The sequence below is a fragment of the Paenibacillus cookii genome (assembly GCF_018333375.1).
Classification (GTDB): domain Bacteria; phylum Bacillota; class Bacilli; order Paenibacillales; family Paenibacillaceae; genus Paenibacillus_AQ; species Paenibacillus_AQ cookii.
On the sequence record NZ_BORW01000034.1, the window covers coordinates 1 to 57,671 of the forward strand.

50 protein-coding genes, 6 tRNA genes, 3 pseudogenes and 2 riboswitches (1 of these 61 running past the window's edge) are annotated in these 57,671 nt (G+C 54.3%); of the genes and pseudogenes, 41 read left to right on the plus strand and 18 right to left on the minus strand.

Going from position 1 to position 57,671, the window contains the following annotated elements:
• The first annotated feature begins 248 nt into the window (after nucleotides 1–248).
• From KI367_RS22015 to KI367_RS22025, 3 genes are all read left to right on the plus strand, one after another.
• Nucleotides 249–527, plus strand: coding sequence for a hypothetical protein (locus KI367_RS22015; protein ID WP_212952175.1), 279 nt, complete (start codon nucleotides 249–251; stop codon nucleotides 525–527).
• A 27-nt stretch (nucleotides 528–554) separates the two neighbouring features.
• Entirely contained in the window at nucleotides 555–1,457 is a 903-nt protein-coding gene (locus KI367_RS22020; protein WP_212952176.1) for a phosphatidylinositol-specific phospholipase C/glycerophosphodiester phosphodiesterase family protein, read from the plus strand.
• A 75-nt stretch (nucleotides 1,458–1,532) separates the two neighbouring features.
• Nucleotides 1,533–1,730: a DUF6199 family natural product biosynthesis protein gene (locus KI367_RS22025; protein WP_212952177.1), complete on the plus strand. Its 198-nt coding sequence runs from the start codon at nucleotides 1,533–1,535 to the stop codon at nucleotides 1,728–1,730.
• A gap of 113 nt (nucleotides 1,731–1,843) precedes the next feature.
• Here the strand turns inward: KI367_RS22025 and KI367_RS22030 are convergent, their stop codons facing one another.
• The gene (locus KI367_RS22030) at nucleotides 1,844–3,220 is read right to left on the minus strand and encodes an MFS transporter (protein ID WP_212952178.1); all 1,377 of its coding nucleotides are present in this window, start codon (nucleotides 3,218–3,220) and stop codon (nucleotides 1,844–1,846) included.
• Between the two features lie 182 nt (nucleotides 3,221–3,402).
• On the opposite strand from KI367_RS22030, the gene KI367_RS22035 reads away from it, so the two are divergent.
• The 8 genes and pseudogenes from KI367_RS22035 (at nucleotide 3,403) to KI367_RS22070 (ending at nucleotide 12,894) form a co-directional block, all read left to right on the plus strand.
• Nucleotides 3,403–3,729, plus strand: coding sequence for an ArsR/SmtB family transcription factor (locus KI367_RS22035; protein WP_197070098.1), 327 nt, complete (start codon nucleotides 3,403–3,405; stop codon nucleotides 3,727–3,729).
• 545 nt (nucleotides 3,730–4,274) lie between these two features.
• Nucleotides 4,275–4,694, plus strand: a complete 420-nt coding sequence (locus tag KI367_RS22040) for an Rrf2 family transcriptional regulator (RefSeq protein ID WP_212952179.1) — start codon at nucleotides 4,275–4,277, stop codon at nucleotides 4,692–4,694.
• Nucleotides 4,695–4,802: 108 nt separating this feature from the next.
• On the plus strand, nucleotides 4,803–5,660 hold the full coding sequence (locus tag KI367_RS22045) for an SDR family oxidoreductase (RefSeq protein WP_036715693.1): 858 nt from the start codon (nucleotides 4,803–4,805) through the stop codon (nucleotides 5,658–5,660).
• Between the two features lie 305 nt (nucleotides 5,661–5,965).
• Nucleotides 5,966–7,042 (plus strand): annotated as a pseudogene (locus tag KI367_RS22050) (transposase); the annotation flags it as partial.
• A gap of 237 nt (nucleotides 7,043–7,279) precedes the next feature.
• Nucleotides 7,280–9,952: a discoidin domain-containing protein gene (locus tag KI367_RS22055; RefSeq protein ID WP_246537165.1), complete on the plus strand. Its 2,673-nt coding sequence runs from the start codon at nucleotides 7,280–7,282 to the stop codon at nucleotides 9,950–9,952.
• 142 nt (nucleotides 9,953–10,094) lie between these two features.
• Nucleotides 10,095–10,967, plus strand: coding sequence for an aminoglycoside 6-adenylyltransferase (gene ant(6) / locus KI367_RS22060; RefSeq protein ID WP_036713062.1), 873 nt, complete (start codon nucleotides 10,095–10,097; stop codon nucleotides 10,965–10,967).
• Between the two features lie 212 nt (nucleotides 10,968–11,179).
• On the plus strand, nucleotides 11,180–12,091 hold the full coding sequence (locus KI367_RS22065; RefSeq protein WP_246537166.1) for a prenyltransferase: 912 nt from the start codon (nucleotides 11,180–11,182) through the stop codon (nucleotides 12,089–12,091).
• 41 nt (nucleotides 12,092–12,132) lie between these two features.
• Nucleotides 12,133–12,894, plus strand: a complete 762-nt coding sequence (locus KI367_RS22070; RefSeq protein WP_052147167.1) for a DUF6081 family protein — start codon at nucleotides 12,133–12,135, stop codon at nucleotides 12,892–12,894.
• A 90-nt stretch (nucleotides 12,895–12,984) separates the two neighbouring features.
• Here the strand turns inward: KI367_RS22070 and KI367_RS22075 are convergent, their stop codons facing one another.
• Nucleotides 12,985–13,890: a hypothetical protein gene (locus KI367_RS22075; protein ID WP_246537167.1), complete on the minus strand. Its 906-nt coding sequence runs from the start codon at nucleotides 13,888–13,890 to the stop codon at nucleotides 12,985–12,987.
• Nucleotides 13,891–14,226: 336 nt separating this feature from the next.
• Here KI367_RS22075 and KI367_RS22080 point away from each other — a divergent pair, with 336 nt between their 5' ends.
• Entirely contained in the window at nucleotides 14,227–15,657 is a 1,431-nt protein-coding gene (locus KI367_RS22080; protein ID WP_052147168.1) for an S-layer homology domain-containing protein, read from the plus strand.
• Between the two features lie 175 nt (nucleotides 15,658–15,832).
• Here KI367_RS22080 and KI367_RS22085 read toward each other — a convergent pair whose 3' ends face one another.
• The 3 genes and pseudogenes from KI367_RS22085 to KI367_RS22095 form a co-directional block, all read right to left on the minus strand.
• The gene (locus KI367_RS22085; protein WP_212952181.1) at nucleotides 15,833–16,750 is read right to left on the minus strand and encodes a glycine betaine ABC transporter substrate-binding protein; all 918 of its coding nucleotides are present in this window, start codon (nucleotides 16,748–16,750) and stop codon (nucleotides 15,833–15,835) included.
• 24 nt (nucleotides 16,751–16,774) lie between these two features.
• A pseudogene (locus KI367_RS22090) lies at nucleotides 16,775–17,591 on the minus strand (ABC transporter permease); the annotation flags it as partial.
• Nucleotides 17,569–18,786, minus strand: a complete 1,218-nt coding sequence (locus KI367_RS22095; RefSeq protein WP_212952183.1) for a quaternary amine ABC transporter ATP-binding protein — start codon at nucleotides 18,784–18,786, stop codon at nucleotides 17,569–17,571. The pseudogene KI367_RS22090 and the gene KI367_RS22095, both read right to left, overlap by 23 nt.
• Nucleotides 18,787–19,155: 369 nt before the next feature.
• Between KI367_RS22095 and KI367_RS22100 the strand changes: the two genes are divergently transcribed.
• The 10 genes and pseudogenes from KI367_RS22100 (at nucleotide 19,156) to KI367_RS22145 (ending at nucleotide 30,452) form a co-directional block, all read left to right on the plus strand.
• Entirely contained in the window at nucleotides 19,156–19,722 is a 567-nt protein-coding gene (locus tag KI367_RS22100) for a GbsR/MarR family transcriptional regulator (protein WP_212952184.1), read from the plus strand.
• 135 nt (nucleotides 19,723–19,857) lie between these two features.
• On the plus strand, nucleotides 19,858–20,736 hold the full coding sequence (locus tag KI367_RS22105; protein ID WP_212952185.1) for a DUF4362 domain-containing protein: 879 nt from the start codon (nucleotides 19,858–19,860) through the stop codon (nucleotides 20,734–20,736).
• Nucleotides 20,737–20,884: 148 nt separating this feature from the next.
• On the plus strand, nucleotides 20,885–21,502 hold the full coding sequence (locus KI367_RS22110) for a YkoP family protein (protein ID WP_036713118.1): 618 nt from the start codon (nucleotides 20,885–20,887) through the stop codon (nucleotides 21,500–21,502).
• A gap of 674 nt (nucleotides 21,503–22,176) precedes the next feature.
• A complete protein-coding gene (locus KI367_RS22115; RefSeq protein WP_036713072.1) occupies nucleotides 22,177–22,674 on the plus strand; it encodes a winged helix-turn-helix domain-containing protein in 498 nt (165 codons plus the stop codon).
• A 61-nt stretch (nucleotides 22,675–22,735) separates the two neighbouring features.
• Nucleotides 22,736–24,055, plus strand: a pseudogene (locus KI367_RS27655) (MFS transporter).
• Nucleotides 24,056–24,361: 306 nt separating this feature from the next.
• Nucleotides 24,362–25,456, plus strand: a complete 1,095-nt coding sequence (locus KI367_RS22125) for an outer membrane lipoprotein-sorting protein (protein ID WP_036713073.1) — start codon at nucleotides 24,362–24,364, stop codon at nucleotides 25,454–25,456.
• A 208-nt stretch (nucleotides 25,457–25,664) separates the two neighbouring features.
• Entirely contained in the window at nucleotides 25,665–26,852 is a 1,188-nt protein-coding gene (gene alr, locus KI367_RS22130) for an alanine racemase (RefSeq protein WP_212952186.1), read from the plus strand.
• A gap of 232 nt (nucleotides 26,853–27,084) precedes the next feature.
• Nucleotides 27,085–27,366: a CopG family ribbon-helix-helix protein gene (locus KI367_RS22135; protein WP_036713120.1), complete on the plus strand. Its 282-nt coding sequence runs from the start codon at nucleotides 27,085–27,087 to the stop codon at nucleotides 27,364–27,366.
• A 3-nt stretch (nucleotides 27,367–27,369) separates the two neighbouring features.
• Nucleotides 27,370–27,720 carry a type II toxin-antitoxin system PemK/MazF family toxin gene (locus KI367_RS22140; protein ID WP_036648300.1) on the plus strand — a complete coding sequence of 117 codons (351 nt, stop codon included), beginning with the start codon at nucleotides 27,370–27,372 and terminating at the stop codon, nucleotides 27,718–27,720.
• Nucleotides 27,721–28,241: 521 nt separating this feature from the next.
• Nucleotides 28,242–30,452 (plus strand): Tex family protein, encoded by a 2,211-nt coding sequence (locus tag KI367_RS22145; protein WP_212952187.1) that lies wholly within the window; start codon nucleotides 28,242–28,244, stop codon nucleotides 30,450–30,452.
• Nucleotides 30,453–30,543: 91 nt separating this feature from the next.
• On the opposite strand, the gene KI367_RS22150 is transcribed toward KI367_RS22145, so the two are convergent.
• A complete protein-coding gene (locus tag KI367_RS22150; protein WP_212952188.1) occupies nucleotides 30,544–31,119 on the minus strand; it encodes a CGNR zinc finger domain-containing protein in 576 nt (191 codons plus the stop codon).
• Nucleotides 31,120–31,308: 189 nt separating this feature from the next.
• On the opposite strand from KI367_RS22150, the gene KI367_RS22155 reads away from it, so the two are divergent.
• Nucleotides 31,309–31,776 (plus strand): DinB family protein, encoded by a 468-nt coding sequence (locus tag KI367_RS22155; RefSeq protein ID WP_036713078.1) that lies wholly within the window; start codon nucleotides 31,309–31,311, stop codon nucleotides 31,774–31,776.
• 192 nt (nucleotides 31,777–31,968) lie between these two features.
• Here KI367_RS22155 and cmpA read toward each other — a convergent pair whose 3' ends face one another.
• Together cmpA and KI367_RS22165 are read right to left on the minus strand one after the other, a co-directional pair.
• Complete coding sequence (gene cmpA, locus KI367_RS22160) at nucleotides 31,969–32,097, minus strand: cortex morphogenetic protein CmpA (RefSeq protein ID WP_156124654.1); 129 nt, start codon at nucleotides 32,095–32,097, stop codon at nucleotides 31,969–31,971.
• Between the two features lie 193 nt (nucleotides 32,098–32,290).
• Entirely contained in the window at nucleotides 32,291–32,641 is a 351-nt protein-coding gene (locus KI367_RS22165) for a hypothetical protein (protein ID WP_036713081.1), read from the minus strand.
• Nucleotides 32,642–32,809: 168 nt separating this feature from the next.
• On the opposite strand from KI367_RS22165, the gene KI367_RS22170 reads away from it, so the two are divergent.
• The 3 genes from KI367_RS22170 to KI367_RS22180 all read left to right on the plus strand — a co-directional run bounded on the left by KI367_RS22170 (nucleotide 32,810) and on the right by KI367_RS22180 (nucleotide 33,493).
• Entirely contained in the window at nucleotides 32,810–33,289 is a 480-nt protein-coding gene (locus KI367_RS22170; RefSeq protein ID WP_081992589.1) for a SprT family protein, read from the plus strand.
• A 32-nt stretch (nucleotides 33,290–33,321) separates the two neighbouring features.
• Nucleotides 33,322–33,397: transfer RNA gene (locus KI367_RS22175), tRNA-Asn, on the plus strand.
• Between the two features lie 7 nt (nucleotides 33,398–33,404).
• A tRNA-Ser gene (locus tag KI367_RS22180) sits at nucleotides 33,405–33,493 on the plus strand.
• Between the two features lie 78 nt (nucleotides 33,494–33,571).
• On the opposite strand, the gene tlp is transcribed toward KI367_RS22180, so the two are convergent.
• Nucleotides 33,572–33,787 carry a small acid-soluble spore protein Tlp gene (tlp, locus tag KI367_RS22185; protein ID WP_036713083.1) on the minus strand — a complete coding sequence of 72 codons (216 nt, stop codon included), beginning with the start codon at nucleotides 33,785–33,787 and terminating at the stop codon, nucleotides 33,572–33,574.
• Between the two features lie 214 nt (nucleotides 33,788–34,001).
• On the opposite strand from tlp, the gene KI367_RS22190 reads away from it, so the two are divergent.
• The 3 genes from KI367_RS22190 to KI367_RS22200 all read left to right on the plus strand — a co-directional run bounded on the left by KI367_RS22190 (nucleotide 34,002) and on the right by KI367_RS22200 (nucleotide 34,303).
• Nucleotides 34,002–34,073, plus strand: a tRNA-Glu gene (locus KI367_RS22190).
• A 48-nt stretch (nucleotides 34,074–34,121) separates the two neighbouring features.
• Nucleotides 34,122–34,197 (plus strand) — tRNA-Lys (locus KI367_RS22195).
• A 20-nt stretch (nucleotides 34,198–34,217) separates the two neighbouring features.
• Nucleotides 34,218–34,303: transfer RNA gene (locus tag KI367_RS22200), tRNA-Leu, on the plus strand.
• 183 nt (nucleotides 34,304–34,486) lie between these two features.
• Here KI367_RS22200 and KI367_RS22205 read toward each other — a convergent pair.
• From KI367_RS22205 to KI367_RS22215, 3 genes are all read right to left on the minus strand, one after another.
• Nucleotides 34,487–36,436 (minus strand): amidase family protein, encoded by a 1,950-nt coding sequence (locus tag KI367_RS22205; RefSeq protein WP_212952189.1) that lies wholly within the window; start codon nucleotides 36,434–36,436, stop codon nucleotides 34,487–34,489.
• A gap of 207 nt (nucleotides 36,437–36,643) precedes the next feature.
• Nucleotides 36,644–37,477 (minus strand): AraC family transcriptional regulator, encoded by an 834-nt coding sequence (locus KI367_RS22210; protein ID WP_212952190.1) that lies wholly within the window; start codon nucleotides 37,475–37,477, stop codon nucleotides 36,644–36,646.
• 90 nt (nucleotides 37,478–37,567) lie between these two features.
• A complete protein-coding gene (locus tag KI367_RS22215) occupies nucleotides 37,568–38,224 on the minus strand; it encodes an urease accessory UreF family protein (protein ID WP_036713088.1) in 657 nt (218 codons plus the stop codon).
• Nucleotides 38,225–38,650: 426 nt separating this feature from the next.
• On the opposite strand from KI367_RS22215, the gene KI367_RS22220 reads away from it, so the two are divergent.
• The 5 genes from KI367_RS22220 (at nucleotide 38,651) to KI367_RS22240 (ending at nucleotide 45,105) form a co-directional block, all read left to right on the plus strand.
• On the plus strand, nucleotides 38,651–40,297 hold the full coding sequence (locus tag KI367_RS22220) for an AraC family transcriptional regulator (protein WP_212952191.1): 1,647 nt from the start codon (nucleotides 38,651–38,653) through the stop codon (nucleotides 40,295–40,297).
• A gap of 168 nt (nucleotides 40,298–40,465) precedes the next feature.
• The gene (locus tag KI367_RS22225; protein ID WP_036713091.1) at nucleotides 40,466–41,476 is read left to right on the plus strand and encodes an ABC transporter substrate-binding protein; all 1,011 of its coding nucleotides are present in this window, start codon (nucleotides 40,466–40,468) and stop codon (nucleotides 41,474–41,476) included.
• 26 nt (nucleotides 41,477–41,502) lie between these two features.
• A complete protein-coding gene (locus KI367_RS22230) occupies nucleotides 41,503–42,510 on the plus strand; it encodes a FecCD family ABC transporter permease (protein ID WP_212952192.1) in 1,008 nt (335 codons plus the stop codon).
• Nucleotides 42,503–43,522, plus strand: a complete 1,020-nt coding sequence (locus KI367_RS22235; RefSeq protein WP_212952193.1) for a FecCD family ABC transporter permease — start codon at nucleotides 42,503–42,505, stop codon at nucleotides 43,520–43,522. Before KI367_RS22230 ends, KI367_RS22235 begins: the two co-directional genes overlap by 8 nt.
• Before the next feature lie 23 nt (nucleotides 43,523–43,545).
• Complete coding sequence (locus KI367_RS22240) at nucleotides 43,546–45,105, plus strand: alpha/beta hydrolase (RefSeq protein ID WP_212952194.1); 1,560 nt, start codon at nucleotides 43,546–43,548, stop codon at nucleotides 45,103–45,105.
• A 129-nt stretch (nucleotides 45,106–45,234) separates the two neighbouring features.
• Here the strand turns inward: KI367_RS22240 and KI367_RS22245 are convergent, their stop codons facing one another.
• The 4 genes from KI367_RS22245 to KI367_RS22260 form a co-directional block, all read right to left on the minus strand.
• Nucleotides 45,235–46,257 carry a DUF2804 domain-containing protein gene (locus tag KI367_RS22245; protein WP_212952195.1) on the minus strand — a complete coding sequence of 341 codons (1,023 nt, stop codon included), beginning with the start codon at nucleotides 46,255–46,257 and terminating at the stop codon, nucleotides 45,235–45,237.
• Nucleotides 46,258–46,492: 235 nt separating this feature from the next.
• The gene (locus KI367_RS22250; protein WP_212952196.1) at nucleotides 46,493–47,722 is read right to left on the minus strand and encodes an MFS transporter; all 1,230 of its coding nucleotides are present in this window, start codon (nucleotides 47,720–47,722) and stop codon (nucleotides 46,493–46,495) included.
• 11 nt (nucleotides 47,723–47,733) lie between these two features.
• On the minus strand, nucleotides 47,734–48,165 hold the full coding sequence (locus tag KI367_RS22255) for a MarR family winged helix-turn-helix transcriptional regulator (RefSeq protein ID WP_246537169.1): 432 nt from the start codon (nucleotides 48,163–48,165) through the stop codon (nucleotides 47,734–47,736).
• 188 nt (nucleotides 48,166–48,353) lie between these two features.
• On the minus strand, nucleotides 48,354–48,971 hold the full coding sequence (locus tag KI367_RS22260; RefSeq protein WP_212952197.1) for a PAS domain-containing protein: 618 nt from the start codon (nucleotides 48,969–48,971) through the stop codon (nucleotides 48,354–48,356).
• A gap of 253 nt (nucleotides 48,972–49,224) precedes the next feature.
• Between KI367_RS22260 and KI367_RS22265 the strand changes: the two genes are divergently transcribed.
• A complete protein-coding gene (locus KI367_RS22265; protein ID WP_036713100.1) occupies nucleotides 49,225–49,578 on the plus strand; it encodes a helix-turn-helix domain-containing protein in 354 nt (117 codons plus the stop codon).
• Nucleotides 49,579–49,774: 196 nt separating this feature from the next.
• On the opposite strand, the gene KI367_RS27295 is transcribed toward KI367_RS22265, so the two are convergent.
• Both KI367_RS27295 and KI367_RS27300 read right to left on the minus strand, forming a co-directional pair.
• Entirely contained in the window at nucleotides 49,775–50,545 is a 771-nt protein-coding gene (locus KI367_RS27295; RefSeq protein ID WP_246537175.1) for an MFS transporter, read from the minus strand.
• Nucleotides 50,533–51,177 (minus strand): MFS transporter, encoded by a 645-nt coding sequence (locus KI367_RS27300; protein WP_246537177.1) that lies wholly within the window; start codon nucleotides 51,175–51,177, stop codon nucleotides 50,533–50,535. Before KI367_RS27300 ends, KI367_RS27295 begins: the two co-directional genes overlap by 13 nt.
• A 137-nt stretch (nucleotides 51,178–51,314) precedes the next feature.
• Here KI367_RS27300 and KI367_RS22275 point away from each other — a divergent pair, with 137 nt between their 5' ends.
• The 6 genes from KI367_RS22275 to kdpB all read left to right on the plus strand — a co-directional run.
• On the plus strand, nucleotides 51,315–52,157 hold the full coding sequence (locus tag KI367_RS22275) for a helix-turn-helix transcriptional regulator (protein WP_036713102.1): 843 nt from the start codon (nucleotides 51,315–51,317) through the stop codon (nucleotides 52,155–52,157).
• Between the two features lie 137 nt (nucleotides 52,158–52,294).
• Nucleotides 52,295–52,377, plus strand: a tRNA-Leu gene (locus tag KI367_RS22280).
• A gap of 472 nt (nucleotides 52,378–52,849) precedes the next feature.
• A riboswitch (cyclic di-AMP (ydaO/yuaA leader) is annotated at nucleotides 52,850–53,056 on the plus strand.
• Between the two features lie 109 nt (nucleotides 53,057–53,165).
• Nucleotides 53,166–53,340: riboswitch (cyclic di-AMP (ydaO/yuaA leader) on the plus strand.
• Between the two features lie 176 nt (nucleotides 53,341–53,516).
• Nucleotides 53,517–53,909: a hypothetical protein gene (locus tag KI367_RS22285; RefSeq protein WP_212952198.1), complete on the plus strand. Its 393-nt coding sequence runs from the start codon at nucleotides 53,517–53,519 to the stop codon at nucleotides 53,907–53,909.
• A 132-nt stretch (nucleotides 53,910–54,041) separates the two neighbouring features.
• Nucleotides 54,042–54,119 (plus strand): potassium-transporting ATPase subunit F, encoded by a 78-nt coding sequence (locus KI367_RS27660; protein WP_212952202.1) that lies wholly within the window; start codon nucleotides 54,042–54,044, stop codon nucleotides 54,117–54,119.
• 56 nt (nucleotides 54,120–54,175) lie between these two features.
• On the plus strand, nucleotides 54,176–55,852 hold the full coding sequence (gene kdpA, locus KI367_RS22295) for a potassium-transporting ATPase subunit KdpA (protein WP_281422526.1): 1,677 nt from the start codon (nucleotides 54,176–54,178) through the stop codon (nucleotides 55,850–55,852).
• 99 nt (nucleotides 55,853–55,951) lie between these two features.
• On the plus strand, nucleotides 55,952–57,671 hold the 5' portion of the coding sequence (kdpB, locus tag KI367_RS22300; protein ID WP_212952199.1) for a potassium-transporting ATPase subunit KdpB. Its footprint extends 311 nt past the window's final position; only the first 1,720 of its 2,031 coding nucleotides appear in the window; the start codon lies at nucleotides 55,952–55,954; its stop codon lies off the right edge, out of view.

Consider the following 57,671-nt stretch of genomic DNA (forward strand, 5'->3'; position numbering starts at 1 on the left):
AAGTGAAAGAGACAAATTACACTGAGCCTGAACAATTTATTGTCAGGCTAGCGTCTTTAGGCGCAGTTTGGCAACAGGGGGTTATACCCCAAGTGCAAACCACCCGTTGGACGGGTGGTTATGATTGTGTGTTCGAATGCTGAAGACTCCCCACACAGTATGGAAAAATCCGCGCATGCCCGCAACCTTTTCCGCTCTAAACTGTTTTATATGTAAAAGGCTTTTTTAGGGAAGGGAACGACAAGTCCATGAAAGCCGCGTGGTTGGTTTCGTTGATCCTGCTCGGCGTCCTGGCGGCCGGGTGCCATCATCCTCATCGTTTTGAGGTCGAGGGCCGGATCGAAAGCGTCGATGCCGACAGGAATATGCTGCACGTCAGCGGATTTGAAGTGAAAGTCAAAAACGCGGCGGAGTACCGGGCAGGGGAATACGTGAAAGCCGTATTGGAAAGCCCCTATGCCGACAAGGACGTGTACGATCCGGCCAGAACGAAAACGGTAAGCGTTGAAAAGGGTGCCCCGCAATAACGTGATGCCGAGATCTTGGAGGTTGACATGAAAAAATGGTTTGCCGCATTGCCCCCGCTGCTGGCCGCCTGCATGCTGTCCCTGGGCTCTTCCGCGTCCGCGGCCGGATGGACGGATTACCGGCTGGTTGCCCACGCGCTCGGCGGGATCGACCAGAAGCCATACACCAATTCCTACGAGGCTTTTGTCACGAATTACGAAAAAGGGCAGCGCGTCTTTGAAATCGATCTGCAGTTTACGTCGGACGGTTGCCTGGTCGGGCGGCATGACTGGTCCCTTTATGCTTTTCAATCGCTTGGACAACCGGTTTCGGCAGACATGACCGGCGGGCCGCTTCCGCTTGACCGGATGAGGTCGTTAACGATGTTCGATCAATACCATCTGCTGACGTTTGGCGATATCGTCGATATTATGCACGAGTATCCGGACGCCTATTTTGTGACCGACACGAAAAGCACGGATTCGGATACGGTGACCGCTCAGTTCAATCAAATCGTAGAGCTGCTGAACGAGGACCCGCATATATTGAAGCGGATCATCCCGCAAATATATAACGAAAAAATGTACGGGGTCATCGAGCGCGTCTTTCCGTTCGAGTCTTACATTTATACGTTGTACCAGACGGCCGATTCGAACCAAAAAGTGTTGCAGTACGTCAAAAGCCGCCCGAAAGTTACGGCCGTCACCATGCCCGAATGGCGGGCGACCTCCGGATTTCTAAGCGGCCTGAAGCAGATGGGCAAGCGAAGTTTCGTCCATACGATCAATAGCCCCGAAGCGATGGACAAGTATAAGGCGAAGGGCGTTTACGGATTTTACACCGATTTTGTCACGCCGGAGGACTTAAGACGGTATGCTGCTAAAAAGGCTCAGCAAGGCGCGGCCAAAACGGCCAAAGCCGCTTTGCCGAAGCCGGATAAACGTACATAAATCGGCAGCCGGTTCCGCAGGAAAAGGCCAGCTCGATGAATGAATCGGTAAATGGAAGGAGAGTACGCGACCGCCATGATCGAGATCCTGTTGACCTTGGTAGGTTTGGTGATGCTGATCAGCCCCGCGACGTTCTGGAAAATAACCGAAAGATGGAAAAACAGCGGTGATGAAGAACCCTCCATGGGTTATGTCTGGGCGACCCGGTTTGGCGGAACGTTGTTCCTTCTGGCAGGCCTGGGCAGCGCGCTGGCGAAGATCTTTTGGACCTAGGGAGTATTCCTGAGGCACCGACAAGCAGAACCCGTAGAAGTAGCGCCGGAAGGCGGTCTCGTGCTTAAATACCCGTTGAAAGGCTGCCCATGGGCAGCCTTTTGTTTTTTTCATTACTGATTTGTTTTTTTTCGCGGAAGGAACAAGGCGGCAACTCCCCCGATTATCAATCCTGCGGCGGCCCAATACAAGGCGGTTTGGACACCGGAAGCCTGCGCGGCCAGCAGCGAGCTGCCGGTTTGCCCGTCAATGCCGGAATTGGCGATGAAGATCAGGAAGGCCATGCCGATCGCGTTGCCGATATTCAGCGTGGTTGTGGCCATGCCCGAGGCCACTCCTTGCTCCGAATGGGCCACGCCGGTGGAAGCGGCGATCCACATGCCGGTCCATACGACGCCCTGGCCGACACCGGAAACGATCAAGCCGGGAACGATCAGCAGGTAGCCGGAGTCGACACCCGCCCCCAGCGGGAGGAGGGCAGTACCCGCAATGCCGATCAGGAAGCCGCTCAGGAGCGTGCTGCGCATGCCGAAACGCGTGGCAAGCCTTTCTCCCCATTGGGTTCCGAGGGCGATGGAAAGCGAAGGCACGATAAATGCCAGACCGGTTTGCAGGGCGTTGAATTGATGCACATTCTGGAACAAAACCGTCAGGAAATAAGGGATCGCGCCAAATGTGCCCATGTAAAGAAAGGTTATGATCATGCCTGTGACGAGGCTGCGTCTCCGAAGGAGATGCAGCGGCATAAGCGGATCCGCGGTACGGATTTCGATCCGTACAAAAGCGAGAAACAACAGAAGGGACATGACGGCGCATACCAAAATGCTGACCGAACCCCATCCCGACTCCGGTCCCTGGACGAGAACATAAACAAGAAGGGTCGCGGCAGCGGTAAAGGTTAGCGCACCGGGGAGATCGAAGCGGCTTCTTCCCGATCGGGCGGAGTCGCGCGGAATCACGAAGAGGGCCGCAAGGGCTGCGCCGCCGGCGAAGAGCACGTTGACGAAGAAAACGGCTTCCCACCCAATGGCATTCGTTAGAATCCCGCCGAGAAGGGAACCGAGGGTCAGCCCGCTGGCCCCGGCTCCGCCCCACACCGCAAGGGCACGGTTTCTCCGGGGGCCTTCTTCATACAGCCGATTGATGAGCGACAAGGTAGCCGGAAAAAGAAACGCGGCTCCAATGCCTTGGAGCGCCCTGGCCATGATGATGACGAGCGGATTCCAAGCCAGCCCTCCGAGCAGAGAAGCCAGCGCAAACAGAAGCAGCGCCGAGACGAACATCCTTTTTTGCCCGAGCCGGTCCGAGGCGCGGCCGCCAAGGAGGAGGAAGCCGCCGCAAAAAATCGTATAGGCGCTGACCACCCACTGAAGGGATTGCTTCGAAAAGCCCAGCGCATGGCCCACTTCGGGAAGCGCGACGAACACGATATTAATGTCCAGGGAGTAGATCAACTGGGCAAACGCAAGAATCGCCAGACTCCAGCCCAAGGCTTTCTTGGACGCATCCGCTTTGTCCGCAGAGTGGGCAGCGGCAGTATCCCTACCCCTTGAAACTGTGGAGGATAAATCTTGTGGGGGCATGTAAAAAGCACCTCGTTTCAAAATATTTTGAAATGATTATATTTCAAGAAAAGTTGAATTGTCAACAAGGGAAGCGTATAATATTTTCCATGAGACCCAATTATGAAAATGATATGGCCAAAGCGGCCAAAGCACTCAGCGACCCGATTCGGATGAAGGTTTTGGTGATGATCAAAGAGGGCAGGCAGCCGGATTACCAGTCGCCTGTCTGCACGTTTGAGCCTGCTGCCGTGTGTCCTGCGGATTTGCAGCTTAAACTGGAGGACGTATCGCCGTCCAAACTGTCCTACCATTTGAAGGAGCTCAAGGAAGCGGGCTACATCAAAGAATGCAGGGAGGGAAAGAGGCACTATTATACGCTGCAGCCGGACAAACTGAAGGATTTTGCGGAGTCCTTGGGCTGGCTGTACGAATAAGAGGAGGCGGGCGGCACGGTATAGGGATGTGTAAACTCATGCCGGCACCTCTTTCGGATACAGCAAAAGCGCCTCCGGCATTGACGGGGGCGCTTCAAATTTGCAACCATGCAGCGCGAAGGGGCATTTTTCATAGAGGGCCAGGAAATAGCGGCGAAGGATGAACAAAGTCAACAACTTCATTGATTCCGTACCCGCTGCTTCGCTTAGGTCCTTTGGGGGAGATCGTGCAAATCGGTAAGGCTGAAGGATTTCGTCGCTTGGGTCGATCGGAACCTAATTCCCGGGCGGCATTTTGCATTGGGTCCAAGGCGATACTTATGTCGAGATGGACACCGGGAAAATCACCGAGGAGCAAATGATCGAAGTGGCAAGATCCATGAGGTAACGAAGATCGCAGAAAAAAAGGGGTATCCGGATTATGTGGCGGAATCTCCTGTTTTGTAATTGTATGATAAAATCGGAACTTGTGGTGGACTGATCTGCAAGTTATTGAATTTTGAATCCGGTATAACTATTATGGTTATAACGAGAGGGTGAAACAAATGAAAAAATTAAGCAGTCGTTTCTCGATTGCAGTTCATGTTCTCTGCTTGATACATTTAAGCCCCTCGCTTTGTACTGGGGATTTCATGGCAGCGAGCGTAAAGACCAATCCAGTTATCATTCGCAATATTCTTGCCAAACTCAAAAAAGCAGGACTTGTTGATGTACGTCCAGGAGTGGGAGGAGCATTTTTGCTGAAGAACTTGGAAGAGATCACGTTGCTGGACGTATACAATGCAGTGGAAGTTATTGACAATGGTGAGTTGTTCAATATACATGCAGAACCAGATCCAAATTGTCCGATAGGAAAAAATATGGTAGCTGTTCTGCGGTCAGAAATGAGAGCGGCTCAATCAGCAATGGAACAGAGGCTAGCTCAGGTTTCATTGAGACAATTGGTTACAGAACTGGGCAAATAGAATGGCGTTTTACTGAGCCATTTTTTTTGAACTCGTTATAATCAAAGTTATTATAACAATTTTGGTTATAACCTGATTATAGAAAAATAACGAAAGGAAGATCAGTTCATGAAGATTATTGTTACAGGAGCAACAGGTCAACTTGGAGGTCTCGTTATTCAACATTTACTCAAAAAGGCTCCGACAAATCAAATTGTTGCAGTCGCACGCAATCTCGAAAAAGCCTCTGATCTTGCGGAGTTTGGCATTGAAGTCCGTCAGGGAGATTATAATAATCCGGAATCTCTTCACGATGCATTTGTCGACGGAACCAAACTCCTGTTTATCTCAAGTTCAGAGACCGATGATCCATTACGTGTCGTCCAACATGCCAATGTCGTCAAAGCCGCCCGAGATGCAGGTATTAAGCAAATTGCCTATACCGGCTTTGCTTTTGCCGAAGATAATCCATTCGCTCTCGTTCATATGGCTACGGAGTATGCGATTCGCACGACGAATATTCCATACACCTTCTTGCGTAACGGTGGTTATACAGAGTTTTTTGTTAATCCATCACTAAAAGCAAACGTAGAAAACGGGACGATCATTACAAATGCCAATAAGGGAAAAGTGAATTCGGTTAGCCGTAGTGATCTGGCTCTTGCTGCCGCCACAGTTCTGACAGAGGATGGACATGAGAACAAGGAATACAACCTTGTTTCCAATAATCCTTGGAGCTTTGATGATTTGGCTGAAATTCTTTCCGAAGTTTCTGGGAAAAGTGTTGTCCATCAATCGGTTTCCTTTGAAGAAGAGAAGAACATACTCGTTCGAGCAGGTATGCCGGAATCTTTTGCTGAAACTACGGCTTTTATCTATACCACAATTGCAGAGGGGAAAATGGCAAGAACGACCGATGATTTACAAAAGCTAATTGGATTTCAAACGCCTATTAAAGAGATCGTCATAAAAGCCTTGCAAGGCTAAGTCATGAGCATGCAGCCCAATTTTTGCAAGACTGAAGGTATCAGAATGGACATACTCAATCTATCCCGTTTAAAAATTTACGGTATATTAGAAAGCGAGCATGACTTACAAATACAGGTGGAGATAACATCTCCACCCCAGAGTGTCGAGAAAGTCCAACGGACTTTTCGACACTCTATTTTTTATATGGGGAATCATATCTTTTAAAATAAAAATCGATTTAAAGCGCTCTGAGAACCCTACTTCAGTGACCGACGAGGCAATTTTAAACCCCCTGCAAAAAACAGGGGGTTTCTCGACAGCCTGAGGTGGAGATAACATCTCCACCCTCTTCTTGTCCTCATTGTGGATGCGTAGCGAATCTTTATAAACATAGCAGCCGTGAGCAGATTTGTATGGACTTACCAATTCGCGGAAAGCGAGTAGGACTTTGCATTAGACGTCAAAGATATAGATGTCGTGAATGTAACCAAACCTTTTGGGAACGAATAGATGACATTATTGATGATAAGAGAAACTGTACCAAACGACTCTTGGCCTATATCGAAAAGCAAAGCCTTAAAAGAACTTTCGTAAGTATCTCCGAAGAGGTAGGCATGGACGAAAAGACGATCCGCAATATTTTTCGTGTCTACGTTAATCATCTGGGAGAAACCATTCGTTTCGAAACACCTCAATGGCTCGGGATCGATGAAATTCATATCATTAAACCTCGATGCGTCCTAACCAATATAGAAGAGCAAACATTGTTCGACATCCTTCCAGATCGGAATAAGGAAACGGTTATCAGTTATCTTTCAAGGCTTCCTAACAAAGAACGGAAGCGTTTCATCCTTCTCAAACGCAATAAAGAGCTTTCAGAGAGGGATACGTTTATTCTCGATGTATGGACGAAGAATTACCCTTCCCTTAGAATTGCGTATGAGTTAAAGGAAACATTCCTCGATATATGGGAATGCCCTAATAAACAATTGGCGATCCTCAAATACTGCGATTGGAAGGCTAAGATACCGATTGAAATCGAACCTGCTTTCAATGCATTAACGAAAGCCATGAATAACTGGGAAAGAGAAATCTTCGCTTATTTTGACCACCGAATCACAAACGCCTATACAGAGTCTCTAAATAGCTTCATTCGAGTAACAAACCGATTGGGAAGAGGTTATTCGTTTGAAGCCCTAAGAGCTAAGATCCTATTTACAAAAGGGCTAATTAAACAGCGTAAACCGAAGCATCAGCGGCGTTTGGATGGTTATGAGCTTCGTGAAGAGAACTTTCCAATGTTCAAAGTACCCCTTATTTACGTTCGAGATCAGGAGGAACGTAAGTATCTTGGAATTGACCTTCCTGCCTTAATCGAGAAATTGGAGAAGGGCCAATGATAAGCCCTTTTCCACCACATCATCCGGATACCCAAAAAAAGCTGCCGAATCAGCGAATTGAACGCGGGCATGCCTCCGCACACTTTCCTTAACAAAACACAAGCCCATCGATAAAAAAGACATGTCTTTCCATACCTGCGCAAGTTAAAATGTAAGCGATTTCAAAATAGAGGGGATGCGGAATGAAATGCTAGCAAATTCGCATGATCCTCATTTCAGAGAGGTGGGATTCTATTGATGGGCTCGATGAAAAAGCTTGGCCTCGGCTTCATGATTTTGCTGCTGATGCTTCCGGCCATGTCCGGAGGCAGGGAAAAAGCGGCTGCGGCCGGCGATTCCGGTACCAATCTGGCGCTCGGCAAAAATGCCCAGGCCAGCTCCGGAAAGGCCGGCAATGCCGTGGACGGCGATCCTGCGACCGTCTGGCAGCCGCTGGCCGCGGACCGCGGAGACGATATGAACGTCTGGATATCGGTCGACCTCGGCGCCAAGGAAACCTTCAACAAAGTCATGTTTCATCTCAATCGCGCGGATAACCTAAAGGATTATCAAATCCTATATTCCGACGACAACGGCAGCTGGAATCAGGCATACGGCAAAAATAAAGATTTGACGGCAACGGAGGCAGCGATGTTCGAAAACGTGTCCGCAAGATATATCAAACTCCATCTCAATTTAAGCAAAGACTTGAACGTGCAGTTGTCCGAACTTGAAGTGTATCACAGCACGGAAGCGCCGGCCCCCGCCGGGCTGAAACGGATCTATTTTACGGACCCGGGCGGAAAGGAATACCCGAACAATGCCGAAATCCGCTTGAATAAAGGCGAACAGGGAACCCTGGTCCTGAAGGGCGAACTGGACTCCGGGCAGGAAGTGGATTTGACGCCTTACGCCAAGACGTTTGCGTCCACGACGCAGGACGTGAGCATCGCCCCTTCGGGAGCGTTTACGGCCAACCAGGCGGGCGCGGCGCTTGTGCATGGCGTAGTGCAAACGGCGACGCAGCTGAAAACGAATGATTTTTGGATCGTGGTCGATGATCCGAACGCGTTTTTGGATGAGAAATACGTGATGAACTCCACGCTCGCCCATCCGCATATCCCAAGCGAAATCGGCCAGCCTGCACTCATCGAGCCGAAAGATGCGTATCCTTCCGTGTCGACCATCTCCAACGTGAACGGCAACCTGAGCGGCGAACTGATCTACGGCGGCAAGGTTATTGCCAAGCTGGATCCGATCTCGGTGTCCAAAGGGGAGACCAAGCAGTGGACGCCTGCGGGTGCAGCGGATCAGAAAGGCCGGTACGAAATCCGGCTGAAGATGGAGCAAGCAGGCAAGCCTCCGGTATACGACTCCTTCTACTTTACCGTATGGAACAAAAAGAAGATTCCGAAGGATCAGAGCCAAATCGCCTTTCTTGGCGATGACGGCAAGCTGGTGTACGTAAGCGACTTCCGCGGCAATCAAATTCTGGATTTCTCGAATGCCGGCTACATGGGCGGCGGCGTAAAAATCCCGAACGTCAAAGTGAAGGCGACGGTGAAGCCGGGGGACGGGGACGACACGGCCCGCATTCAGGCGGCCATCGATGAAGTGTCTCAATTGCCGGTGGGCAAGGACGGCTTCCGCGGAGCGGTTTTGCTTAAAAAAGGGAAATACGAGGTCGGAGGCACGCTGAAAATCAAAGCCAGCGGCGTCGTGCTGCGTGGCGAAGGGCAGGATGACAAAGGCACCCTCATCTACGGCACGGGAACGACGCCGCGCAATCTGATCGAAATCGGGGAAAATACGGGCCTTAGCATCGATAACGACTCCATGAGAACGATCACCGATCTGTACGTGCCTTCCGGCTCCCGGACCTTCCACGTGGACGATGCCAGCGGGTATCAGGTCGGCGATACGGTGGTGGTGCGCCGGATCGGCGACAAAAACTGGATTCACGAGATCGGCATGGACTACATTTATAATCGCCCGGGCGGAACCGTCACGCAGTGGTCGCCGTTTAACCTCGATTTTGACCGCGTCATCACGGCGATCGACGGCAACACGATTACGGTGGATGCGCCTATCGCCAATGCCATCGAGCAAAAATGGGGCGGCGGGCAGCTGTTCAAATATACGGATGGTGCCCGGATCGAGCAGGTCGGCGTGGAGAACATGCGCGCGGATACCGAGTTCGACCCGAGCGTGATGGATACGGTGATGGACAACGACAAAACCGATCCGTATCATGCCGACGAAAAGCACGCGGAACGTTTCGTCGTTTTTAACAGCGTCAAAAACGGCTGGGTCCGCGACGTGACGGGTTACCATCTGTCGTATTCGCTGGTGCAGATGAGCCGCAACTCCAAATGGATTACGGTGCAGGACAGCCAAATGTACGACATGGTCAGCATCATTACCGGCGGCCGCCGTTATGTGATCCACCAGATGGGGCAGCTGAATTTGGCGCAAAGGATTTACACGGAAACGGCGCGGCATGCTTTTGTCGTCGACAGCCGGGTGCAGGGGCCAAACGTGTTCCTGGACGGCAAGGCGACCCTAAACTACAACACGAGCGAACCGCATCACCGCTGGTCGGTCGGCGGCCTGTTCGACAACATCGATGCGCCGATCTCCATCCGCGACCGCGGCTGGCTGGGCAGCGGGCATGGCTGGGCGGGAGCGAACTACGTCTCCTGGAATACGGAAAACGAGCTCACTTCGCAGCAGCCGCCGACGGCGCAAAACTACGCGATCGGACATGCGGGTCCGAAGGTGCCCGGCCTCGTGCCAAGCGAATACGACCCGCGTCCGCGCAGCGACGGTTACTGGGAAAGCCTCGGCAAACACGTGAAGGTCGAAAGCCTGTACAAACAGCAGCTGCTGGAACGTCTGGGCAAAAAAGCGCTGGACAACATCAAACGATAGATTTTGGTTTGGCAAACGAAGCTATGGATGCCGCGGGCGGCGTCCGTAGCTTTCTTTTTTCAGGTTAGGTAGAATAGGGGCATGGCCTAGCATTTGGTTAAAAAATAGCGATATTTATGCCGCTGGGAGGGCAGCACTCAAAATGAGAAACGAACAACAATTCATGGATTTGCTCGTCGATTTTGCCGTCAATGATCCCCGGATCCGAATGGTCACGCTGGAAGGGTCGCGAACCAACGTCAACATTGCCCGGGATGCGTTCCAGGATTTCGATATTTCGTATTTTGTGACGGATATGGATTCGTTCAAAGCAAGCGATGAGTGGCTGAACGTTTTCGGGGAACGCTTGATGATGCAAAAGCCGGAGGACATGGAGCTTTTTCCGCCTGAACTCGGCAATTGGTTTTCGTACATCATTCTTTTTGAGGATGGGCTTAAATTGGATCTAACGCTTATTCCGGTAGCCGAGTCCGATGAATACTTTGCAGGCAGCGACGGTTTGGTCGATGTTTTGCTGGACAAGGACGGTTTCGTCAAACGCGAGGTTCGTCCGAGCGACCGGCAGTATTGGATCCACAAGCCGACCGCCAGGGAATTCGACGATTGCTGCAACGAGTTTTGGATGGTGTCCACGTACGTCGCCAAGGGACTGGCCCGCAAAGAGATTCTGTTTGCCATCGACCATTTGAACGAGATTGCCCGGCCCAATTTGCTGCGCATGATGTCTTGGCAGATCGGAACAGAGAAGGGCTTCTCTTTTAGCGTCGGCAAAAACTATAAATTCATCGACCGTTATCTTCCGCCGGAAGATTGGGAAAAGCTGCTGTCCACGTATGCCGGGCACGGTTACGCAAGCATGCGGCAATCTTTATTGACTTGTTATGAATTGTTTCGGAAATATTCCAAAATGGTATCCGCCAGCCTGGGCTACGACTATCCGGATTATGACGCGGCCATCACGGGCTACACGGAACGGATTATGCAAAATCTAACACTCCATGACAAAGATCGATAAAAGTGCTATGCTGAAATAGAAAGAAAACACAACTTTTTTCGGCGAGGGATGTTGAAAAATCCTATGATTTCATGCGGCTTCTTTTCTCTGAAAGAGGCTGCTTTTTACGGAAAAGTTTGTGAAAAATATCATTTGTTCGGTGATGTTGTTTCGCCGAATCCATATTCCCGAAAGAATAGGGGTATCCTTAGAAGAAAGGAGCATCGGTGAACATGCTCAAGCAATTTCGAAAAGCTTCCCGGTTCGGCGTCGTGCCGGTCATGCTCATCCCGGTTGCGCTGGGCGCGCTCGGCGCGTTTGTGTGGGACGGCGTGTTTAACGTCTGGCTGTTCCTGATTACGCTGGTCGGGGCGGCGGCCGCGCATTTGTTTTCCAACATGATCAACGACCTGTGGGATTACAAAAGCGGAACGGACACCGCGGCGAAAGAAGCGGTTGACGCCGTTTCGACCAACTCCGGGTTTTTGACGAACCAGGTATGGAGCGTCCGCAAGTTTGCGGCCATCACCTGGGGACTTTTTGCGCTGGCTGCCGTTTGCGGCATCGTGCTGGCGATCTGTTCCGGCATCTGGGCGTTTGTTTTCGGAGCCCTCGGCGGGCTGATCGCTTACTTTTACGTGGCGCCTCCGCTGAAGTTCGGGTACCGGGGGAAAGGGTACAGCGAAATCGCGATCCTGCTCTCCTTCGGCGTGCTTCCGGTCATGGGCGCTTATTACGTGCAGACTTCCCATTTGGATTTGCGGGCGCTGCTGCTGTCGCTGCCGATCGGACTTTTAACGACGCTGATTTTGTTCAACCACCATTTTCTGCATTGGCAGGCCGACCGTCAGGCGGGCAAACGCACGCTGGTCGTCGTATGGGGCGAGAAGCGGGCATTGGCGTTTTCCAGATTCCTGCTTTTTCTGGCCGCCGTCATGCTGGTCATCAGCGTCATTGCTGGTGCGCTTCCGGTCTACGGTTTGCTGGCGCTGCCGGCCATGCTTCCGCTTTACCAGGTATACGGCAGGCTGAAGCCGCAAAACAGCTCCCATGCTTATTTGCCTTTGATGGGCGCATCCGTCAAATCGGCGCAGCTGAGCGGTCTGATCATGATCGTGTGCCTCGTGATTCAAGGACTGATTTGATTTGCTTATCCCATCCGTAAAAGAAAGGAAGTCTTAGCCACATGGAACAACAAAAAGTGATCGGCGATTTTCATACCATTTTGTCGGAAGGCGAGGTTTGGAAAATCGGCGGGTTTCCGCTGCCGGACGGTTCGTTCTGGGAATACCGCGAGCCGGATGCGGTCGTGATCGTCCGCAACGGCATCCTGTACGTGCGCGCTCCGCTGAGCCGCCAAAACGACCAGATTCAAATTTTGGACAACGCCAAACATATGTATTATTCGGTGGAAACGATCAAGGTGCCTGAATCCGGCGAGGTCAGCTTTGAGCTGCAAATTCGCGCCCGCACGCAAAATACGGTTCCGGGCGACCTGTACGACGGTTACGTGTCGCTTAACCTGCTCGATTTTACGACGGGAGCGGCGCTCGACTTTTTTGCCGGAAACGACAAGTACGCCAGCGTGTACGCGGTGCTTCCTTTCCCGGGGGTTGAGGTGCCGCCGTCCGATAAAACGCGTTATTTCTGCATTTTCAAGGAAGATACCAACTTCAAAGCACGCGAGTTCAACACGTACAAAATCACGTATGACCGCGGCAACGATGAGGCCGTGTTTTACCTGAACGGGGAAGAAATCCGCCGCGAAAAACAGATTCCGATCAAATTCAACGAATTTACGATCGCGCTCGGCATCATGACCGAAAAGGACATTTCGCCGGAAGGCAGCGTGTCCGTCCACGGGCAAACGGTCATCGCGGAATATTCTCCGGTCACCGTGACGATCAAAGACGGAAGCCACTCCGGCAGCACCAAGGAAGAGAAGTAATATTCGATGGAAAGAGGCGTCCCTGACTCCGTTGTCGGAGGGAAGGGGCGCCTTTTTTGATTCAGAAGCCATCATATTCGGGGCTGTTTTTTAGAGGACGCGCGAACGCCGGGGAGCAGGTGCCGCCGATGGCGTGAAAATGCGATCCGCAGGGGTGTTGCCAAGCACCCGGATCCCCGCAACCAACGCGATCAGGAAACAGGCGCCCGCCGCAACCGTCGGAACCGACCATTCAAGAACGGCATGGCCCAAAACCGTCTGCCAGCCGATCGCGATCAGCCCCAGCACATAAGCGATGCCGGCCACTTGAACCAGCCGCAGCCGCGTTGCCCTGGAAAGGGAAGAACGCTCCGCCAACCAGCCGACGAGCGGGATCGCCTGAAGCGCGTGGAAACCCAAGCCGTGCAGCCAAATGATGTTCCCGTGAAGGCCCACCGTCCGGCCCTGATTCACCGAAATCCAAATGCCCGCGGCAAACGACAGCGTGACGGCAACCATGGCATAGCGAATGCCGGTTGCAAATTCCGGATAGTTGGCGTATACCTTGGGAGGGAAATAGGTAATGGCGACGGCCAGGTAAAAGAGAACGAGAAGCAATGCGACAAAAGCGAAAATATTGCCGACCGCCTCGTCGAAGGGAGTGCCCCCAACGACAAACCTTGGATTCACGCCGCGAAAATTTTGCACGGTTTCGGCTGCATAGGAATAAAGCGCAAGCACGATATACGGATACCGGAAGAATGCCCTGCTTTTGCTCCCCAGACCGGAATACGGCAGGATGGCCGCCGTGGACAGCAGAAAGATGCCGATGGCTGCGTTAAAAGAGAACGCATTTAGGATGTTTCCTCCCGGAGCCGCCTCGCTCCCGAATGCGAGCACCCAAAGCCCGCAAAACGCCGAGAGCAAAAAACCGAGCACGGATGTTAGCACGAGCCATTTTTCGCCTTCAAACAAACGGATGGCTCCGCTTTGTTTCGTACTTCTGACCTTTCTCACAACGAATCTCCCCAATCCAGTTCAATTTTGAAATTAACTGTATTTTATTGGGAATCGGGCCGTGCTGCCTCCATCCGGGGACTGGACTTCTTCCTGGACCTTGGTCGATGGGATCCCCGACTTCAAGCGGGGAAGCGAGGGGAGCACCGGAATCGCCGGCTCAATCCTTAATTTAGGACTAGATGCCCATTAAAAAACATCGAATATTGTCGATAAACAACATTAGATTCCATCAAACCGGCCGGAAAAGCCGTCCTCCGGAACGCAGGCCGCGCATGGAGGCACGGAAGCACCGGCTGAATCAGGCAATCGCCATTCGAAGGAGATGAATTATCGTTGAAAACAGCAAGAAACCTGCTCATGCTTGCGCTGGTCTTTATCTTGACGGTCGGCCTTGCCGGAATGACTTCGGCTTCAAGCGGCAAGAAAGCGGATTCAAAAGGCGCCAAACCGCCGTTTGCCCACGACTTTAACGACATCGGGGATGCGGATTGGGCCGAAGCCTACATCGCCAAAATGAAATCGAAAAACGTCCTTCAAGGGTTCGAGGACGGATCCTTCCGGCCGAATCAGCCGGTCACCCGGGTAGAGGCGATCGTCATGGCCGTGCGGCTGCTCGGATTGGAAGACCAGGCCAAAGCCCAGAAGCCGGATGCGAAGCTTCATTTCAAAGATGCCGAACTGATCGGCAAAAAATATCCTTGGGCGAAGGGTTATATTTTGGCGGCGCTGGAAAACGGCTTGTTCGACGCTTCCGAGCAAGCGGTGCAGCCTGAAAAGCCGGCAAGCCGCGTATGGATTGCGGGGTTGCTCGTCAAGTCGCTCGGGCTGCAGTCCGAGGCACTGCATGAAATGACGAAGACGCCGGCGTTCAAGGATGCGGCTGCCATTCCTGCCGGTTCCGTCGGTTATGTGAACGTTGCGATCGAAAAGGGGATCATCAGCGGCTATCCGGACGGCACGTTCAAACCGAACAAAAACGTGACCCGGGCCGAAATCGCCGCCTTGCTGGACAGAACGAACGGCGGTCTGCTCGATCAGGCCGGCGCGGTTAAAGTGAGCGGCGTGATCCAGAACATTGAATTCAACCAATCCAAAACGGAAGGCACGACCCCGGCCACGGTCAACGGCAGCGTGACTATCGCTACATACGCGAACCAATCGTTCACCTACGGCATTTCGTCCGAACTGCTCGTGTCGTACCATACCAAATATGTCCGCGCAGACCAATTGGCGGTTCATGACTCCGTACAGCTGGTCGTATTGGACAACATCGTCCAAGAAGCCGTCCTGCTCGATGAGAAGCCGAATGATGGCGGGAAAGATTCCGCACCGAATCCGGGCGAGCCGTCGAAGGTAACGGTCGTTCAATTGAGACTTGAAATGAAGCTGACCGGCCAGGGCGAAGTGGAAGTGGAATACGAAAACAAAAAAGGGAAAATCGAAGCGGAGTTCGAGCGCAAGTCCGGCCAAACCCGAGAGAAGCTGGAAGGAAAACCAGCCGCGGCGGCCATCGAAAAATGGCTGAGCGATGCGGCGATGACCGAGCGGACGAATCCCGAGGATGCCCTCAGCAAACTGGTCTCGGTGCTTAACGTGAATCCGGGCGACGTCCAAGAGATCGAGCTTTCGGTGAAATTCTCGAACGGAAAAGAAATCAACATCGAAAAAAGGCAACCGGAACAAAACCAAAGCAAGGGCAAACATGAAGACAGCCATGGACCCGGAAATGGAAAAGGCCACGGGAAGGGTAACGGCAAAAAGTAACGAGAACGGCACATCATGCATAAAAACATCTGGTCCCCTATGGGCAACGTAAATGTGCAACAGCCTCCGCATTCGCGGAGGCTGTTTGATTTTTTCCCCGCCAAAAAAACCGCCCCAAATTGTTTTGGGACGGCATCATCAGCTTTAAAGCTTTTTTTTATCAGGCAAAGCCCGTTTATTTTTTCAAATCCTCAATCGAGTTGATGTCCACGTAGGACGGCACGACAAGCCCGGTTTTGACGCCGGTCATGTTGGCGCCGAGGTCATCGACTTTATCCTTGTATTTGTCCATGTAATCCGCGTGGGTCAGCGGCAGCCATGCCGCGGCAGTCGCGTCCACGTCGCCGTTGGCGACTCCGGTCCACATCGGGCCGGCTTCGACCTGCAAGGCCGTTACCTTGTAACCAAGCTTCTCTTGAAGGATATATTGGAGCAGATTGGTGCTGGCGATTTCCGAATCCCAGGCCACATAGCTGAGCTTCAGCTTATTGCCGCTTACCGGCTTCAGATCCTTGATCCATTCGTTTACGCGGTCGGGATGGTCTTCGGCCCATTTTTTCGCCGCATCTTCGGGTTTGGCGCCTTCTTCGATGGCGGTCATGATTTCGCCCATTTCATCCGACGTCCATTCGAAACGGTCCAGAAACTCGTAGGCCGTCGGCTCATCCTCTTTCAAGCCTTTGCGGGCCACGGTGTGAATCTCTTCGGCTTCGCCGTATACCTTTTTCGGGTCGTCCAGATATTTCAGATCGTATTTGGAGAACATCCAGTGCGGCGTCCAGCCGGTAATGATGACGGGCTTTTTGGCTTTGATGTCTTTGGCCAGCGTCGCGGTCATGGCCGCACCGGAGCCTTCGATCAATTTCCAGTCCGACAAGCCGTATTCCTCGATCGCTTTGCTGGTGGCCTTCATGATGCCCGCGCCCGGGTCGATGCCGATGATTTCGTGATTGACTTGCTTGCCGATGGATTCCGCGGAGCTTCCGTTCTCCGTTTTGCCGTTATCCGCGCCGCCGCTGCCGCTGTTGCAGGCAGAAAGCGTCAGCACGCCGGCGAGACCGAGCAGCATCAACCATTTGCTTTGTTTTTTCATCTTATCTTCCCCTTTTTCGATCGGATTTTTTGAACAACTGTTGCGTAAAACGGTCCAGTACGATAGCCAAAATAACGATCACCAGTCCGGCTTCAAAACCTTTGCCGATTTGCAGCTGGGTAACGGCGCGGTATACTTCCGCTCCGATCCCCTGCGCGCCGATCATCGAAGCGATGACCACCATGGACAGCGACAGCATGATCGTCTGGTTCACGCCCGCCATCAGCGTCGGCATCGCGAGCGGCAGCTGCACCTTAAACAGCTTCTGGCCCGAAGTCGAACCAAAGGCATCCGCGGCTTCCGTCAACTCGCCCGACACTTGCTGAATGCCCAGCATGGTGAGGCGGATGGTCGGCGGAATCGCAAAAATGACGGAGGCGATGACGCCCGGCACGACCCCGATGCTGAAGAAGGTGACGGCAGGGATCAAATAAACGAACGCCGGCATCGTCTGCATGAAATCGAGCAGCGGCGTGATGATCCGGGCAGCGCCTTTGCTGTATGCGCACCAAATCCCGATCGGTATGCCGACGACGACGGAAATCAGCGCGGCCGTAATGACGAGGCTTAAGGAATCCATCGTTTGGGACCAATACCCCAAATCATAAATCAGCAGGAAGCCGATGACGGAGAACAGGGCCAGCGACCAGCGCCCGACCAGGAAGGCCAGGATGCCCAAAATAACGATAAAAAGAAAAGGATGAGGCAGCATGAACACCCAGGTAAAGGCATTGACGATCCCTTCAATGGCGCCGGAGATCATGTCGAACAAAAACTTCAGATGATCTTCCATCCAGCCCACGATCGTCTCAATCCATTCATCCAGCGGTAGTTTCGGCATCCGGAATCACCTCCTTCGGATGGTTTTGTCCGGCGAGGGCACCAAGCAGTGCTCCGCGGACAATAACGCCGAGAAGGCGATTTTCGTCGTCGACGACGGCCAGCGGCACCTTGGACAGGCTCGTGATTTCGAACAATTCGTTCATGACGACGTCCGGATGGACGCGCGGCCCGTCGACGATCAGAATGTCTTCCAGCGACTGTCCGCCGCGCATGGCGGCCGAAGCGTCCTCCGCCGTGATGACGCCGAGCAGGCGTTTGGCGCGGTCGACGACGAACAGGTTGGAAATGCCGCGTTCGCGCATCAGCTCCAGCGCGACGCGCGGTCCCCTGTCGGCCATGATGGTTTCCGGACGACGCATGACATGGGATGCGGTCAGCACCTTCGAAAGGTCGACATCCTCCACGAAACGTTCCACATAGGCGTTGGCCGGTTGGGTCAAAATTTCCTCCGGCGTTCCGACCTGCACGACGGCGCCGTCTTTCATCAGCGCGATCCGGTCTCCGATCCGGAGCGCTTCATCGAGATCATGCGTAATGAAGACGATCGTTTTTTTCATCTTCTCCTGCAGATCCAAGAGCTCATCCTGCATATCCCGCCGGATCAGCGGATCAAGCGCGCTGAAGGCTTCGTCCATCAGCAGAATTTCGGGATCGTTGGCAAGCGCCCTGGCCAGGCCGACCCGCTGCTGCATCCCGCCGCTGAGTTCGTCCGGGCGTTTGCTTTCCCAGCCCGCAAGTCCGACGAGCTCCAGCGATTGCTTCGCTTTTTCCCGCCGCTGGCGTTTATCCGCTTTTTGTATTTCAAGCCCGTATTCCACGTTTTCAAGCACGGTGCGGTGCGGAAACAGCGCAAACTTTTGGAACACCATGCTGATCGTTTGGCGGCGGACGGTACGCAGCTGCTCCTTGTTCATTTTCATCAGATCTTTGCCATGCACGAGGATTTCCCCGGACGTCGGCTCGATGAGGCGGTTCAGCATCCGCACAAGCGTCGATTTGCCGCTGCCGGACAATCCCATGATGACGAAAATTTCGCCGGCCTCGATATCGAGGCTGACCCGGTTCACGCCAACCGTAACGTTTTTCTCCTTGGCTATTCTTTCTTTGGTCCAACCTTGCTCGAGAAGCTCCACGCAGCTCTCCGCGTGGGGACCGAACAATTTGCTTACCTTATGAAGCTGTAAGATGGACAAATGAATCCCCCCTTTAAACCAGTTAGAGCACAAAAATTGCAAAAACCCATGATTCGGATCGGCGGCCCTTTAAACAGCAGAAAAAAAGAGCGCCGATGGAATCCGTGGCGTTGAACGATGCAACAACTAACAATATCGTAACAAACGTTTTAACAGTATGTAAAGAACGTACAGAAAAAACTGTACAAACCATTCCTCAGATTTCCTCCCATATGCTCCCGTATGCGGCTTCTGAGGCTTCTTTACTTTTAAAAGGCGTTTTTCTACAATAGACCAAGAAGGTTGTTGCCTCTGGATTTTCGTCTAAGCGATGAGTGATCTAACGGAAAACACCCGAGAGAATGGCTGAACTATAAGGAGGTTGCAAGCATGGGCTTGGACCCGGGCAAAGAAGCGCAGCATGCGGCGCTGGACAAAATACGCAAACGTGTGATCGAAACGATCGGGCGAAATATGGACTTATACGGCATTTCCTTATCGACGGGACATCTCTATGGCCTGCTTTTTTTTGCGGACAAGCCGATGACGCTGGACGAGATGGGCGCCGAAATGAAGATGAGCAAAACCAGTATGAGTACGGGCGTTCGCACGCTTCTTGATCTGAAAATGGTAAACAAGGTTTGGGAAAAAGGCTCGCGCAAAGACCTGTATGAAGTGGAGTACGATTGGTACCAGACGTTTACCGACTTTTTTGACATCAAATGGAGAAAGTCCGTGGAATCCAACATGATGGTCCTTCGCAAAGCGACGGATGAAATCAATAAAATGGAAAAGGAATACGCGGAAGATCCGGAAATGATGGAGATGCTGCGCAAAGACAAAGCCAAGCTCCAGGATGCGTTCGCTTATTACCAGTGGCTGGACCGGCTGATCGATACCTTTGAAAACGGGGACATTTACAAGCTGGTACCGAAAGTGCCGCCCAGGGAAAATTAATCATAGAGGACCGGGATGCTTCAGGCTCCCAAGGTCCTTTTTTTGTGCCTTGGGCCCGTGGATCGGCGGTGTTGAAACCTTTTGTCAAGCGGGTACGTCAGGAAGGGAAAACGTCACGAGTAAGAGGGGGATTCCATGAAAAAGTACGGCTTGCTTATGCTCATCGTTATGCTGGCCTTCATCTTCGGCTGTTCCGACCGGCAGGAGCCGCAAAACGGCAAAAAAACCCCAGAAACGCCTCGCCATACGGAGAAACCGGGAGCAGACGGCCAAACATCCAAGGGCGCCGATGTAGTCGACATGCACGGGATGGTCCAAAACCTGGGACGGCTGGATGCTTTCGTGAACGAAAAAGAGGGAACGCAGCGGCTGATCCGGTACACGATCGAAGGCGATCCCATGTACTATGATATCACGCGCAAAAACGGCCGGATCGAACTGCGGCTGGATTCGACGATGGACGAATACGGTTCGGGCACGGTACAGATCTTTGACTGCGGCCGGATGAACCGCGGGGAAACGGAAACGCAAATCCGGTATGTTCTTACGGGCTGCGCAGGGGAAAGGGAGGAGGTCGAGCTGTTGACGATTCATTTTGACGTGAGCAGGCAGGACCGCTTCGATTTTGTTCTGAAGTACGGTCCCGGCTTGAAAAATGAAATCCATACGGCGGAACAGAAGTTTGTGAAAAGCCTCGACGACGGCGCAGCAACGGTCAGCGACTTCGCCATTCCGGAAAAGGACCTCCAGAAAATATACCGCGCCTTGGTCCTTGCCGGTTACCTGACCGGGAAAAAGCTCTCTGCTGCCTGCAGCGGCCCCGCGGGGGATGCGTATGATCTGACGGTATACATCAACAGCGGCGAGCGGAAGTTTCGGTGGAATTCCTGCGACGGCAGTCCGGACGGCAAGCAAATGACGGCGGTAGCGGAGGAAATCATCGGGATCGTGCACTCGGGTTCCGTCTATCGGTCCTTGCCGAAGACGGCGGCGGAGCAAGGGACGGGAAATTAACTACAGCGAAAAGCACTTTTTTTCTTTCTTTTGCATGGTTTTGCCGATCCGGGCCGTCAAACGTTAATAGAAGCCATTCCTCGAGGAAAAAAGGCGGTCTGCTGCAGAAGAACGAATCTTGAACAGAAAGACGTGAACCCTATTGAATATGTTCGCTACGTTTTCAAAAGCAAGCGTTCAGTCGTTATGGATGGCCTGGGAATCGGTGTTTGACCAAATGACGAAATGGCGGAGTTCCTCCGTTCAAACCTATGGAATTTGCAAACTTGTGGTGAAGAGGCATCACGGAAAAAGCCTGGAATGCCATACCGGAGAATGGATTCATGCCGGCGATTGGGTGGGGGAGCTTCATCTGGACAACCGGCAGGTGCTCCGGCTCTCCAAGGAGCTGGGGGCCGACCGTGCGGCGCTGCTGACCGCCAGAATGCTGCGGAAATCGATGCAGGAGATCAGCGCGGCGTTCGAAACCGATCCCGGGCTAGCGCATGTCAAAGCGCTGACCGGCATTACGCTGCTGCACCGCGGGATGATCCACGGGCTTGGCTTTGAGCTGCATCCGCTGAAGTCCAAGAGCTTCCGGATGTTCTCGACCTATTACTTGCGCCTGCTGCTCCGGGTGCTGCATCCGGAAGGCGGAGCCCGCACGAAGCGGCAGGTTACGAAGCTTGTCCCGAAAATGCTGCTGATGACGAGGCAGTCTTTGCTTTTGCGCTATCGGCAGGAAGCATGGGCAAAGGGCGGCGGTATGGCCGCGATCGTGTCATGATGGCTTGTGAAGCGTTTTCAAATAGCAGCCGCCATCTTGGATGGCGGCCTGAAGGATGTCATGCGGGACATGCGCCCGATGGCCTCACCAATGGTGCTTTTTCTTATGGGGTCTGCAGACGTGGCACCGGCTCCGTTTACAGTGGCCTTTCTTACACGGGATTTCGTGACACCAGGAAAACGGATCGTGGTACTTTTTAACTTTTGGTTTATAGATAATGGTTGTGTAAGTGACGCAGCCTTTGACTTCCTTAAAACACCGCTTGAACTTTTTCGGTTTAGGATCGCATTTGCATGGATGTTTTCTCATGAAAATTTTCCCCTCCTAAAGGATATTGGTAGGCTTCCGTATACTATATTTCAGTCGGCCTGCCTTTGACAGGGACACGAAACCAACTTAATGAAATATGGGCGACGAAGAGCGTTATATCCTTTGTTCTTCGATGACGTCCATGTCGTTGGCCGGCCACCGGAAAAGCATGGAAATCCAAGGTACGACCGTTTCTTGCGGTTGTGCTTTATTTTTTTTCGAAAAGAAAATATGCCTATTTACAAATGGAAAATGGTGGGTTATGATAAAGCCATCTTATCGATCTAAAAAATTAGAATGAATTATAAATGTGGAATGATTGATTAAATTGGATCGAAATTTGAAAGAACGGGAGTGTCGCGTTTATGGATCAGAATGAGCACCAATCCATTGAAATCTCGGTGGAGCAGGCCAAATTGCTGGGGAGCGCCCAGCGGGTGAAGATTATCGGAGCGATCGTCGAGACGCCGAAAACGGCCAAGCAAGTAGCCGATGAACTTGGGGAATCGCCGGGAAGCATCCACTATCATATTCAGAAATTGCACGACGGCGGATTGATCGATTTGGTGGAGACCCGGACTGTCGGGGGCATCGTGGAGAAATATTATAAGTCCAAGGCAAAGTGGTTCAACACCAAGGGAACGCAGCTTGTCGATCCGGTGCTGGCAGACGATTATCAAGCGGCATCCAGCACGAAAATGAACGTGAGAATGCAGCTCACTCCGGAGCAGCACGAGGAAATGACGGCCGAATTCAAGGCTCTGCTCGAAACATGGGTTGCGAAGACCTCGGCATCGAAAGCGAAAAACAGCCGGGAATATGCGATCGGAATTCGGGTGATTTCGGCGGAAGCGGCAAAATAACCGGCCAACCAAATCGGGTTGCTTGGGTTATGAATAATGACAAACGGGAAGGGTGTATGGGATGGGGATTTTTAAGAATCGTAATTTCACGCTGCTGTTCATCGGCCGGATCCTGACGAATATCGGGGACAGTTTGTATGCCGTTGCGGCCATGTGGCTGGTGTACAGCCTTGGCGGCTCCACGCTTTATACCGGGATCGCCGGCTTTCTATCGATCTTGCCCAGAATCATTCAGCTCTTCTCGGGGCCCATGATCGACCGCGTGCCCCTGCGGGGCCTGCTGGTATATTCCCAGCTGTTTCAGGCGGTTTTGCTGCTGGTCGTGCCCCTTGCGCATTATTTTGATTTTTTGACGGTTGGGCTGGTGCTGGCGATTACCCCGATCTTAACGACGATCAACATGTGGTTTTATCCCGCGCAAATGTCGGCGCTACCGAAAATCCTGGATAAAAAGCAGCTGACGCAGGGCAACTCCTTGTTTTCGTTTGCGTATCAAGGGATTGACGTTGCGTGCAACGCCGTGTCGGGGGCGCTCATTGTCCTGCTCGGCGCGGTTGCGCTTTATTTGTGGAACTCGCTCGGCTTCTTTATCGGGGCGCTGCTGTTTATGCAGTTGAGAATCAAAACAACACCAAGAGATTCGCATAACAACGAACAAAAGATATCCTAAAACAAAACCTCGGAATCGAACACCCGTCGCACCCCGTTCAAGGATTACGTATCGGACATGAAAGAAGGGATTCGGCTGATCCTGGCCACGCCGTTGTCGCGCATCCAACTCGGCGTGATCGTCATCAACGCGGCGGGCGGGGCGACTTTTACGGTCATGCCGGCTTTCGCCGACGGTCTGGGCGGGCCCGGGATCTATGGAATGCTGCTGATGGCCGGGGCTTGCGGCAGTTTGCTTGGCGCCCTCCTCGCGCCTTATATGAAGCTGGAGAGGGTTCGCCTCGGCGTTGTTTTTGCCGCTGCCTTCTGCTTATCCGGAATCGCGTGGTGCCTGAGCGTATTCAGCAGTTGGACGTGGCTCGTCGTTTTGGTTTATGGGCTGGCCTGGTTCCCGGGAGGCGTCACCAACGTTATCATCAATACGGTCATTCAAAAAGGCGTGCCGGAAAAAAACATGGGAACGGTTTTTGCCGCGGCTTCCGGGTTAAGCGGCATCGCGATGCCGCTGGGCAATTTGCTTGGCGGCAGCGCAGGCGTCGTGACGTCAAGCTCGGCCGTCATTGCCGTTTGCGGGCTCGCGGTGCTGGGCGTGGGCATCTATTGGATGTTCGACCCGGTCACGCGAAAGCTGCCTGCGGCCGATGACATGGATCAATCCTGGTTTGCTTCCCCGGAAAAAACGAATGCGGCGCAAGCGACCCCATCGCTATAATTCTATATCCCTTTTCTTCATATAAAGTGGTGCGGCCCCGCAGGATGAAGTCCTTTACGGGGCCGTTTTTTACACCGGCTGAAGGCTGAAATGGTTTGCGAAGGGCCGGTTGGTTCAATCGGACTTTTAGTTGCTCTCGGTAAGGAGAGAATTCGGATCCATAGAGGTATCAAATGGGTATAGACCGTTGGTCATCCGGAAAGATTCTTGTCCCCCTGTGCTTGTCAGGCTAGTCTGCATAATGTGAACAAGTCCCTCATAGACATGTATCAATCAAGTAAAACATGTGCTAAAGGGGATGATGTCATGCGCCGGATGTCATGGGTACTCGCCATGATCTTGTGCGTTACCGTCGTATTTGCCGGGTGCGGCAAAAAGGACGCCGCTTCCGTAGTCAAAGGATTAACCGATGTGGCCGACACACTGCAAAGCAAGGAGGGATCTTATAAAGGAACGGGCAAAATGACGTTGTATACGGGCGAAAAACCGCAGGAATACGACATTGAGGTCTGGTACCAAAATCCTTCCTACTACCGGATCAGCCTGACCAACGCGCAAAAGGACGTGACGCAGATCGTTCTCCGCAATGACGACGGCGTATTCGTCCTGACGCCCAGCCTGAAGAAAAGCTTCCGTTTCAAGAGCGACTGGCCCGAAAACCAAGGGCAGGTCTACTTATACCAATCCCTGGTGCAGGGCATCTTGAGCGACAAAACCCGCCAGTTCGCCGAGGACAAAGACGCTTATGTATTCGACGTTGCGGCCAATTACCACAGCTCGTCCCTGGTTCGCCAAAAAATTTGGCTCAGCAAAGACAACTACGCTCCGAAGCAGGTCCAGGTATCCGACGCCGAAGCGCATGTCATGGTGGAAGTGAAATTCAGCGACTTCAAGTTCGATGCCAAGTTCGAAAAGGATTCCTTCGACATGAACCGGAACATGGCGTCCGCAGGCGATCCGACGCTGGGCATGGTGACGGAAGTGGATGAGAACGGAAATCCAATCTCCGCGGATGATTCGCAGGAAGCCGAAAACGCGGCGGCGCCAACAGTGCTCGGAGACTTCGGAACGATCGAGCCGGTGTACATGCCGGAAGGCGTTGAACAGAAGGATGTCCACAAAATAGAGGACAGCGCAAACCATACGGTCCTTCTCCGTTATGACGGAACTTATCAATATACCATCATGGAATCGCGCTCCCCGGACTTGGCCGTATCCTCCCTGGCATCCGGAGATGTCGTCGATCTCGGCTTTACGGCAGGGCTTTATACCGAAGACGAGCAAAAGACGCTGACCTGGATGAACGACGAAGGCATCGAATTCCGCATCACGAGCAGCAACCTGCCGTTCGACGAGATGAAAAAAATCGCCGTGTCGCTGCAGGAGCAGACCGGAAAATAACTTCACGCGGGCGGATTCTCCGCTGCAGGGCAGCTGCTCTGCGGCAGGGGAATCCGCTTTTTTGCTTGCGGGATGGATCGGTACGCCCGTGTGGTACGGTAAACATGCCCGAAACCGCCCCGCCGTGGTTCATTGACAGTGGCCTTTTCGAACATTACGATTAATGAGCGAGCTTGGCGTAAAACGTAAGAGAAGGTGACTGCAAAAAATGCAAGTTCAATATAGAGCAACACAGGCGGAAATCAATTTGGATCATCTCATCGAGAACTATAAAGCATTCCGGCATGCGCTTCCCGAAGGGATGCGGCTGCTGGCCTGCGTCAAGGCGGACGCTTACGGCCATGGCGCCGTGGAAGTGGCAAGGGCGCTGGAGCAAGCCGGCGCGGACTATTTGAGCGTCGCCTTTCTGGATGAGGCGATCCAGCTTCGCCGGGCAGGCATTCAGGTGCCGGTGCTGGTGCTGGGGTATACGCCCCCGGAAGGAATCCAGGCCGCCTGGGAGCATCGGGTGACGGTGACCGTATTCAGCCCAGAGGTGCTTGAGGCGATCCGGCGCCTGCCGGAAGCAAGCCTGGAGCGGCCACTCAAGGTGCACGTCAAAATCGACAGCGGCATGGGACGCCTGGGGCTGCTGCCCGGGGACGGCGCGGTGTCCTTCATCGAGGAGGCCGCGGCTTTGCCTCAGGCCGAAGTCGAAGGGATGTTCACCCATTTTTCCAAAGCCGACGAAGAGGACAAAAGCTATACGCAGGTGCAATACCGCCGGTTTGCCGGCGTCGTTGCAGCCATGGAGCAAAAAGGCATCCGCCTCCCGATTCTCCATACCGGAAACAGCGCGACCGCGATCGACATGCCGGAGCTGAGCTTCAACATGGTGCGGATCGGGATCAGCCTATACGGCCTGTACCCATCGGATGAGGTCAACCGTCAGCGCGTGGCTCTGCGCCCCGTCATGTCGCTGAAAACCAACATTTCGTTGGTCAAAAAGCTGCCCCCGCATTGGGGCGTAAGTTATGGCGCAAGATATGTAACAGAAGCAGAGGAAATGATCGCTACGCTCCCGATCGGGTATGCCGACGGTTACTCCCGGATGCTGAGCGGCAAGGCGGAGGTGCTGATCCGCGGGCGCCGCGTGCCCGTGGCCGGAACGATCTGCATGGACCAGTGCATGGTGTCGCTCAAGTCCTTCGGGAAAGAAGCGGAAGAGATCGGGGCCGGCGAAGAGGTGGTGCTGATCGGCAGCCAATCCGGCTCAAGCATCACCGCCGACGAACTGGCTTCCTGGCTTGGCACGATCAACTACGAGGTCGTCTGCATGATCGCGGGCCGGGTACCGCGCCTGTACGTTCGCGGCGGAAATCACGTCCGATTGGTCAACTCCCTCCTCCCTGAATAAAAGGAAAAAAATGGCCGCCCGACTTTTCCGAAACAGCTAGCAGGAATAACTTGCCTGCTTCTCGAATAAGGATTTATGCCGAGATTGTCTGTACGGAAACCGCGGCTGTAGTTTATAATGGAATGCAGCATACCTGATATACCTTCGGCATATATATTCCTTTGTATAAATTTCCTTGAATAAAGTAATACTGGTGCACAAGGGTGTGAAGGTTGTGGGGGTGGAAGAAAAGGTGGCTAATATGCAGAATACCAAACGAATTATGATCAGCTTGCCGGATCATCTTTTGCAGGAAGTGGATGGCATCGTTGCGATGGAAAATTCCAACCGCAGCGAATTGATCAGGCAGGCCATGAAGCTGTATCTGATGGAACGGAAAAAGCGTTACATTCGCGAGTCCATGCAGCGCGGTTACATGGAAATGGCCAAAATCAATTTGACGATGGCCTCTGAGGCGTTTCATGCGGAGGAAGATGCAGACAGCACTTTAGGTCGCTTAGTGAGCGGGGTGTAAACATTGATCGTAAAACGCGGCGACGTTTTTTTTGCGGATCTGTCACCCGTTGTCGGTTCTGAACAAGGCGGAGTAAGACCGGTGCTGGTCATCCAAAACGATATCGGCAACCGTTTCAGTCCTACGGTCATCGTAGCGGCGATTACGGCCCAGATTCAGAAAGCCAAGCTGCCGACGCATGTCGAAATCGATGCGGCTTCGCATGGCTTTGACAGGGACTCTGTCATATTGCTGGAGCAAATCCGAACCATTGACAAGCAAAGGCTGACGGACAAAATCACCCACCTGGACGAGGAAACGATGAAAAAGGTGGATGATTCCCTGCAGATCAGTTTGAGCTTGATCGACTTTTAACCATGAATAGTGCAGTGAAAAGGCGTGCCCGGGGGGGCCGCCTTTTTTCGTTTTTTGCGGTCTGGATAAAGTTTCCACGGACCCAAATCCTTGAAAGATCGCGTAAAAAGATTGTAAAATACAAGCCTCGCACCCGAGCATTTTTGACAAAGCGTTAACGCAAGTGCCGACAAAAACCGGCAGATTGAAGGGAATAAATGCCCCCGGAAAGAAGCATCTGCCATCCTTGTTTGCCTCTTCCAAAGATGTCCGCTGGAAATGTAGGCAAAAGTTTGTGATAATATACAAGAACCTAGCTTTACTTTTTAGAAAAATATCTAAATTTTTTAGACCGTTTTACGAGGATTTTACGCCAATTTGGAACTTGAAGCTCCATGCCTTGCATGTAATGCGGGTGGAGAACGAAATTTTACATGACAACCATAAATGCATAAAAAGCGCCATTAAACGAACGAAATATACGAACGAACGATGCAATTGTCGCCGAAACAAGCGAATTGAACGGGAAAGAGGGATTTCATATGACGGAAAAAGCAGTTGTCGACATGAATACGGAAGAACAGAAGGCGATCGAACAGGAACGGATCATCCAGCAGACCGCGAAGGAATTGCAGCTTTCGCTGAAGCAGATCCGCACGACGGTCGAGCTTCTGGACGAAGGGAACACCATTCCGTTTATAGCCAGATACCGCAAGGAAATGACCGGGGAACTCGACGAAAACCAGCTGCGCGATATCGAGGAACGGGTTCACTATTTGCGCAATTTGGAGGAACGGAAACGCGAAGTCATCCGGATCATCGACGAGCAGGGCAAGCTGACGGGCGAGCTGAAGACGGCCATCGAGAAGGCGGTCAAGCTGCAGGAAGTGGAGGATTTATATCGTCCTTACCGGCAAAAACGCAAAACGCGGGCAAGCGTCGCCAAGGAAAAGGGACTGGAGCTGCTGGCGGAATGGATCATGGGGCAGCCGAAGCAGGGGGATCTGCAGAAGGAAGCCGCGAAATACGTGGATGCCGAAAAAGGCGTGGAGAGCACGGACGACGCCATTGCCGGCGCAATGGACATTTTGGCGGAAAACATGGCCGACGACGCGACGATCCGCTCCTGGGTCCGCCGTTATACGATGGATCATGCGATGTTGACCTCGGAAGCCAAGGATGCCGAGCAGGAATCGGTGTACGAAAACTATTACAATTACCGCGAGCTTGCCAAAAAGATGCCGCCTCACCGGATTTTGGCGATCAACCGGGGCGAACGCGAAAACGTGCTCAAAGTGGGGCTTGAGGTATCGGCCGAGCCGATCCACAATTTCATGGCGCGCCAGACCGTAAAGGGGCCGTCCATCGTGCAGAACCTCCTGACCGCGGTCATTGAAGATGCGTACAAACGTCTCATCGCGCCTTCGATCGAACGGGAAATCCGCGCGGAACTTACGGAAAAAGGGGAAAATCAAGCGATCTCCATCTTCTCCGGCAACCTGCGCAGCCTGCTGCTGCAGCCGCCGGTCAAAGGAAGATGCGTGCTCGGCGTAGACCCGGCGTACCGGACGGGCTGCAAGCTGGCCGTCGTCGACGAGACGGGCAAGCTGCTTGAGGTGGCGGTCACCTATCCGACGCCTCCGAACAACAAGAAAAAGGAATCTGCGGAGAAATTCCGCGAGCTGATCAACAAATACGGGATCGAGCTGATCGTCATCGGCAACGGCACCGCTTCGCGCGAAACCGAGCAGTTCGTGGCGGAAGTGATCGGGGAGCTGCAGGATCGTAACCTGGCGTACCTGATCGTCAATGAGGCGGGCGCGAGCGTATATTCGGCCTCGAAGCTGGCGCAGGAAGAGTTCCCGGACCTGGACGTAGCGGAACGGAGCGCGGTTTCCATTGCCCGCCGGGTGCAAGACCCGCTTGCGGAGCTGGTCAAAATCGAGCCGAAAGCGATCGGCGTCGGGCAATACCAGCATGACGTCTCGCAAAAGCATCTGGACGAAAGCCTGAAGGCGGTCGTGGAATCGGCCGTCAACCACGTCGGCGTCGACGTCAACACGGCTTCGCCGTCGCTTTTGTCTTACGTGGCCGGGGTCAACGCGACGCTGGCGAAAAACATCGTGAAATACCGCGATTCGAACGGCAAATTCATCAGCCGCAAACAGCTGCAAAACGTGCCGCGCCTCGGCGCCAAAACGTATGAGCAATGCGTCGGCTTCCTGCGGATTTCGGACGGGGAGAACCCGCTGGACCGCACGCCGATCCACCCGGAATCGTATCCGGTGGTCGATCGTTTGTTCAAGGAGCTGGGCATCGGCATGGACAAGCTGGGCACGCAGGAGCTGTCGGATTTGCTGGCGCAGCAGCATGTCGGCCAGCTCGCCGAAGCGCTTGACGTCGGCGTGCCGACCTTGCGCGACATTTTGGAAAGCTTGCAGCGCCCGGGCCGCGACCCGCGCGAGGAGCTGCCGCTGCCGATTTTCCGGACGGACGTGCTGAAGATCGAGGATTTGTCTCCGGGCATGGAGCTTCAGGGCACCGTGCGCAACGTGATCGACTTCGGGGCCTTCGTGGATATCGGCATCAAAAGCGACGGGCTCGTGCATATTTCGCAGCTGAGCGAAGGTTACGTCAAACATCCGATGGACGTCGTCTCCGTCGGGGACAATGTAACGGTTTGGGTGCTGAACGTGGATTTGAAAAAAGGCCGCGTCGGTTTGACGATGCGCAAGCCGAAAGATCAGCAATAAAAGGCGGTAAAAACGAATAAGCCCCTGTCGAAAAAATCGATAGACCGGGGCTTATTTCCGCATGTCTTTATAAGGGAAGCCGGTTACTCTTTCAGGGGGCGTCCGGGTTTGCTTGAACGGGGGCGGAGAGCTTCTTTTTGGCCCGGAAACGCCGCACCTTCATCAGGTTGCCGCACATTTTGTCGTCGCAATACCGCTTGGAGCGGTTGCGCGTATCGTCATAATACACCCAAAGGCAGTCCGGGTTGTCGCAGATGCGGATTCTGGACGTTTCGCCATTCGCCAGCACGGACGCAAAGGAGGCCGCTATTTCGGCCATGCTTTGCGTCCAATCGGCGTTGGCCGGAAGATACGCTAGGCTCACGGCTTCATCGGCCGCACGGGTCAATTTGCGGTATACCGGCGCTTTTTCCATCCAGTCGTTCAGCATCCCGATCTGATCATCGGTCATGTTTTCTCCGGCGACGATCCGCCCAATGAGCTCCCGCAGAAATGCCCGGAGCTTTTTTAGTTCGCGGAGTTCCGCTGGATCCGGAAGGCTGGCGGCGGTAATGCCGTTTTCCTGCATAAACCGGCGAAGCCACGTTTCCTTCTCCAAACGGTCCTCTTCGCGTCCGCTGCCCCGCCAATCATGCCAATGGCTGTTCACGAAATCATCCCATAACATGGCCTCAATTCATCCTTTCTATATGTGCATTGTAGCAATCACGGATGGCTTTTGCCATCTTTGGCCGCGAACCGCCGGGAGAAAACCGTTTTAAACATATTGGCTGTTGTGCAGGAAGAATATGTATGTTATCCTCCTTGTAACTACCGTAGTTTAATTTGATGGTTACAATTAAATGGAGGCGATGGAATGAGCATTCGGAATTTGCTGCTGGAATATTGGGGTTATTGCATGGAAAAGGAAGATTGGTATCCGCCGCTGCAGCCCGCCCTTCAAAATGTATCGTTTGAGCAGGCGCTGTGGAAACCCGCCGACGGGGCGGCCAACAGCATTTGGGAAAACGTCCAGCATCTTTTGTATTATAAGGAGCGTTTGCTGGCCCGGTTAAAGGGGACGTCGGATGTTTTCAATCTAAGCAACGATGAGACGTTCCGCATCCCTGAAGCGAGCCGCCAAGGCTGGGAGCAGGCCAAATCGAGGCTTATGGATGTGCACGCAGCGCTGCAAAGCGAGCTGGAGCGGCTGCCGGAAGAGGAGCTCGATGCGCATCCTCAACGTTTTATGAGTTTGATTACCCACGATGCCTACCATACGGGTCAAATTGTGTTGTTAAGCAAGCTGCAAGGCGTCTGGCCGGCAACGAGAAGCTTTGAATAAGCGTCAAGATTTGGGGGATGCCCCCGCTTCCTATTTAAAGAAAAATTTCTGCTGCTGGCCGTGTTTCGGGGGAAAGAGAATGGATGCGGCCAGGGGTTCATAAGCAGCCTTCAGGGTAAAAAAGAAGCCGGACGTTGCCCGTCCGGCTTTAGGTTTTTGCAGCCTCTTTGCTTGCGTTATGGATGTCGAAACTTATGAGTGATCCGAGCCCTCGCTGCCTGAATTGCGGTAAAAAAACCAGCAGTCGTTCAGCAGCTTGATTTGGCGTCTGTCCTTTTTGCGGAAGGCGCGTGTCAGTTGATTGCAGAGCCATTGCGGCAAGGGTATCTCCTCCTCATGCAAAACCGTCTGTATGGATAGCATATGGGGAAGACGCCCAAAGCGTGCAGGTCTACATCGTTTTATGAGGCGGACCATGCCGCGAACATCCAACAATCGACTTTTGACGTAAAGCGGACCCGAACGGGACGCGATGTGCCCTCTCTCTGGCAGCGTGCGCCTTTAAACATGGACGTCAGACGGCTTCTTCCTCGTACCATTGCTCCAGCTGCGCCTGCAGGGCACGGATTTCGGTGAGCAGCGAGATGAGCGGATAGTTTGTTTCATTGAGGGAAGCAAAAGATCTTTCCAGTTCGTTGATATAATCCAGGCCGCTTACGATCGCGGACGTTTCCTGCAGCAGCTCGAGATGGTCGCATTCGGCCACGGCGAGCGGCAGCTCCGGCGTACCCTGGGCGGTAAGCTTGCTGACTTCCTTATGGAGCCTCAAATTCAGCGCGCTGAGCTGATAAGCATAATCGGCGGGCATCTCCACGTATTGGAGTTTGTCTCCCGATTGCAAAATAACGTATCGCATGTTTGGCATTATGATGGTTCTCCCTCCGTACTTGCTGCTTGCATATCGATGCAAATCAATCCTTACTTGACAGTGTAGCTTAGGGTGAAGTTAAAATTCAAGTAGATTCCTGCGCGGAAAATACTCGTGTCCGTGCAAATAGACGGAAAGGGAGCATTGATGAAGGACATGCCGATCATGAGCAACGACGAGCTGCAGGAGTGGGTGGAACGCGTATCGCTGGAGAGCTTCGGCGTACCTTTCAGGCATCGGGCGACGTTTAATGCGAGATTGTCCTCCACGGGAGGACGATATTTTACGCATACCCATGACATTGAAATCAACCCGCATCAGCTGGAGGAAAACGGCAGGGAAGAGGTGGAGAAAATCATTAAGCATGAGCTTTGCCATTACCACCTGCACCTTGCCGGAAGAGGGTACAAGCATCGCGATTCCGATTTTAAAACGCTGCTCTCGCATGTGGGCGGAAGCCGGTTTTGCAGCACGCTTCAGAGCCGCGGAGGGAGAAAAACGCTGCCGTATCGTTACGTCCTGGTTTGCCAGGGATGCGGGATGAAATATATGCGCAAGCGGAAGGTGGATACCAGGCGTTTTCGATGCGGCAAATGCAGGGGAAAACTCCGGCAGACGACGCTTGACTCGCCCCAAAAATCATGATAAATTATGTATTGTCACCATATTGAAAACGTTCCCCGATAGCTCAGTCGGTAGAGCACTCGACTGTTAATCGAGTTGTCACAGGTTCGAGTCCTGTTCGGGGAGCCAGTATCTTGGAGAGATACCCAAGTGGCTATAAGGGGACCCTCTGCTAAGGGGTTAGACTGCGTAAGCGGTGCGAGGGTTCGAATCCCTCTCTCTCCGTTTTGGAATACTTCGAGAACTCCCAGCGCTTACGCTGGGAGCTTCTTCTGTTCTAGGGATGGGAACCCTCGTTTCGACTTATTGATTTTTTTCGTCTTGGTATTCGGCTTCAAAGCCTTCGATGGCTCTTTCGCGCTTCGTATTTTTGTGCTGGAGATTGTGGAGCTCTTCCCCGGAGATTTCATCGGCATGCTCGTCCAGGTAATCGTTCGTTTTTTGGATGTTTTCGCGCGTATTGTCGATGGCGTTTTGGATTTTTTCCGCGTTGTCGGAGCGGTTGTCAGGTTTAGCCATGGTTTCGTTCTCCTTTGGTGTGTGTATTTTAGGTTCAGGATTAATTCATCCCAGTGATGACATACCAATCATAAGATGCCGGATTCAGGCCAAACTTATTCATCCATGACGCAAAAAGGCCCGTTCCAAAAGAAATAAAAAAAATTTCAAAAAGGTACTTGTCATGTCCCAAAAATTCTGTTAAGATAATTTCTGTTGTCACGATTGATAATCTGGCCCGTTGGTCAAGGGGTTAAGACACCTCCCTTTCACGGAGGTAACAGGGGTTCGAATCCCCTACGGGTCACTTCTTTCACTTTTAAATGTATGGGCGCACATCTTTGTGAGTCATCGAGAGCCATTAGCTCAGTTGGTAGAGCACCTGACTTTTAATCAGGGTGTCGAAGGTTCGAGTCCTTCATGGCTCACCAGTTTTATTTTCCCTAAACGTGCGGTAGTGGTGGAATGGCAGACACGCTATCTTGAGGGGGTAGTGGGCGTATGCCCGTGGAGGTTCGAGTCCTCTCTACCGCACCATAATCATAACAACGACAGTCCTTGCGAAGCCAAGGATTTTTTTGTGTTCAAAAGAAAAACAAAAGCGCACCGATGCCGCGAACCGAGGATCCTGACGGGTACCTCGCAGCAGCAGGTGCGCTTTTTTTTGGTGAATGATTTTAATAAGGAATATGAGTTCCGAATATCGCGGAATATTAAACGTTACGGCGTTGATCCGGGCGCCTGGCGATGATGCGTGTGCTGTTCATAGCTGTAAGCCAGCTTGATAAGCTCGGGTTCGCTGAATGCCCGGCCGAAAAAATCGATGCCCACCGGGAGACCGTCCGGCGTAAATCCTGCGGGTACCGTTACCGTAGGCCAGCCCGTAAAAGAACTCAGCTTGAAGGCGTCTCCGGCCACCTGATCTTCGCCGATTTTGACGGCGGTTTTGGACGAGGTCGGAAAGATCAGGGCGTCCAGCTGATGGTCCGCCATCATTTTCAGGACGGCCTCCTGCACGTATTTCGTGCGGTACAGGACGATGTCCTTATACTCCTGCGCGTCCAAAGAGGTTCGTTTGTTCCGGTCGATCAGCGCCTTTTCGATTGAAGGATCGTACCGGCCGGAAGCGATCAATTCGTCCAACGATTTGTACGGCGAAGCGTCGCCGAGCGACTTGAGATAATCATTGAATTGGAATTTGAATTCCCAGGCGCTTAGGCTTCCGTATTTGTTGATGACATCAAAGTTCGGGATTTTGACGTTGTCCACAAGTACGGCGCCTGCGGCTTTCATTTCATCGATGGCGCGGGAGGCGACGGCGTTGACCTGTTCGTCGGTGCCGAATACTTCGCGTACGATGCCGATCCGGGCGCCTTTCAGCCCGTCGCGATCCAGGTAATCGGTATAATCCTTTGGCACGAAGCCTACGCTTTTGGCCGTCGCAATGTCGTTGGGATCATAACCTGCCGTCGCATTCAATATGAGGGCCGCATCGGCTACGGTACGTGCGATCGGTCCGCCCGTATCCTGGGTGAGCGCCAGCGGGGCAATGCCGTCGCGGCTGGATAAGCCGACGGTCGGGCGGATGCCGACCAGGCTGTTGAACGAGGAAGGGATCCGGATCGATCCGCCGGTATCGGTGCCCATGCCGACCGCGGCCAGGTTGGCGGCAACGGCGGCGGCCGTGCCCCCGCTGGAACCGCCGGGCACGCGGGTCAGGTCGTACGGGTTAAGCGTTTGCCCGCCCATCGAGCTGACGGTCGTATAGCCGAAAGCAAATTCGTGAAGATTGGCTTTGCCGATCACGATGGCGCCGGCGTCCCTTAATTTTTTCACTTGCGCCGCGTCATCCGGAGGGATGACGCCCTTCAGGCCGACGTTGCCGGAGGTCGTGGGCATGTCATATGTATCGTAGTTGTCTTTGACGATCACGGGGATGCCGTGGAGCGGGCTGCGTTCTCCCGTGGCGGCGCGCTCGGCGTCAAGCTGTCTTGCCGTTTCCAGCGCCTTGGCGTTCAAAGTAAGGATACTGTTGAGTTTGGGGCCTTGATGATCGTATTTCGCGATCCGCTCCAAATATTGCCCGACCAGTTCTTCGGAGGTGAGGCGCCCGGTTTCCATCGCTTTTTGCATCTCCGCGATCGTAGCCTCGGTCAGCTTGAAGGGCTGCAAATATCGGTAAAGGCGATAGACGATGGCGGCGGTTTCGCGATGGGTCAACATGCTGCCGTAGCCGAAAGCCTGAGGTGATTTTCCCTGCATCAGCTCGGCGGTGTATACGTCTGCGATGGCTTTGCGATCGGGACTGTCCGGAGCAACGTCGCGATATTCAACCGGCTTGGCATAAGGCACTTGAATGAGCGAATCCAGGAGGGAAGCCGCCTTTTCCCGCGTCAGCCCTCCTTTTTCTTGGGGGACCGCCAGGGTGACGGAGGAACCGGCGGCTTTTGCGGCCGTTTTGACCGCTTCGGCGAATTCGGCCGCCGTGATCGGCGAACTGCTAGCCCCAGCCGATGTCAGCGATTGAGGCATCCAGTTTTGGGATAAGGCTTCCGCCATCTCGCCGCTCGGGGCGGGGGAGGCTGCCGGAGAGGCCGATGCGATCGTCGGGGTGAGCGACAGGGCAGAGATAAGTAGCAGCGCTAACTGTTTGCTTTTGAAACTCTTCATAAGTTCTCCTCCTGTGGTTATGTTATGAAAGATGACTCTATACGGAAGACAAGGGCCTGTTTGAAATCCCTGGTTGAGGGGCCGGAAGGCGGATATGCAGGGATTGGGGATCAACAAGCGGCCTTGTTTTCATCGTTGGAGCCTATTTTAGCGGAGAAGATATCACATGGATTGTATAAAACGGAACTGATGTAAGGTAATATGACGCTAATTATGATTTTTTTGCAGAAGATGCGTTAGCCAGACGGTCGGGCATTCGCGGCTGAATTTTTTGAACTCGCGGATAAAATGGGCTTGATCGTAATAACCGGATTCCGAAACGACGTTGCTGAAGGCGATTTTACCGGGCTGCAGCAGTTGGCGGACGGCGGATTGGAAACGTACGATTTGGCAAAACGTCTTGGGCGGGATCCCTACATATGCCTCGAATAAAGAGCGGAAGTGTCGGCTTGAGCAGTTCGCGATGCCCGATAAATGGCTGAGGCTGATATTTCCGCGAGCTTCGCAGATTCGGTCAATCGCCGGCCCGAGTCCTTTGGGCTCCCGATCTCCTCCAAGCGGCGCCAACGCCGTAACGCGGGTTATCCCCTCTTGGAAGAGGCTGATCCGGCTGAAAAAGGAACCGCCCTCCAATGGAAGCCGCAGCATGGAGCACAGGCGGGCGGGGAGGAATTCGCCAAGCGGGACGCAGCTGTTCGCCAGTTTTTTGACGGGGATCAGGGAATGAGGGGCGAGCGGTACGGGGAGGAGCCTGGCGCCAAAATACGTCGTTCCCGGCTGGAGCGATAACGTCCGGCTGCGGACGCCGCCTATAACCATCGGGCCCGAAACCTGTGCTCCGAAAGGGAACAGGATATCGATGCAGCCTCCGGGGATAAGCGGGCACCGTCCCGGGTGTTCCGGGGGAACAACAAATTGATAAAAGAGAACCGGGAAGCCCTCTTGCGAAATATGGTCGCGGAGTTCGATATAGTCGTCGAAGTGATTGGCCATCCCCGGCTGTGCGGGCAAAAAATCAAAAGCGGCAGGTGCAAGGTTCATCGTCATCTCTCTCCTTCATGAAGCATCGGGTCCATATCAAAATAACCCCACAACGTGGGGCCGCTTCCGTGTCTATTCGGGCGTTTCCGGTCAAGCGATATGGGGGTTGCTTGCCGTGGATTCAAAACGTTCTTTCGTCAGGGAATCTTTTTCGAGCAGCCACGCCTTTTCCATTTCCGCCGTCCATTTGCCGGCCAACATGGCGGCCTCGGGACGGGCGATGTTCAGCGGGCGGGCCGCGCCGTAAACGCAGGCGCATATGGCGGATTTCATATAACCGTACACGGCCTGATCGCAGCTTGTTCCCAATTGGTAGTTGATGTACGCATGAACGGTAGGCAGGCAAGCAGGACCGAGCCGATCCCGGACGATGCCCTCCAATACGGAGAGGTTGAGCCATGGGTACAAGGCTTGTGCCAGCTTCACCAGTCTTTTTCCCCGTTTTCTTGCCGCTTCGCATTCGTCCGCCGTTAAGGCTGGGCCAAGCAGCATGTTGTCGATGTTGCTGATTGAGGCGATGTCCAGCAGCTCGGCCGCCTCGTATACCGCTTGAATGGCGGTGCCGTCTTGGCGGACTAAACGGTTCGTCAGGGGATGAAGAAAATAACCTTCGAGTTCCATCTGCGTTTGAATACGTCCCTCCGAAATGCGGCTTCTTAAGTCCGATAAGCAGCTGAAGCCTCCAACCGATAAATCGTTATCCAGCATCTGCACGTAATCCAGCAGTTTGGTGCTTTTGTCGTTCAACGCGGTCACCTCCAGGTAAGAATAGGATGAGCCATTCGAAATGGATGAAAACCAAATTTTATGTTATATTATATTACATAGAATGCACTGTACGACTATTTGAAACAGAATATTTGTAAGTTAATATCACACAAACTTTTCCTTTTGTCAATAAAATGAGTGAAAAAAGAGGATGATAACTCAATTAAATGTAATAAAATATAACATAATATTAACAGGAGGGTGATTTAGCCCGAAGAGAGCGAGCCGATCGCTCCTTCGGTACGAGATTCATGACAAACATGAAGCACTTAAAGGGAAATCCTAAGCCCTTGAATCTATCTTGAAAAACATGCGAAACGACAGTCCGGATCCCGCTTGGAGTTCGGGCTTTTTTTGTTATATGATAATGATAACCATTCTCAATAAAAGGCGGTATCAAGAATCATGATCTATTCAATCAATCCAGCGCACGCGCATGAAATGACCATAAGATTATGGGACGCCGATATTTCCGTCGAACCGGGGCTCAGAATGGAGCAGCGGCTGGCCGTGAATCACGCATTGATTGTGCTTCTAAGCGGGGAGGCCGACCTGGAGCTGGAGGACCGGGTCATCCGGATGAGCGAGGGGAGCGTATATATTTGCCCGGGCGGGAAAACCTTCGGCATCGGCGGGCAGGGTGCGGAACCGGTATCGGTCGCTATTTTTCATTTCAGCATATATCAGGCGGTTGCCTCGCGCAAAGAGGCGCTGCATGAAATAGGGGAGGAAGCTTGGATGCTCCGCGAAAGCAGGGTCGGCACCATGCCTTCAAGAAAATGGCATTCGATCTGCCGCAAGGTGTACAAGCATTTTCATCATAACGAACCGATCAGGAGGTGGCGGGCCCAGCTGGACTTCCAGGAGATGCTGTACGAATGGGCCGCGGCTAACGGCAAAGAAGCAAGCGGCGATAAGATGCAGGCGCTGGAGCGGGCGAAAGCCATGATCGAGGAGCGGTACGCCGAGGAGCTGACGATCGACCGGATCTCGGAGGCGGCCGGATTCAGCGCGAATTATTTTGCGGATTTGTTCAAAAAAACGTACGGCCGCAGCGTCATGGATTATGTGGCGCAGGTTCGGATGAACAAGGCGAAACGGCTGATGCTGGGATCGGAGAGCTTGCTGAAAGAGGTCGCCCATCTCGTCGGTTATAAGGATGAATTCTACTTCAGCCGGAAATTCAAAAAGGAATACGGCCTCTCTCCCACGGCGTTCATCCGGAAGCGGAAAAATAAAATCGCCTTATACGGTTCGACTTCGCTGCTTGGCTACCTTTCGCCCCTGCAGATCATTCCTTATGCCGCACCGCTGCATCCGAAATGGTCTCCGGAGCCGTATCATGCGTTGGGGCCGGACATTCCGGTCCACCTGAGCGCCTTTCGCCAAAATCACGATAGAGAATCGAACCTGGGCATCTTGGAGGCGGCCGGGCCGGACCGCATCGTCTGCATGCGCGAAATCGAAGATTGGGAAAAGGAAAGGCTGGCCCGGATTGCCCCCGTGCACGAGTTGTCGCTGGAAACGGAAAACTGGCGGGAAGAGTTCCGGTCGCTGGCGCAGTGGCTGGATCGGACGGAAGAAGCGGAGCAGTGGCTGGGCATGTTTGAACGGCATATGGCATGGCTCAGGTCGCATGTTCAGCGCCATGCGGCGCAACCCGCCGTTGCGGCGGTGCGCGTGTGCCGGAACCGGCATGTTTTTTATCGCAGCTGGGCCGTAAATGAAGTGCTGTACAAGCAGCTCGGATGCCGCATGCCCTTGGTCCCCGAAGGGATATCCGACCAATCCGTGCTCACGATCGAACAATTGAGGGAGATGGGGGCGGGCCATTTGCTCGTTTTGGTCCGGCAGGATTCGGAGACGCTCGCTTTTTGGAGGGCCTTCTCATCTTCCCCGGAATGGATGTCGCTGCCCTCCGTGCGTTCCGGCAGGATGCATCTTGTATCATCGCACCCATGGCGCGAGTATTCTCCCGCAGCGATGCAGCTCATGGCAGAATCCGCGGCACGGCTGCTGACCGGGCAAGTCCCCGGCCTGAAAAATCCATGAGAAATCGGTGAATTGTCCATGGCCTATTCGACCGTCCTCTTTTACCATCAATAATGATAATCATTATCAATTGGTGGAGCGCGCAAACCTCGAATTCACGTCCGGACGCATTTTGAAGTTTTGCCATCCTTCATGAAAAAGGGAGTCGAAGGGAGAAATCGGCAAGCGATGAAAAGAAAGAATCTTTTAGTAGGGGTAGTCTTGATGTTCGCGCTGGTTATATCGGCCTGCGGCAAAGCAAACGAAACCGCCGGGCAAGGAGCAAACCCAACGACGGGGCAAACAGAAAGCCGAAACGCCGGAAAAGCAGCGGAACAGCCTGCGGCCTCCGCATCGGGTATGAGAGTGGTCAAATACCTGGATAAGGAATATACGCTTCCTTCCAAAATCGAACGGATCGTCATCACCGGCGCCGTCGAGGCCATGGAAGACTCGATCGTGCTTGACGTGAAGCCGGTTGGCGCGATTTCCTTCTCCGGCAAGTTTCCGCCGCTGTTCGAATCGGTCACCCAAGACGCCAAGTCGGTCGGGGAAAAAACCGAGCCGAATTTCGAAACGATTTTGTCGCTGAAGCCGGACGTCATTTTGGGTTCGACCAAATTCAAGCCCGAAGTGATGGAGAAGCTGAGCAAAATCGCGCCGACCATTCCTTATTCCCACGTCTCCACGAATTGGGAAGCAAACCTGCGATTGCTGGGCGAACTTAGCGGCAAGCAGAATCAAGCCGAACAGGAGATCCAGAAATATAAAGAGGACCTGGCTGCGGCCAAAACCCAAATCGGCGACAAGCTTAAGGGCAAAAAGGTCGTGGCCGTGCGGATCCGCGGCGGCGAGCTTTACATTTATCCGGCGGCGGTGTTCTTCAATCCGGTTCTGTACGAGGATCTCGGTCTTGAAGTCCCGGCCGAAGTCCAAGCCGCCAAAGCGCAGGAGCTGGTCTCGAAAGAAAAATTCGCGGAGATGAATCCGGATTACCTGTTCATTCAATTTTCGCCGGACGAAAACCGGGATACGCCGCAGGCGCTTGAGGACTTCCGGAAAGACCCGATCATGGGCAGCCTGGACGCCTTCAAAAACGGCAGGGCGTTCGTAAACGTCGTCGACCCGCTGGCGCAAGGCGGCACGGCATACAGCAAAATCGAATTCCTAAAGGCGGCGGCGTCCCATCTTGAGAAATAAAGACCTCCATGTAAGGCGTGTTGACGATGCGTGATAAACGTACGCTGCCGGTTGCCATCCTGGCCATGGCTCCGGCAGCCATGGTGTTATTGATTGCGGCCTCCGTATTATACGGCGCCAAATCCATTTCGGCCGGGGAGATATGGCATGCGGTCGTGTCCTTCAACCCGGATTCGGTCGATCATCAAATCATCATGAGTTCCCGCCTGCCGCGCGCGGTAGGCGCGCTGCTGATCGGCGCGTTTCTTGCGGTTTCGGGAGCGCTGATGCAGGGTATGACCCGAAATTATTTAGCGTCCCCGTCGATGATGGGGGTGTCGGACGGTTCCGTGTTTGCGGTGACGCTGTGCATGGTATTTTGGCCGAGCGCGAATCCGAACGTGTACATTGTGAGTTCGCTGATCGGATCGGCGCTCGGGGCGGCCACCGTCTTTGGCCTCGCCCGGCTGATCCCTAACGGGCTGAGTCCCGTCAAATTGGCGATACTCGGCTCCATCATCGGAACGTTTCTCAGCAGCACGGCTCAAGCCCTGTCGACGTATTTCCAGGTGTCGCAAAATATCAGCTTCTGGTATAACGCCAGGCTGCACCAGATGGATCCGGAGCTCATCCGGCTCTGCATCCCGTTTGCGATTTTCGGTCTGGCGCTGGCGCTGGCCGCTTCCAAATCGGTCTCCGCCCTTTCAATTGGGGAGGAGGTCGCCACGGGCCTGGGCATCCGTACAGGGCTGGCCAAAGCGGTGGCCGTTGTCGCCGTCGTCCTGCTGACAGGAGTTTCGGTAGCGCTCGCGGGCAAGGTGGCCTTCGTCGGCTTGATCATTCCGCACATCGCCCGTTTTTTCGCCGGTTCCGATTACCGCTGGATCATCCCGGTTTCCGGCGTGCTGGGGGGCGTATTCCTGGCGCTTTGCGATATCGCCGCCCGGTTCGTCAACTATCCGTTCGAAACGCCGGTAGGCGTCGTGACGTCCTTGATCGGCGTGCCTTTCTTTTTGTATCTGATCCGGACAAGAGGAGGTGCGCAGCGTGAATAGCTTGTCCCGTAAGCGGTTTTGGACGGTGGTTGCGGCCGGGCTGCTGCTGGCGGCCGCGGCGGCTTATCTCAGCCTGACCAACGGAACGTTTGATATGTCGGTGCCGGATGTGGTCACAACGCTGCTTCGCATCCATCCGACGCCGGAGCATGATCTGGTCGTGTTCGAGTTCCGTTTGCCGCGGATCGTGCTGGGGGCGCTCGTCGGTTTTGCTCTGGGCGTCGCGGGTTCCATGATTCAGGGCGTGACGAGGAACGGGCTTGCCGATCCCGGAATACTCGGGATCAATGCCGGGGCGGGGCTGGCCGTGGTGCTGTTCATGTTTTGGTTTCAAGGCAGCATGACCGCCACGGGCTGGCTCGGCGTGATGCTGATGCCGCTGTTCGGCGCGGCCGGAGGCCTGCTGGCGACGGCGGCCATTTATATGTTCGCGAAAGAGGGCGGCAGGCTTGATCCGCAGCGGCTCATCCTGGTCGGCATTGCGATCGCATCGGGTTTTGGCGCCCTGACCGTATATATCTCGCTTAAAATGAACCCCAAAGATTACGAGGCGGCCGTCGTATGGCTTGCGGGCAGCCTGCATGGGGCGAACTGGAAGTTCATCGTCACGATGCTGCCGTGGCTGCTGCTTCTGCCGTGGATCTGCCTGCGTTCGCGTCCGCTGGATCTGTTCCAGCTCAGCGAGGAAAGCCGGAAGGGCCTCGGGCTCAACGTGGAACGGGAAAAAAACATCATCCTGCTCTGCAGCGTCGGCCTCGTCAGCGCCAGCGTCGCGGTATCCGGCAGCATCGCCTTCGTCGGGCTGATCGCCCCGCATATGGCCAGGCGGCTCGTCCGTTTGCGGCATATCCATGTCATTCCGGTCAGCGGCTTGATCGGGATGATCATGGTGCTGACCGGCGATTTCATCGGGAAAACGGTGTTCGCTCCGGCCGAGCTGGCCGTCGGCATCGTCGTATCCATCATCGGCGTGCCTTATTTCGTATATTTGTTGATCCGCGCGCGGGGGTAGGACGATCATGACAGGAGGAAATTATGAATCGATATCAGGAGCTTATGGTTGGCGATCGGAAGCTGGTCGTTCATCTGCCGCCATCCTATGATGATTCGGGCCGCCGGTTCCCGGTTGCGTACGTGCAGGACGGCGGGGAACTGTTTGCCGGCTGCCTGAATTATTTGCAGCATTTACATACGTCGGGCCAGCTCGAGGAAATCATTTTGGTCGGGATCGTGCCTCGTTCCCGCCATGACGAATATACGCCGTGGCCGGCCGCCGCGCTCGCTGACGGATTTCCGCCCTTCGGCGGGCGGGGGCGGGCATATGTGGACGAGGTGGCGGATGTGCTGAAGCCTTACATCGACAGCCATTATCGGACAAAAAGCGATGCGAAGGATACCGCCATCCTCGGCGGATCGCTCGGCGGCCTGATCGCTTGGTTCGCAGGCTTCTGGCGTCCCGACGCGTTCGGCAGGATCGGCATGCTATCGGCCTCTTTCTGGTATGAGGGCGCGGTCGACTTCATCAAGGAACGCGATAACGCCGGGAACCCGGTGCGGATGTATATGTCCGTCGGGGAAAAGGAGGGCATTTACAAGAACAATCGGCAGCGGCATATGGTGGAGCTGACGAAGGAAGCGCACCGCCTGTGGCTTGAGAAAGGGATGCCTGTCAGCCGATTGAAGCTGGATTTGGAGCCGGAAGGCACGCATGACAACCTGTTTATGATGAGGCGGTTTCCCGAAGCCTTAAAATGGCTGTTCGGAAGAAAAGACGAAGCGGTCAAGGCTTCGGCCATGACCGACACCGGCGGGGTCCATCTCCCGGGCACGCGGACCTGGAGCTTCACCTCCGGCCTGAACGGCCGCGAATACCGGATCCTGATCGCCGAACCCGCGGGCCCGCCGCCGGAAGGAGGTTATCCCGCATTGTATACGCTGGATGCGAATGCTTCCTTCGGTTCGCTGACGGAAGCGGCAAGGCTGCAGTCGCGGGGGCCGCACGGGATTCCGCCGGCGCTCATCGTCGGGATCGGGTACCATTCCGACGATCCGATCGTCACGAAGGAACGGTTTTTCGATTATACGGTCTATGCCGACGACAGCGAGCTGCCGCAAAGACCGGATGCTTCCGGCTGGCCGCAAACCGGCGGAGCGGAGGCGTTCCTTGATGTTCTGGAATACGAGCTGAAACCCGCCGTAGAGTCTGCTTATGCGGTGGACCGTTCCCGGCAGTCCTTTTTCGGCCATTCGCTCGGAGGTTTCCTGGTTTTGTATGCGATGTTAACGAGGCCAAACGCTTATCGGCGATATTTCGCGGCCAGCCCGTCGATTTGGTGGAAAAACGGCCTGATCTTTAAGCTTTGGGAGGAACGCAGCGGTGCATCGGCGCTTCCCCGTTCGGAAATCGAGCTGCACTTAAGCGTAGGGAGCCTGGAGAAGCCGCACATGGTCAGCGATGCGTACCGGCTGTATGCGTTGATGACGGCAAGCGGCCGCGGCCCAAAAACAATTTCGATGAACGAGGTGCAAGGGGAGGGGCATGTCTCGCTTTTGCCTTCGCTGCTGAGCCCGATGCTGCGGATCGTGACACGCTGAACCCTTCGCTCCAGCGGCTGGTCCGCTCCGTTCTGCAGGGCCGGCGCATATTCTTACGCATGCCTTTACGGAGCATTCAAAGCCCTTCCGGAATGAACCGGGAGGGCTTTTTGCCGCAGCCGGTTGTGGTCACCAGTGATGGACCGCGTGCTCCACGAACCCCGACATGTCCTTCACGTCGATCACGGTGCCGTCGTCCAGAACGGCTTTGCCGTTGAACCGCCCGAAAATTTGGTGGCAGCGGTTGTCGACGAACAGCATTTTCGTTTCGGTATACCGGTCGTAGATCGGCTCAAAATCCATTTCGAACCGCCCGTCATCGCTGGTGATTTTTTTCGGGGACATGTATCCGCCTGCCGCCAGGTCGACGTACACCTCGTTCAGCTTGTGGGCGTTTCCGTCGTAAAACAGCATATTTTCCGTGGCGGCCTCCGTATTGCCGAACCCGAAGCCGATGTTGAATCCGAAACGTTTGCCGCCGATCCAGGCGCTGCCGCTGCCCCAAACCCATTCATGGCTGAACGGCCAGACGCCGCGTCCCCAGTCGAGAAGTCCGAAAGCCGTTTCCGGCTCGAACGCGATCGTCCGGTCGCCAAACGCGACCGTGCCGCTGGCAGGCATGCAATTGATTTTGTGATTGTAATAAAAATAGCGAGGATCTTCGTCAAACGGCGTTGCAATGACCATCGATTCCAGATCGGGCTGGGAAAGCTCGATATCGACGTCCATCCGGGGGAACGTTTTCGGATCGCGGGTTCGGCAGCGCAAACGGCGGCCGCCTCTGTACACCTCAAACTGCATGTCGATCGTTTTGCGGCGAACGGCCAAATCCCCATGCTCGGCGGAAGCGGGCATGTGCAGCCGGTTGAACGGGAGCGCGATGATTTCTTTTGCGGCGTATGTTTTTTTCTCGTTCAAATCGATCAGCATCGCGGAAACTTCCCCGGCGTAAGAGGCGTGGCCGATGGTCAGCTGGAGGCAGTAATCGTCATTGGACACCTGGTAGAAATCCCATTCCTTGATCCGCCATGGCGGAGCTTTAATATGCTTGCGGTTGTAGCGCATCACGGCTTTGGTCGAATAGCCTTTTTGCATCAAGGTACCGTTCGGGTAGAGCAAATCGGAGAAGGTCGTAATCCGGTGGTTTCGCATGACGGGTCTTCCTCCTTATGTATTGCGATTAGATTTAGAAAGCGTTTACAAAAAACAAAAGACATGTGCCGCTGCATTTTTGCTAAATGGCTTTCACGTTAGGCTTACGGATGTCATGAAACCATTATATGGGGAAGCGGTTCGAAGAATCACCTTAAATTCCAGGGGGCTGCCGGGACTTAAAACGAAGCGTGGAAAAAGACCCCTCCGCGGCGTGCGGAAGGGTCTGCAACGTTTAACCTTCGATCGAGCGGTTGTCCGGGGAAGGCCGGAGCATGGCTTTCGCCCCGTCTTTGGATCGGGTCAGCAGGTACAAGGCATAAATGGCGATAAAGACGCCCAGGAACAACGAGGAATACCGATACATCGTGCCGTAGCTGCTGAAGGCGGCGATTTGCCCCAAAACGAGCGCGCCCACGGCCACCCCGAAGTCGAGCGAGTTGAAATACATGCTGTTCGCCATCCCTTGCCGCTGCGGCGGTACGAGCTGAAGCATCCAGGATTGCAGCGTCGGCTGCAGCGTGCCGAATCCAAGCCCGTAGAAGAGGGCGGCCAGCGCCAAAAAGCCGGTCGACGTCGAATAGGACAGCAGCCACAGCCCGACGAACAAACATGCCGCTGCCGGGATGAGCAGGGCTTTATGGCCTTTTTTGTCGTAAATTTTGCCGGAAATAGGCCGGATCAAAATGACCGCGGCCGCATTAAACAAAAAGAAAAGCGAGGCGTTGGCCAAATGGGCCTCTTTGCCGAACAGGTTCATAAAGCTGAGGAGCCCGCCGTACGTCACGGACATGAGCAGGTTCAGCAGGCTTGGCAGCAGGAGCGCTTTCGGGAATCCCTTTTTCTCCGGGACGGCCGAAAATGCTTTGGGAACGGCGGCGGGCTCCGGCGGTTTAACCTTTTTCGCCAGCGGATAAACAAGAGGGAAAATAAGGGCGATCACGATGATCGTTGCGTACACGAGCGCCGTGAACCCTTGCTTTTCGAGCAGCATGCTGCCGATGACGGGTCCAAGGGACAAGGCTATGCTGGTCGATAAGCCGAAATACCCCATGCCTTCGCCGAGGCGGCGGACCGGAACGATCCCGGATGCCATCGTCGGAAGCGTGGTGCTGCCCATGCCGAAGCCGATGCCGAACACGATCCGCATCGCTAGCAGCAGCGCAAGCGTGCCGCTCCATAGGTAGCCCAGCGTGGCGAGAAGGGCCAGGGCAAGCCCCAGAAACAAGATGACGTTGCGTTTCCCTTTTTCCAGCGCTTTCGCCGAGAAGAGACGGGAGATAATGGCGGATAAAGCAAACACGGTCGTGAACAGGCTGACCGTTAAAGCGCCCGCGTGAAAATGTTCTTTGACGTAACCGGGGAGCGGCGACAGGATCATCTGCAGGTTCAAAAACAGCAGCAGATTGCACACCGTCAGCATGATAAACTCCCGGGTCCACAATTTGTCTTTGGTGTCTTCCATGGTTGTAACCTCTACTCTACAAATATTCGGTCAATATTGGCGTTGATTTGTTTCATAATCTGGTCGAGCGTCTCGAGCTGCTCGTCCGTAATCCCGGCGATCAGCTCGTCGTTCAGGCTGAGCTCCAGCGGCTCGGTTTCGTTCATCAGCTGCTTAACGGCCGGGGTCGCATAGATCAAATAGGCTCTCCGGTCGCCGGGGTCGGGTTTGCGCCGGACGAAGCCCTTTTTGTCGAGAACGTCGAGGATCCGCGTAATGGAGGGCTGGTCTTTGCCGGATCTCAGCGCAAGCTCCTTTTGGTTGATTCCTTCCTGGAGATACACTTGGTACAGCACCGTCCATTGTTCGGGGGTTATGCCGTACGGCTTCAGTCTGCTTGCAAACAGGGAGGACATTTTGCGGGACATGTTGCCGAACCGGAAACCAATCGATTGGTGGGGCAATTTGGACCTTTTCAGAGAGATGCACTCCTTCAATTAATTGTCATAACAATTATATTTATATAAATAGAAACCGTCAACGATACATCCATAAAATGGAATGTTATTCATTGCGAATGCATACAAGCACGGACGGCATCCGAGGTCGCGCATCGAAACGACAATCCGGGCATGCGTATGTCAAAGACGGTTTACGAGCAGGGCGATCCGTCCAAAATAGAGGAATACTTCGGATACAGGCGCCGGATGCAGTCCGGACAGATGTCATGGGTGAACTCCGCATGCGTATGTTTTTCGAGAAAACTTTCGACCGAATTCCAAATATCTTGTTCGTCGCGGATTCTTTTGCAGACGGCGCAGATCGGAAGGAGCCCGCGCAGCGTTCGGATTTGGGTCAGGGCCTCCAGCAAATCATGCTCGATCATTTTGCTCTTGGTGATGTCGGTGAAGGACACGGTCATCCCTTTGACGGTATGGCGGCCATCGTCGTAAATCGCCGAGGCTTCGAGCAGATACCACTTATTCGCATGCTGCATCGAGGACTGGATTTCCTGGCGATAATAAGGCAGCGTTCCGTTCAATACGGAATCAAGCTCGTCCGGCGGCCGTCCGTCGGCCTCCGACAGGGCGTAATAAATCTGCATGAAGCTGACGCCGATCCATTCGAACGTTTCGGGAATGCCCGCATCGATCGAATTTTGGACCCAGTTTCGGTTGACGGAGACAATGCAGCCGTCGGCATCGACGACCGCGACGGCCTGCTTGAACGAATCGATGATTTCGGGAAAAGTGAAGCTTGTTTTAGGCAACTAAGGTCGCTCCCTCTATTTGTATTGGAAGTGCTTTATCGCAGGTACGGCGTGCTGGTTCAGGTCTGTCTGACGGGGAGTTCGCATCGGATGTTTGAGGATTGCGTGAATAAGGGAATAAACTTATTTCTCCAATTATTGTTATGTTATAATTACCGTAGCATAAAGAAAAGTATATACTTTTTTACGTCATTTTGCAAGAGAAAAATTACGAAAATACGTCGTCATAAGAATTATCGGAAGGCGGTTTAATATGCAATCCATTTACGAGCGAATCGAATCGTTAATCAAAATGCGGGGGATGACGAAAAAATCGTTTTGCGAGCAGCTCGGCATCAGCACGGGGAACCTGGGGGATTGGAAAAGAGGAAAATCAACGCCGGGTACCCATAAACTCATCGAAATTGCCTCCTTTTTCGACGTCAGCCTCGATTGGCTGATTTTGGGCAAAGACCAGGAGCGTTTTCATTTGAAGGAAAACACAGGTACATATGCATGGGAGGAAGGGGATGACGGCGACGTTCCGTTGTCCGAGAAGGAAAAAGAGTTCATTAGGGAATATATCGAGTTTACGCGTTACCGAAAAAAACAATCGAACGGCGAATGAGCAAATAGAATCGGACGCGACGGCCTTAAGGGACGCATGCGTCCGTTCCTGCAGGAAGGATGGACCGCCGATCCCGATGGGTCAGCCGGATGGCGGCAAGCCTTGAGGGAGCGGCTATCATGGGGGCGTGCCCCGGGACAACGCAAAAAAGAAGCCTTTGCTTTGGGAGCAAGGCTCTTTTTTGTGATTGGGAAAATTAACGTCCAGTCCGCGGGTTACGGCCCTTTCGGCCGATAAAGGCAAACGACAGCAGGCTCCCGGCCAGCAGGACGGCCGCAGTCAGGGCCAGCCCCAGGCGCATCCCCGCCGTCATCGACGGGGCGCCGCCGAGGATCGCGCCGATCATGGCCACGCCCAAGGTCGCGCCCACCTGCCGGCTTGAATTTAATGCGCCCGATGCGGCGCCTGTCTGCTCCCGGGGAACCGCGCTTATGACCGCGGTCATGAGCGCGGGGATGGTGAGGGAAACTCCAAGGCCGATCAGGAACAGGCCGATCAAAGGAAGGGCGTAATCGGAGGTTGAAACCATTCGCAGCTGCAAGATCGTTCCCGCGGCTGCAAGAAGAAAACCTGCGGTCATCGGGATTCTGGCGCCGATCCGGCCGACGATGCGGCCGGTGACGATCGGATTGAATGCCAGAGGGATCGTCATCGGAAGGAGGGCCAGGCCTGCCGTATGAGCCGATAATCCGCGCGCTTGTTGAAAAAAGAGCGGCAGCGCGAACAAAATGCCCGACAATCCGATATTGACGGCCATGCCGGCAATCATTCCCGCCGATACGGTTGCGTTTCGAAACATTCCCAGCGGAAGCAGCGGGTCGGGGCCTTTCATTTCGGCCCGCGCAAAGAGAGCCGCGCTGACGAGCGCCAGGACGAAAGCGGCGATCACGATCGGTGATCCCCAGCCGTAAGCCGATCCCTCCATGAGCGCGAAGGATAACGCGGCGATGGCCGTTACAGCCTCCATTGGCCCGTCCAATCCAGGGGCTGCCGCCGCTTGCGGGCGGTTTCGGCGCCGAGCCGCAGGACGATGGCCAAGCTGATGACGGCAAGCGGCACGTTCAGCAGGAAGATGCTTCGCCACCCGAGCGAATCGGCCAGCAGGCCGCCCGCAACGGGCCCGGCAGCCATGGCGATCCCCGTGACCGCAGCCCAGATGCCAAGCGCCCGGGCTCGTGCGGACGGTTCGGGAAATGCATGGGCAACGAGCGCTAGCGAGGCCGGCGTCAGAGCCGCGCCTCCGATGCCCAAAACGGCGCGCAAGGCGATCAGCAAGCCAAGCGAAGGGGCGGCCGCTGACAAGGCCGAAGCGGCCAGAAACAGGACCAGCCCTCCGGCATAGACGCGGCGCGCTCCCAGTTTGTCGGCCAGCCCGCCCATCGAGAGCAGGAAGCCGGCAAACACGATCGTATACGCATTGACGACCCATTGGAGGCCGGAAATCCCGCCGCCAAGGTCTGCGCGGATCGCGGGCAGCGCGACGCTGACTACCGTCGTGTCCAGCAGCACCATAAAGTATCCGATCGACAGTCCGAGCAGCAGCAGCGCTTTAGCCGGCTTCCAGCGGCCGTCGGACTTGATGTTCATCGCTTTTTCCAAGACAATCCCTCCGTAAAGGCAAAATCGGCAGTCATCGCCGTTACCGGGAAAGTGTATAATGGTTCTTATCATGGGACTAGATGAGGGTTTATCCTAGGAGAAATTCTCCTAGGGAACGGGAAGGGGAGGAGAAGCACTTGTGGGAAAAAGCGGATGGGGAGCGTCTTCGGGAGCTTGCCCAGTTTTTGCGGACCCGGCGCGCCCGGATGACGCCGGAGCAGGCCGGCTTGCCGACGGAGGGGCGCAGGCGGACTCCGGGACTTCGGCGCAGTGAGGTGGCGCTGCTTGCCGGCATCAGCGTCGATTGGTATACGTGGCTGGAACAGGGCCGAAACATACAGGTGTCTTCCCAGGTGCTGGAGAGCATCGCGCGCGCCTTGCAGCTCGATGCCGATGAAAAAAAACATCTGTTTCTGCTTGCCTTGCAGCAGTATCCCCCCGTTTCGGGGGAGGCTGCCGCGGAAATTACGCCTGCGCTTCAGCGGTTTCTGGACCTGCAGGGAACAAGCCCGGCTTACGTGACCGACCAGCGCTTAAACATCGTGGGATGGAACCGGATCGCCAGCATAATATATGGAGAATATGAAACGATGCCGGCAAGGGAACGCAACTCCGTCTGGCGTACGTTTACCTCCCCGGATGTCCGCGGCCTGCTCCAGGAACGTTGGGAAGCCCATGCCCGGCACCGTCTGGCGCAATTTCGGGCAAACTACGCCAAATTCGCCGGGGATCCATGGTGGACGGACTTGATCGGGGAATTAAACCGCGCAAGCGAAGAATTTAGGGCGTGGTGGCCGCGGCATGACGTCTTAAACGGCCCCGAAGGGAAAAAAATCATTCATCATCCGGCCGCGGGCCGGCTCGAATTCGAGCAGGTTTCGTTTGTGACGTCCGACGACCCGGGTTTGACCGTCACGATCAACGTTCCGACGGCGGACGGCGATACGGTCGCCAAGCTGGGCAAGCTGTTGAGGGAATGAACGGGCCGGGTCCCCGGCCCGTTTTTACGCAACGGATCATGTATTTCACGGGATCGGACTGCATAAAAGAAATAAACTATTTACATATCGTGATAATCGGTGTATAATAACAGAGTTGCTGCAAAAGTTAATATTATGCGGTAGTGGTGGAATGGCAGACACGCTATCTTGAGGGGGTAGTGGGCGTATGCCCGTGGAGGTTCGAGTCCTCTCTACCGCATTGACGATCTGACCGAGAAAATCCCTGTTTTGCAGGGATTTTTTTGTTGCATCGGGCAATGTTTCGCCATCCAAGCGTTCATTCGTGAAAAGAAGCGTTTGCGCAGCGGGGAATTCCATAGACTCACATATCACGAAAGAGGCCCACGCGGCCTCTTTTTTTGTTTTTATTTTGTTCCATTCTATATGATTTGGGTCGCCATAAGGCAGTAGCCCGCAATTCGATTGGGGCCCGGCCGGTTTGCGGAAAAAGGGATCCGTATTCAAAGGAACGCAATAGAAGGGACTTTCGCATCCATTGCCAAAAACGCGAAAAATAGAGAGCATGCGAGAGCTTGGCGCAGATAAACACTTTTGTAAGCGATAACCTGTATGCTAGGGCCGCCATTTTACGCGGATAACGATTTCGCGACTCCTTTACATGCCGCTGCACGCGGGTGTATGATTCAAATCGTAATTGAACATGTTTCCATTTTTTAAAATCGCTGAGTTTCCGTTCGAAGAAGCGGAAATCGGGGGAACCAATCGCGCGTTCCCGTCGTCCGATGTGAGAGTCGGAAGGCAGGGGAGGCGCCGGGGTGAATCCTGCGAAACGGATGCCATGGATCCGATCGCGGGTAGAGCGACTCTCACCGCTCGAATCCGTCAGCTAACCTCGTAAGCGTCGCCTGAGAGAGGAATGATGAAACTTGTGATCGATGAACATCGGCCGCAGGGGATCGGATGACCTCTGTGGTTTTTTATTGCCAAAAACGCAACGTTGCACAAAATGGATGAAAGTCAATAGAAACGTCTTTAACGCTGAATTCCGGCTTTGGCCGGGAGCGGGGGAACCAACGCGCCGTTTGCTTCCACAAGCGATGGCGCCGGGGTGAATCCCTTTGTCCGAAAACCGGACGGGGGAAGGGCGACTCTCACGCCCGAATCCGTCAGCTAACCTCGTAAGCGTATCGGGAGAGGCCCCATTCGTCGTGAGCGATATTTCATGGCTTTCTTTGGTCATGGATGTTGGAAGCCGCGGGAAAGAATCCTCTTTCCTGCGGCTTTTTTTATTCGGGTCAGCATTTCGGATAAGCATTTTTTAATAAAAGACGCGGTTGTTGGGATCGCCCGATCCAGAAACGAAAGGAGGCGAGAGCCGTGGAAGAGGAACTCATCGTCGTGACGGCCCCGAACGAGGCCGGGCGCAATTTTATCAAGCTTTTGATCTATCTCAAGCGGCCTTTCGCCGCGCTGACGAACAATGCCAAGGAAGAACGCGATCTGAAGAAGCTGGGCGTCTCCAAAGTCATCCGGCTCCATACCAACAACACGGAGGAATGGGTCGTGCCCGAGTGGAGGATCGGCCGGATTTTTATATTCGAAAACAGTTTGAATTTAACGTGCCGTTACTTGCAAATTTGCCGTGCTTGGACGCCGGATTCCATCTACGTAATCACCCGGGCGCATCACTCGCCGGGCATTTACCGGGGGCTTGGGGCGGACCACGTCATTCACACGTTGAACGGCGAAGTCGGATTTTTGCTGAAATAAGGGATTATGACAAGGAGAGCGTTTAACCATGATGGATTTTTTAATGATTTTAACGCTTGCGGGCGTGTTCGGAATCTTTTTGCTGTTCCTCATGTGGTGCGGCCATGTCGTGGATAGGGGAGGCGAAGGCCGATGATCGTGGTTTTGGCGCTGACGGCGTTTGTGTTCGTCTACCTGGCGTATGCCTTGATCCATCCGGAGCGGTTTTAGAAAGGCCGGAGCAGGCTTAGACGCCTTCGACCTGCTTATAAGAGGAGGAAACGATTTTGGATATATTGCAGATAGGCATCGTGATCGTGGTGCTGCTGCTGTTGGTCAAACCGGCAGGCAGTTACATTTACCACGTTTTTTCTAACGAGTCGAACTGGACGGACCGGATGTTCGGTCCCGTGGAGAAGTTTTTTTATGCCGTCATCGGTCTTCGGAAACGCTCCGGGATGAGCTGGAAAACATACGCCCTAAGCATGATGGCGACGAACGTCGTGTTGGTGGCCGTAAGTTACGCCGTGCTGAGATGGATGGGCGGACTGCCGGCAAACCCGAACGGGACGGGAAACATGGAGGCGAGCTTGTCCTTCAACACCGTCATCAGCTTTATGACGAATACGAACCTGCAGCATTACAGCGGGGAAAGCGGCATGTCGTATTTGGGGCAAATGATCGTCATCACGATGATGATGTTCACGTCGGCCGCGTCCGGCCTGGCCGTGGCGATTGCTTTCATGCGGGGCATAACCCGCCGCGGGGACGGACTCGGCAACTTTTTCGAGGATTTCGTCAAAGCGCATGTCCGGGTGTTCCTGCCGCTCGCGTTGATCGTCACCCTGGTGCTTGTGGGGTTGAAGGTGCCGCAGACGCTTGAGCCGACGGTGACCGTGAACACGCTTGGCGGCGCTGTGCAGCATATCGCGATGGGGCCGGTAGCGTCCCTGGAATCGATCAAACATTTGGGCACGAACGGCGGCGGATTTTTCGGGGCGAACTCGTCGCATCCGTTTGAAAATCCGAGTCCGCTCACGAACGTCATCGAAATTTTAAGCATGTGGACGATATCGGCCGCGCTGCCATACACGTTCGGGCGTTTCGCCAACAATCGCAAGCAGGGCTGGATTCTTTTTTCGGCCATGATGGTGCTGTTCCTGGCGTTCCTGTCCCTGACGTACGTCTCGGAAAAAAGCGGCAACCCGCTGATCAATCAGCTGGGCATCGACGCTTCGCAGGGCAGCATGGAAGGAAAAGAAGTTCGTTTCGGCGTGGCGCAGTCCGCTTTGTTCACGGCGGTGACGACCGCGGCGACGACCGGTTCGGTCAATAACATGCATGATACGCTGACCCCGCTCGGCGGGCTGGCTCCGCTGGCGCAGATGATGCTGAACGTCGTTTTCGGAGGCAAAGGCGTCGGGCTGGTCAACATGCTGATGTACGCCATATTGGGCGTGTTCATTTGCGGCCTGATGGTCGGGCGGACGCCGGAGTTTCTCGGGAACAAAATCGAAAGCCGGGAAATGAAGCTGATCGCCGTCGCGATTCTGGCGCATCCGCTGATCATTTTGGCGCCGACGGCCATTTCGTTCCTGACGCATCTCGGCACGGACGCCCTTTCGAATCCGCTGTATCACGGGCTCAGCCAATCGTTGTACGAATTTGCGTCGTCCGCGGCGAACAACGGCTCCGGTTTCGAAGGGCTGGGAGATAACACGGTGTTCTGGAACGTCAGCACGGGGCTTGTCATGCTTTTGGGACGGTATGTGTCGATCATTGCACTTCTCGCCGTGGCGGGTTCGTTGTCGCGGAAGAAGCCGGTTCCCGAATCGATCGGCACCTTCCGCACGGATACGAAGCTGTTTGCCGGGATTTTGGTCGGAACGGTGCTCCTGATCGGGGCTCTGACCTTCCTGCCTGTGCTGGTGCTGGGGCCGATCGCGGAGTTTTTGACGATGTAAGGGACTTGTCGAAATGGTTTGCAAACGGAAGCGATGGTTCGCTGGGAGCGTCCCATCGAAACGCATGTTAAGCGATGGATAAACGAGGTGGAGAAAATCATGAACGGAAAACGAAAAAGCATGCTGACGGGAAGCATCGTGAAGCAGGCGCTGAAGGACAGCTTCATTAAACTGAATCCGGTCGTCATGATGAAAAACCCGGTCATGTTCGTGGTGGAAATCGGAACGTTCGTCGTTCTGCTGATGGTGCTGTTTCCGGGGTATTTCAATACCGCCGGCCGCACGGGGTTTAATCTGGCGGTGTTCCTGATCTTATGGGTTACGGTATTGTTCGCCAACTTTGCCGAGGCGCTTGCGGAAGGGCGCGGGAAAGCGCAGGCCGACACCCTGAAAAAAACGAAAAAGGAATCGACCGCGAACAAATGCGTCGGTTCCGAAATCATCGTGGTGAATTCCACGGAGCTGCGCAAAGGCGACATCGTCGTGGTGTCCCAAGGCGAAATGATCCCGGGCGACGGCGAGGTCATCGAAGGGCTTGCGTCGGTCGACGAGTCCGCGGTTACGGGGGAATCGGCTCCGGTCATGAAGGAAGCGGGCGGGGATTTCAGCTCCGTGACCGGGGGAACCCGGGTCGTGAGCGACCGGATCAAGGTCGTCATCACGAGCGACCCCGGCGAGTCGTTCATCGACCGGATGATCTCGCTCGTCGAAGGCGCTTCGCGCCAGAAAACGCCGAACGAAATTGCGCTTAACACGCTGTTGACAACGCTGACGCTCATTTTTTTGATCGTGGTCGTCACGCTGGCACCGATTGCCGAATATTTGGGCGTTCCGCTGGATATCCCGGTGCTCATTGCTTTGCTCGTCTGCCTGATCCCGACGACGATCGGCGGCTTGCTGTCCGCGATCGGGATCGCCGGGATGGACCGGGTGACGCAGTTCAACGTGCTGGCCATGTCCGGGAAGGCGGTCGAAGCCTCCGGCGACATCAACACGATGATCCTGGACAAAACGGGAACGATCACGTACGGGAACCGGATGGCGAGCGAATTCATCCCGGTCGGAGGAGCGGCGCTTGCCGAAACCGCGCACTGGGCCGCGGTCGGCTCGCTCAAAGACGGAACGCCCGAAGGGCGGTCGGTGCTGGAGCTGATGAACAAGCAGCAGCTCGCCTATGACACGGAGGTTGCGGCCGGCGGCGAGTTCGTCGAATTCAAAGCGGAAACCCGCATGAGCGGCATCGATTTGCAGGACGGGCGGCATGTCCGCAAAGGCGCGGTCGACGCGGTGCGGCGGTGGGTGCTCGCCCAACGCGGCAGCATTCCGGAGGATTTGGCGGCGAAGTCCGACGCGATCGCGTCGGAAGGCGGCACCCCGCTGGCCGTGGCGGTCGACGGCAAAATCTACGGTCTGATCCATTTGAAGGATACCGTCAAACCGGGGATGAAGGAACGTTTTGAACAGCTGCATCAAATGGGCATCAAAACGATCATGTGCACGGGAGACAATCCGCTCACGGCGGCGACCATCGCCCGCGAAGCCGGCGTCGACGAGTTTATCGCCGAAAGCAAGCCGGAGGACAAAATCGCCGTCATCCGCCGCGAGCAGGCCGAAGGCAAGCTGGTTGCGATGACGGGGGACGGAACAAACGACGCGCCTGCGCTCGCCCAGGCGGACGTCGGGATCGCGATGAACAGCGGCACCGTCGCCGCCAAGGAGGCGGCCAACATGGTCGATTTGGATTCCGACCCGTCCAAAATCATCGAAGTCGTGGCGATCGGCAAGCAGCTGCTAATGACGCGCGGCGCGCTCACGACGT

Bases quoted from the DNA above. Each gene is read 5' to 3' on its own strand.
- KI367_RS22210 (WP_212952190.1), bottom strand. From the start codon at position 37,477: ATGAACCTTGCACCTGCCGCTTTTGATTTTTTGCCCGCACAGCCGGGG.
- KI367_RS22035 (WP_197070098.1), top strand. From the start codon at position 3,403: ATGAGACCCAATTATGAAAATGATATGGCCAAAGCGGCCAAAGCACTC.
- KI367_RS22020 (WP_212952176.1), top strand. From the start codon at position 555: ATGAAAAAATGGTTTGCCGCATTGCCCCCGCTGCTGGCCGCCTGCATG.
- KI367_RS22205 (WP_212952189.1), bottom strand. From the start codon at position 36,436: ATGAAGAGTTTCAAAAGCAAACAGTTAGCGCTGCTACTTATCTCTGCC.
- KI367_RS22105 (WP_212952185.1), top strand. From the start codon at position 19,858: ATGAAAAAGTACGGCTTGCTTATGCTCATCGTTATGCTGGCCTTCATC.
- KI367_RS27660 (WP_212952202.1), top strand. From the start codon at position 54,042: ATGATCGTGGTTTTGGCGCTGACGGCGTTTGTGTTCGTCTACCTGGCG.
- KI367_RS22125 (WP_036713073.1), top strand. From the start codon at position 24,362: ATGCGCCGGATGTCATGGGTACTCGCCATGATCTTGTGCGTTACCGTC.
- KI367_RS22145 (WP_212952187.1), top strand. From the start codon at position 28,242: ATGACGGAAAAAGCAGTTGTCGACATGAATACGGAAGAACAGAAGGCG.
- KI367_RS22070 (WP_052147167.1), top strand. From the start codon at position 12,133: ATGGAACAACAAAAAGTGATCGGCGATTTTCATACCATTTTGTCGGAA.
- KI367_RS22265 (WP_036713100.1), top strand. From the start codon at position 49,225: ATGCAATCCATTTACGAGCGAATCGAATCGTTAATCAAAATGCGGGGG.
- KI367_RS22040 (WP_212952179.1), top strand. From the start codon at position 4,275: ATGAAAAAATTAAGCAGTCGTTTCTCGATTGCAGTTCATGTTCTCTGC.
- KI367_RS22170 (WP_081992589.1), top strand. From the start codon at position 32,810: ATGAGCAACGACGAGCTGCAGGAGTGGGTGGAACGCGTATCGCTGGAG.
- KI367_RS27295 (WP_246537175.1), bottom strand. From the start codon at position 50,545: ATGGAGGCTGTAACGGCCATCGCCGCGTTATCCTTCGCGCTCATGGAG.
- KI367_RS22110 (WP_036713118.1), top strand. From the start codon at position 20,885: ATGTTCGCTACGTTTTCAAAAGCAAGCGTTCAGTCGTTATGGATGGCC.
- alr (WP_212952186.1), top strand. From the start codon at position 25,665: ATGCAAGTTCAATATAGAGCAACACAGGCGGAAATCAATTTGGATCAT.
- KI367_RS22245 (WP_212952195.1), bottom strand. From the start codon at position 46,257: ATGCGAAACCACCGGATTACGACCTTCTCCGATTTGCTCTACCCGAAC.
- KI367_RS22250 (WP_212952196.1), bottom strand. From the start codon at position 47,722: ATGGAAGACACCAAAGACAAATTGTGGACCCGGGAGTTTATCATGCTG.
- KI367_RS22155 (WP_036713078.1), top strand. From the start codon at position 31,309: ATGAGCATTCGGAATTTGCTGCTGGAATATTGGGGTTATTGCATGGAA.
- KI367_RS22085 (WP_212952181.1), bottom strand. From the start codon at position 16,750: ATGAAAAAACAAAGCAAATGGTTGATGCTGCTCGGTCTCGCCGGCGTG.
- KI367_RS22055 (WP_246537165.1), top strand. From the start codon at position 7,280: ATGGGCTCGATGAAAAAGCTTGGCCTCGGCTTCATGATTTTGCTGCTG.
- KI367_RS22015 (WP_212952175.1), top strand. From the start codon at position 249: ATGAAAGCCGCGTGGTTGGTTTCGTTGATCCTGCTCGGCGTCCTGGCG.
- KI367_RS22230 (WP_212952192.1), top strand. From the start codon at position 41,503: ATGCGTGATAAACGTACGCTGCCGGTTGCCATCCTGGCCATGGCTCCG.
- KI367_RS22165 (WP_036713081.1), bottom strand. From the start codon at position 32,641: ATGCCAAACATGCGATACGTTATTTTGCAATCGGGAGACAAACTCCAA.
- KI367_RS22220 (WP_212952191.1), top strand. From the start codon at position 38,651: ATGATCTATTCAATCAATCCAGCGCACGCGCATGAAATGACCATAAGA.
- KI367_RS22240 (WP_212952194.1), top strand. From the start codon at position 43,546: ATGAATCGATATCAGGAGCTTATGGTTGGCGATCGGAAGCTGGTCGTT.
- KI367_RS22065 (WP_246537166.1), top strand. From the start codon at position 11,180: ATGCTCAAGCAATTTCGAAAAGCTTCCCGGTTCGGCGTCGTGCCGGTC.
- KI367_RS22225 (WP_036713091.1), top strand. From the start codon at position 40,466: ATGAAAAGAAAGAATCTTTTAGTAGGGGTAGTCTTGATGTTCGCGCTG.
- KI367_RS22100 (WP_212952184.1), top strand. From the start codon at position 19,156: ATGGGCTTGGACCCGGGCAAAGAAGCGCAGCATGCGGCGCTGGACAAA.
- KI367_RS22045 (WP_036715693.1), top strand. From the start codon at position 4,803: ATGAAGATTATTGTTACAGGAGCAACAGGTCAACTTGGAGGTCTCGTT.
- KI367_RS22025 (WP_212952177.1), top strand. From the start codon at position 1,533: ATGATCGAGATCCTGTTGACCTTGGTAGGTTTGGTGATGCTGATCAGC.
- KI367_RS22150 (WP_212952188.1), bottom strand. From the start codon at position 31,119: ATGTTATGGGATGATTTCGTGAACAGCCATTGGCATGATTGGCGGGGC.
- tlp (WP_036713083.1), bottom strand. From the start codon at position 33,787: ATGGCTAAACCTGACAACCGCTCCGACAACGCGGAAAAAATCCAAAAC.
- KI367_RS22115 (WP_036713072.1), top strand. From the start codon at position 22,177: ATGGATCAGAATGAGCACCAATCCATTGAAATCTCGGTGGAGCAGGCC.